59 protein-coding genes, 1 tRNA gene and 1 pseudogene (2 of these 61 only partly in view) are annotated in these 55,806 nt (G+C 69.5%); 50 read left to right on the forward strand and 11 right to left on the reverse strand.

Annotated elements, in window-relative coordinates; all coding sequences use genetic code 11:
- The 4 genes from leuS to holA form a co-directional block, all read left to right on the forward strand.
- Nucleotides 1–1,149, forward strand: the final stretch of a protein-coding gene (gene leuS / locus ABD716_RS12815; protein ID WP_344778398.1) for a leucine--tRNA ligase. It extends 1,407 nt beyond the left edge of the window; the window shows 1,149 of its 2,556 coding nt (coding positions 1,408–2,556); its start codon lies off the left edge, out of view; the stop codon is at nucleotides 1,147–1,149.
- A gap of 104 nt (nucleotides 1,150–1,253) precedes the next feature.
- Nucleotides 1,254–1,925, forward strand: a complete 672-nt coding sequence (locus ABD716_RS12820; protein ID WP_344777484.1) for a ComEA family DNA-binding protein — start codon at nucleotides 1,254–1,256, stop codon at nucleotides 1,923–1,925.
- Entirely contained in the window at nucleotides 1,922–4,288 is a 2,367-nt protein-coding gene (locus ABD716_RS12825; protein WP_344777486.1) for a ComEC/Rec2 family competence protein, read from the forward strand. The genes ABD716_RS12820 and ABD716_RS12825 overlap by 4 nt, the downstream gene beginning before the upstream one ends.
- Before the next feature lie 22 nt (nucleotides 4,289–4,310).
- Nucleotides 4,311–5,309 (forward strand): DNA polymerase III subunit delta, encoded by a 999-nt coding sequence (holA, locus tag ABD716_RS12830; protein ID WP_344777488.1) that lies wholly within the window; start codon nucleotides 4,311–4,313, stop codon nucleotides 5,307–5,309.
- Between the two features lie 55 nt (nucleotides 5,310–5,364).
- Here holA and rpsT read toward each other — a convergent pair whose 3' ends face one another.
- Nucleotides 5,365–5,625, reverse strand: coding sequence for a 30S ribosomal protein S20 (gene rpsT / locus ABD716_RS12835; protein WP_344777490.1), 261 nt, complete (start codon nucleotides 5,623–5,625; stop codon nucleotides 5,365–5,367).
- Between the two features lie 139 nt (nucleotides 5,626–5,764).
- Here rpsT and ABD716_RS12840 point away from each other — a divergent pair, with 139 nt between their 5' ends.
- The 4 genes from ABD716_RS12840 to hemW are packed head-to-tail and all read left to right on the forward strand — an operon-like array spanning nucleotide 5,765 to nucleotide 10,684.
- Nucleotides 5,765–6,910 (forward strand): pyridoxal phosphate-dependent aminotransferase, encoded by a 1,146-nt coding sequence (locus tag ABD716_RS12840; protein ID WP_344777492.1) that lies wholly within the window; start codon nucleotides 5,765–5,767, stop codon nucleotides 6,908–6,910.
- Between the two features lie 35 nt (nucleotides 6,911–6,945).
- Complete coding sequence (lepA, locus tag ABD716_RS12845) at nucleotides 6,946–8,799, forward strand: translation elongation factor 4 (protein WP_344777494.1); 1,854 nt, start codon at nucleotides 6,946–6,948, stop codon at nucleotides 8,797–8,799.
- The gene (locus ABD716_RS12850) at nucleotides 8,796–9,461 is read left to right on the forward strand and encodes a DUF1990 domain-containing protein (RefSeq protein WP_344777496.1); all 666 of its coding nucleotides are present in this window, start codon (nucleotides 8,796–8,798) and stop codon (nucleotides 9,459–9,461) included. The genes lepA and ABD716_RS12850 overlap by 4 nt, the downstream gene beginning before the upstream one ends.
- A 2-nt stretch (nucleotides 9,462–9,463) precedes the next feature.
- On the forward strand, nucleotides 9,464–10,684 hold the full coding sequence (gene hemW / locus ABD716_RS12855) for a radical SAM family heme chaperone HemW (RefSeq protein WP_344777498.1): 1,221 nt from the start codon (nucleotides 9,464–9,466) through the stop codon (nucleotides 10,682–10,684).
- On the opposite strand, the gene ABD716_RS12860 is transcribed toward hemW, so the two are convergent.
- Nucleotides 10,677–11,048, reverse strand: coding sequence for a DUF4870 domain-containing protein (locus tag ABD716_RS12860; RefSeq protein WP_344777500.1), 372 nt, complete (start codon nucleotides 11,046–11,048; stop codon nucleotides 10,677–10,679). The genes hemW and ABD716_RS12860 overlap by 8 nt on opposite strands.
- A gap of 100 nt (nucleotides 11,049–11,148) precedes the next feature.
- Here ABD716_RS12860 and hrcA point away from each other — a divergent pair, with 100 nt between their 5' ends.
- The 16 genes from hrcA to ABD716_RS12940 all read left to right on the forward strand — a co-directional run bounded on the left by hrcA (nucleotide 11,149) and on the right by ABD716_RS12940 (nucleotide 26,085).
- A complete protein-coding gene (gene hrcA / locus ABD716_RS12865) occupies nucleotides 11,149–12,192 on the forward strand; it encodes a heat-inducible transcriptional repressor HrcA (protein ID WP_344777502.1) in 1,044 nt (347 codons plus the stop codon).
- Between the two features lie 31 nt (nucleotides 12,193–12,223).
- Nucleotides 12,224–13,336, forward strand: coding sequence for a molecular chaperone DnaJ (gene dnaJ / locus ABD716_RS12870; protein WP_344777504.1), 1,113 nt, complete (start codon nucleotides 12,224–12,226; stop codon nucleotides 13,334–13,336).
- Nucleotides 13,337–13,344: 8 nt separating this feature from the next.
- A complete protein-coding gene (locus tag ABD716_RS12875) occupies nucleotides 13,345–14,073 on the forward strand; it encodes a 16S rRNA (uracil(1498)-N(3))-methyltransferase (RefSeq protein ID WP_344777506.1) in 729 nt (242 codons plus the stop codon).
- 24 nt (nucleotides 14,074–14,097) lie between these two features.
- Nucleotides 14,098–14,454, forward strand: a complete 357-nt coding sequence (locus tag ABD716_RS12880) for a histidine triad nucleotide-binding protein (RefSeq protein WP_344777508.1) — start codon at nucleotides 14,098–14,100, stop codon at nucleotides 14,452–14,454.
- Between the two features lie 61 nt (nucleotides 14,455–14,515).
- On the forward strand, nucleotides 14,516–15,523 hold the full coding sequence (locus ABD716_RS12885) for a PhoH family protein (protein WP_344778400.1): 1,008 nt from the start codon (nucleotides 14,516–14,518) through the stop codon (nucleotides 15,521–15,523).
- A 3-nt stretch (nucleotides 15,524–15,526) separates the two neighbouring features.
- On the forward strand, nucleotides 15,527–15,988 hold the full coding sequence (gene ybeY / locus ABD716_RS12890; protein WP_344777510.1) for an rRNA maturation RNase YbeY: 462 nt from the start codon (nucleotides 15,527–15,529) through the stop codon (nucleotides 15,986–15,988).
- 6 nt (nucleotides 15,989–15,994) lie between these two features.
- Nucleotides 15,995–17,200 carry a hemolysin family protein gene (locus tag ABD716_RS12895; RefSeq protein WP_344777512.1) on the forward strand — a complete coding sequence of 402 codons (1,206 nt, stop codon included), beginning with the start codon at nucleotides 15,995–15,997 and terminating at the stop codon, nucleotides 17,198–17,200.
- Nucleotides 17,187–18,101, forward strand: a complete 915-nt coding sequence (gene era, locus ABD716_RS12900; RefSeq protein ID WP_425553453.1) for a GTPase Era — start codon at nucleotides 17,187–17,189, stop codon at nucleotides 18,099–18,101. The genes ABD716_RS12895 and era overlap by 14 nt, the downstream gene beginning before the upstream one ends.
- Before the next feature lie 71 nt (nucleotides 18,102–18,172).
- Nucleotides 18,173–19,360 (forward strand): sensor histidine kinase, encoded by a 1,188-nt coding sequence (locus ABD716_RS12905; RefSeq protein WP_344777516.1) that lies wholly within the window; start codon nucleotides 18,173–18,175, stop codon nucleotides 19,358–19,360.
- Complete coding sequence (locus ABD716_RS12910) at nucleotides 19,357–20,028, forward strand: response regulator (protein ID WP_344777518.1); 672 nt, start codon at nucleotides 19,357–19,359, stop codon at nucleotides 20,026–20,028. The genes ABD716_RS12905 and ABD716_RS12910 overlap by 4 nt, the downstream gene beginning before the upstream one ends.
- Nucleotides 20,029–20,108: 80 nt before the next feature.
- Nucleotides 20,109–20,753 (forward strand): M15 family metallopeptidase, encoded by a 645-nt coding sequence (locus tag ABD716_RS12915; protein WP_344777520.1) that lies wholly within the window; start codon nucleotides 20,109–20,111, stop codon nucleotides 20,751–20,753.
- Entirely contained in the window at nucleotides 20,750–21,892 is a 1,143-nt protein-coding gene (alr, locus tag ABD716_RS12920) for an alanine racemase (protein WP_344777522.1), read from the forward strand. Before ABD716_RS12915 ends, alr begins: the two co-directional genes overlap by 4 nt.
- Nucleotides 21,889–22,839: a D-alanine--D-alanine ligase family protein gene (locus tag ABD716_RS12925; RefSeq protein ID WP_344777524.1), complete on the forward strand. Its 951-nt coding sequence runs from the start codon at nucleotides 21,889–21,891 to the stop codon at nucleotides 22,837–22,839. Before alr ends, ABD716_RS12925 begins: the two co-directional genes overlap by 4 nt.
- A 186-nt stretch (nucleotides 22,840–23,025) precedes the next feature.
- Nucleotides 23,026–24,798 (forward strand): 2-isopropylmalate synthase, encoded by a 1,773-nt coding sequence (gene leuA / locus ABD716_RS12930; RefSeq protein WP_344777526.1) that lies wholly within the window; start codon nucleotides 23,026–23,028, stop codon nucleotides 24,796–24,798.
- 73 nt (nucleotides 24,799–24,871) lie between these two features.
- Complete coding sequence (locus ABD716_RS12935) at nucleotides 24,872–25,501, forward strand: ClpP family protease (RefSeq protein WP_344777528.1); 630 nt, start codon at nucleotides 24,872–24,874, stop codon at nucleotides 25,499–25,501.
- Nucleotides 25,498–26,085 carry a ClpP family protease gene (locus tag ABD716_RS12940; RefSeq protein WP_344777530.1) on the forward strand — a complete coding sequence of 196 codons (588 nt, stop codon included), beginning with the start codon at nucleotides 25,498–25,500 and terminating at the stop codon, nucleotides 26,083–26,085. Before ABD716_RS12935 ends, ABD716_RS12940 begins: the two co-directional genes overlap by 4 nt.
- Nucleotides 26,086–26,097: 12 nt before the next feature.
- Here the strand turns inward: ABD716_RS12940 and ABD716_RS12945 are convergent, their stop codons facing one another.
- From ABD716_RS12945 to ABD716_RS12955, 3 genes and pseudogenes are all read right to left on the reverse strand, one after another.
- Nucleotides 26,098–26,433 carry a helix-turn-helix domain-containing protein gene (locus ABD716_RS12945; RefSeq protein WP_344777532.1) on the reverse strand — a complete coding sequence of 112 codons (336 nt, stop codon included), beginning with the start codon at nucleotides 26,431–26,433 and terminating at the stop codon, nucleotides 26,098–26,100.
- 8 nt (nucleotides 26,434–26,441) lie between these two features.
- A complete protein-coding gene (locus ABD716_RS12950; protein ID WP_344778402.1) occupies nucleotides 26,442–26,816 on the reverse strand; it encodes an HNH endonuclease signature motif containing protein in 375 nt (124 codons plus the stop codon).
- A pseudogene (locus tag ABD716_RS12955) lies at nucleotides 26,802–27,467 on the reverse strand (DUF222 domain-containing protein); the annotation flags it as partial. The pseudogene ABD716_RS12955 and the gene ABD716_RS12950, both read right to left, overlap by 15 nt.
- Nucleotides 27,468–28,006: 539 nt before the next feature.
- Between ABD716_RS12955 and ABD716_RS12960 the strand changes: the two are divergent.
- From ABD716_RS12960 to ABD716_RS13010, 11 genes are all read left to right on the forward strand, one after another.
- Nucleotides 28,007–29,176, forward strand: a complete 1,170-nt coding sequence (locus ABD716_RS12960; protein WP_344777534.1) for a PVV-CTERM domain-containing choice-of-anchor G protein — start codon at nucleotides 28,007–28,009, stop codon at nucleotides 29,174–29,176.
- Nucleotides 29,177–29,188: 12 nt separating this feature from the next.
- A complete protein-coding gene (locus tag ABD716_RS12965; protein WP_022883189.1) occupies nucleotides 29,189–29,374 on the forward strand; it encodes a hypothetical protein in 186 nt (61 codons plus the stop codon).
- Nucleotides 29,375–29,509: 135 nt separating this feature from the next.
- Entirely contained in the window at nucleotides 29,510–30,868 is a 1,359-nt protein-coding gene (locus ABD716_RS12970) for an XrtP-associated glycosyltransferase (RefSeq protein ID WP_344777537.1), read from the forward strand.
- A 4-nt stretch (nucleotides 30,869–30,872) separates the two neighbouring features.
- Complete coding sequence (xrtS, locus tag ABD716_RS12975; RefSeq protein WP_344777539.1) at nucleotides 30,873–31,436, forward strand: exosortase S; 564 nt, start codon at nucleotides 30,873–30,875, stop codon at nucleotides 31,434–31,436.
- 17 nt (nucleotides 31,437–31,453) lie between these two features.
- Nucleotides 31,454–32,284, forward strand: coding sequence for a septum formation family protein (locus ABD716_RS12980; protein WP_344777541.1), 831 nt, complete (start codon nucleotides 31,454–31,456; stop codon nucleotides 32,282–32,284).
- Between the two features lie 121 nt (nucleotides 32,285–32,405).
- Nucleotides 32,406–33,920 (forward strand): glycan biosynthesis hexose transferase WsfD, encoded by a 1,515-nt coding sequence (gene wsfD / locus ABD716_RS12985; RefSeq protein WP_344777543.1) that lies wholly within the window; start codon nucleotides 32,406–32,408, stop codon nucleotides 33,918–33,920.
- Between the two features lie 10 nt (nucleotides 33,921–33,930).
- Nucleotides 33,931–35,106 carry a non-hydrolyzing UDP-N-acetylglucosamine 2-epimerase gene (wecB, locus tag ABD716_RS12990; RefSeq protein WP_344777545.1) on the forward strand — a complete coding sequence of 392 codons (1,176 nt, stop codon included), beginning with the start codon at nucleotides 33,931–33,933 and terminating at the stop codon, nucleotides 35,104–35,106.
- A gap of 25 nt (nucleotides 35,107–35,131) precedes the next feature.
- Complete coding sequence (locus ABD716_RS12995) at nucleotides 35,132–35,347, forward strand: hypothetical protein (protein WP_344777547.1); 216 nt, start codon at nucleotides 35,132–35,134, stop codon at nucleotides 35,345–35,347.
- Nucleotides 35,348–35,376: 29 nt separating this feature from the next.
- Nucleotides 35,377–36,162, forward strand: a complete 786-nt coding sequence (locus ABD716_RS13000; protein ID WP_344777549.1) for a polyprenol monophosphomannose synthase — start codon at nucleotides 35,377–35,379, stop codon at nucleotides 36,160–36,162.
- Entirely contained in the window at nucleotides 36,159–36,821 is a 663-nt protein-coding gene (locus ABD716_RS13005; protein WP_344777551.1) for a class F sortase, read from the forward strand. The genes ABD716_RS13000 and ABD716_RS13005 overlap by 4 nt, the downstream gene beginning before the upstream one ends.
- Nucleotides 36,818–36,955: a hypothetical protein gene (locus ABD716_RS13010; RefSeq protein ID WP_344777553.1), complete on the forward strand. Its 138-nt coding sequence runs from the start codon at nucleotides 36,818–36,820 to the stop codon at nucleotides 36,953–36,955. Before ABD716_RS13005 ends, ABD716_RS13010 begins: the two co-directional genes overlap by 4 nt.
- Nucleotides 36,956–37,069: 114 nt before the next feature.
- On the opposite strand, the gene ABD716_RS13015 is transcribed toward ABD716_RS13010, so the two are convergent.
- From ABD716_RS13015 to ABD716_RS13025, 3 genes are all read right to left on the reverse strand, one after another.
- Nucleotides 37,070–37,480 carry a hypothetical protein gene (locus ABD716_RS13015; RefSeq protein ID WP_344777555.1) on the reverse strand — a complete coding sequence of 137 codons (411 nt, stop codon included), beginning with the start codon at nucleotides 37,478–37,480 and terminating at the stop codon, nucleotides 37,070–37,072.
- A 64-nt stretch (nucleotides 37,481–37,544) separates the two neighbouring features.
- The gene (locus ABD716_RS13020; RefSeq protein ID WP_344777557.1) at nucleotides 37,545–38,405 is read right to left on the reverse strand and encodes a class I SAM-dependent methyltransferase; all 861 of its coding nucleotides are present in this window, start codon (nucleotides 38,403–38,405) and stop codon (nucleotides 37,545–37,547) included.
- Complete coding sequence (locus ABD716_RS13025) at nucleotides 38,402–39,169, reverse strand: trimeric intracellular cation channel family protein (protein ID WP_344777559.1); 768 nt, start codon at nucleotides 39,167–39,169, stop codon at nucleotides 38,402–38,404. The genes ABD716_RS13020 and ABD716_RS13025 overlap by 4 nt, the downstream gene beginning before the upstream one ends.
- A gap of 61 nt (nucleotides 39,170–39,230) precedes the next feature.
- Here ABD716_RS13025 and recO point away from each other — a divergent pair, with 61 nt between their 5' ends.
- The 5 genes from recO to ABD716_RS13050 are packed head-to-tail and all read left to right on the forward strand — an operon-like array spanning nucleotide 39,231 to nucleotide 42,505.
- A complete protein-coding gene (recO, locus tag ABD716_RS13030) occupies nucleotides 39,231–39,971 on the forward strand; it encodes a DNA repair protein RecO (protein ID WP_344777561.1) in 741 nt (246 codons plus the stop codon).
- Nucleotides 39,968–40,792 (forward strand): isoprenyl transferase, encoded by an 825-nt coding sequence (locus ABD716_RS13035; protein WP_344777563.1) that lies wholly within the window; start codon nucleotides 39,968–39,970, stop codon nucleotides 40,790–40,792. The genes recO and ABD716_RS13035 overlap by 4 nt, the downstream gene beginning before the upstream one ends.
- Nucleotides 40,789–41,253, forward strand: a complete 465-nt coding sequence (locus tag ABD716_RS13040; RefSeq protein WP_344777565.1) for a DUF402 domain-containing protein — start codon at nucleotides 40,789–40,791, stop codon at nucleotides 41,251–41,253. Before ABD716_RS13035 ends, ABD716_RS13040 begins: the two co-directional genes overlap by 4 nt.
- Before the next feature lie 9 nt (nucleotides 41,254–41,262).
- On the forward strand, nucleotides 41,263–41,775 hold the full coding sequence (locus ABD716_RS13045) for a GNAT family N-acetyltransferase (protein ID WP_344777567.1): 513 nt from the start codon (nucleotides 41,263–41,265) through the stop codon (nucleotides 41,773–41,775).
- Nucleotides 41,776–41,794: 19 nt separating this feature from the next.
- Nucleotides 41,795–42,505, forward strand: coding sequence for a DsbA family oxidoreductase (locus ABD716_RS13050; protein WP_344777569.1), 711 nt, complete (start codon nucleotides 41,795–41,797; stop codon nucleotides 42,503–42,505).
- A gap of 288 nt (nucleotides 42,506–42,793) precedes the next feature.
- Here ABD716_RS13050 and ABD716_RS13055 read toward each other — a convergent pair whose 3' ends face one another.
- Nucleotides 42,794–43,282: an aminoacyl-tRNA deacylase gene (locus tag ABD716_RS13055; RefSeq protein WP_344777571.1), complete on the reverse strand. Its 489-nt coding sequence runs from the start codon at nucleotides 43,280–43,282 to the stop codon at nucleotides 42,794–42,796.
- A gap of 43 nt (nucleotides 43,283–43,325) precedes the next feature.
- Between ABD716_RS13055 and dusB the strand changes: the two genes are divergently transcribed.
- From dusB to ABD716_RS13095, 8 genes are all read left to right on the forward strand, one after another.
- The gene (gene dusB, locus ABD716_RS13060) at nucleotides 43,326–44,486 is read left to right on the forward strand and encodes a tRNA dihydrouridine synthase DusB (protein WP_344777573.1); all 1,161 of its coding nucleotides are present in this window, start codon (nucleotides 43,326–43,328) and stop codon (nucleotides 44,484–44,486) included.
- Nucleotides 44,476–45,744, forward strand: coding sequence for a deoxyguanosinetriphosphate triphosphohydrolase (locus ABD716_RS13065; protein ID WP_344777575.1), 1,269 nt, complete (start codon nucleotides 44,476–44,478; stop codon nucleotides 45,742–45,744). The genes dusB and ABD716_RS13065 overlap by 11 nt, the downstream gene beginning before the upstream one ends.
- Before the next feature lie 30 nt (nucleotides 45,745–45,774).
- Entirely contained in the window at nucleotides 45,775–47,649 is a 1,875-nt protein-coding gene (gene dnaG / locus ABD716_RS13070) for a DNA primase (protein WP_344777577.1), read from the forward strand.
- A 96-nt stretch (nucleotides 47,650–47,745) separates the two neighbouring features.
- Nucleotides 47,746–49,374, forward strand: a complete 1,629-nt coding sequence (locus ABD716_RS13075) for an ABC transporter substrate-binding protein (RefSeq protein ID WP_344777579.1) — start codon at nucleotides 47,746–47,748, stop codon at nucleotides 49,372–49,374.
- A gap of 80 nt (nucleotides 49,375–49,454) precedes the next feature.
- Complete coding sequence (locus tag ABD716_RS13080) at nucleotides 49,455–50,555, forward strand: ABC transporter permease (RefSeq protein ID WP_344777581.1); 1,101 nt, start codon at nucleotides 49,455–49,457, stop codon at nucleotides 50,553–50,555.
- A gap of 1 nt (nucleotide 50,556) precedes the next feature.
- Nucleotides 50,557–51,513, forward strand: coding sequence for an ABC transporter permease (locus ABD716_RS13085; RefSeq protein WP_344777583.1), 957 nt, complete (start codon nucleotides 50,557–50,559; stop codon nucleotides 51,511–51,513).
- Entirely contained in the window at nucleotides 51,510–53,222 is a 1,713-nt protein-coding gene (locus ABD716_RS13090) for a dipeptide ABC transporter ATP-binding protein (protein ID WP_344777585.1), read from the forward strand. Before ABD716_RS13085 ends, ABD716_RS13090 begins: the two co-directional genes overlap by 4 nt.
- Before the next feature lie 143 nt (nucleotides 53,223–53,365).
- Nucleotides 53,366–54,088, forward strand: coding sequence for an ATP-binding cassette domain-containing protein (locus ABD716_RS13095; RefSeq protein WP_344778404.1), 723 nt, complete (start codon nucleotides 53,366–53,368; stop codon nucleotides 54,086–54,088).
- On the opposite strand, the gene ABD716_RS13100 is transcribed toward ABD716_RS13095, so the two are convergent.
- Nucleotides 54,050–54,122 (reverse strand) — tRNA-Asn (locus ABD716_RS13100). The genes ABD716_RS13095 and ABD716_RS13100 overlap by 39 nt on opposite strands.
- Before the next feature lie 87 nt (nucleotides 54,123–54,209).
- Nucleotides 54,210–54,776, reverse strand: coding sequence for a peptide deformylase (def, locus tag ABD716_RS13105; RefSeq protein WP_344777587.1), 567 nt, complete (start codon nucleotides 54,774–54,776; stop codon nucleotides 54,210–54,212).
- Nucleotides 54,777–54,816: 40 nt separating this feature from the next.
- Here def and ABD716_RS13110 point away from each other — a divergent pair, with 40 nt between their 5' ends.
- Both ABD716_RS13110 and ABD716_RS13115 read left to right on the forward strand, forming a co-directional pair.
- Nucleotides 54,817–55,734, forward strand: a complete 918-nt coding sequence (locus ABD716_RS13110) for a DMT family transporter (protein ID WP_344777589.1) — start codon at nucleotides 54,817–54,819, stop codon at nucleotides 55,732–55,734.
- Between the two features lie 61 nt (nucleotides 55,735–55,795).
- Nucleotides 55,796–55,806, forward strand: partial view of a glycosyltransferase gene (locus ABD716_RS13115; RefSeq protein ID WP_344777592.1) — the 5' portion only. Its footprint extends 1,237 nt past the window's final position; 11 of the gene's 1,248 nt are visible here — the first part of the coding sequence; its start codon is at nucleotides 55,796–55,798; the stop codon falls past the right edge of the window.

Genomic DNA, 55,806 nt, shown 5'->3' on the forward strand with positions numbered 1-55,806 from the left:
ATCCACTGCCCGAGCTGTGGTGAGGTGCCGGTTCCCGAGGACCAGCTGCCGGTGCGTCTTCCGGATGCCGCAGGGCTCGACCTGCGCCCGAAGGGGTCGAGCCCCCTCGGCGCCGCAGATGACTGGGTGAACGTCGACTGCCCGACGTGCGGCGGCCCCGCCAAGCGCGACAGCGACACCATGGACACCTTCGTCGACTCGTCGTGGTACTTCCTGCGCTTCCTGTCGGCGAACGACGACACCCGCGCGTTCGACCCGGCCGAGGCCGGCAAGTGGGCGCCGGTCGACCAGTACGTCGGCGGCGTCGAGCACGCGATCCTGCACCTGCTGTACTCGCGGTTCATCACGAAGGTGCTCTTCGACGAGGGCCTGGTCGACTTCACCGAGCCGTTCATGTCGCTGCTGAACCAGGGCCAGGTGCTCATGGACGGCTCGGCGATGAGCAAGAGCAAGGGCAACCTGGTCGAGTTCGCGTCGCAGCTCGCCGAGTACGGCGCCGACGCCCTGCGGGTCACCATGGCGTTCGCCGGGCCCCCCGAGGACGACATCGACTGGGCGGATGTCTCTGCCACCGGCTCCTCGAAGTTCCTCGCGCGTGCCTGGCGCGTCGCTCGCGACGTCACCTCGTCGCCCGATGCGATCTGGAAGGACGGCGACCTGGCGCTGCGGAAGCAGACGCACCGCTTCCTCGCCGACGCCCCGGGCCTGGTCGAGTCCTTCAAGTTCAACGTGGTCGTCGCGCGCCTGATCGAGCTCGTGAACGCGACCCGCAAGGCGATCGACTCGGGCCCGGGCTCCGCAGACCCCGCGGTGCGCGAGGCAGCCGAGGTCATCGCCATGTCGCTGAACCTGTTCGCGCCGTACACCGCAGAGGACATGTGGCAGCTGCTCGGCTATGAGCCGACGGTCGCGAACGTGCAGTGGCGCAAGGCCGACCGCACTCTGCTGGTCGAGGACACCATCACCGCCATCGTCCAGGTCAACGGCAAGGTGCGCGACAGGTTCGAGGTTCCGGCGAAGATCGGCGCGGACGAGCTCGAGCAGCTCGCCCGGTCGTCGGCGGCGGTCGCGCGCGCGATCGGCGAGCAGCAGATCGTGAACGTGATCGTGCGCGCTCCCAAGCTCGTCAACATCGCGACGAAGCCCTAGCGCGCGACGGGTCTTCCCCAGCACAGCAGCGTTGTCGGGCGCGGCATCCCCAGTCCGGATGCCGCGCCCGACGTCGCGTAGGCCGCGGCTTCTAGCCTCGCCGGGTGAGCGATTCGCAAGCGGAGCCCGAGGGGGCGCTGGCCCCGTCCGCGCAGGGCGGCGCGCGCTGGCGCGTCGGCCTCGGCGCGGCCGTCGTGCTGCTCGTGCTCGGCGTCGCCGTGGCGGTCGTGGCGGGCCTCATGTCCGACGGCGGCGCGGCAGAGCCGGTCGCCGAGCTCACGCCGACCTCTGGGGCGGCGGTGACCCCGGGGTCGCCGGCGCCCACCGCTGCAGCATCCGTCGTGATCCACGTGCTGGGCCAGGTCAAGCGGCCAGGCGTGTACGAGCTGAGCGTCGGGGCCCGGGCCATCGACGCGATCGGCGCGGCGGGCGGGTTCACGGCCGGTGCCGACCAGTCCGCGCTCAATCTGGCCCAGGTTCTCGTCGACGGTCAGCAGGTGCTGGTGCCTCGTCCCGGCGAGGCGCCGCCCGCTTCAGCAGCCGGGGCGGGAGCGCCCGCGTCGGGCACACCTGCGCCCGGCGCCGAGGTCGACCTCAACACGGCGACCCTCGAGCAGCTCGAGACCCTGCCGCGGGTCGGGCCGGCGATGGCGCAGCGCATCATCGACTGGCGCACGCAGAACGGCGGGTTCTCCTCCGTCGACGATCTGAACAACGTGTCGGGCATCGGCGACAAGACCTTCGCCGAGCTGAAGGACCTGGTGGTCGTGCGATGAGGCTGGGCGGCCACGATCTGCGGCTCGTGCTGCCGGCGGTGGCCGCGTGGGCCACGGCGGGGGTACTGGTGGCCGCGCCCGGCGCGGGCTGGCGGGTGGCCGTCGGCTGCGGCATCGCAGCGGGTGCGATCGCGGCAGGCGGATTCCTCGCCAGGTCACGCTTCGCCGGAATGCTCGGCGCGGCCGCGCTCGTGGCCGGCGCTGCCGGGCTGGCGGCCGCTGCGGTGGCGGTCGCGGCTCCGGTGCGGCATCCGGCCGCCCTCGACTCCGCTGCCGACGGGCACGCCGTCGTCATGCTCGCCACGGTCGACTCCGGCACCCGCTCGGCGCCAGGCAGTCCCTTCGGGAAAGGGGAGCGGGTCTCCTTCCGCGTCACTGCGACCACCCTGGAGGCCGGCCGCGCGCGCATCGCCGGGCGCGTGCCGGCCCTCGTCTACGCGGACCGCGCAGGCGCCTCGCCGGTCATCGGCGCGAGGCTCCGGATCGTCGGCACGGCGAAGGCCGAGGCGCCCGAAGACGATGTGGCCGTGGTGCTGTACGCCGACGAGTGGCGCGCCGTTGCCGCGCCGCCGGGGTGGCTCGCGTGGGCCGACGGGCTGCGCTCCGCCTTCAGCGCCGCGACGGCCCGGCTGCCGGGCGACGGCGGTGAACTGCTGCCCGGCCTCGTCATCGGCGACGACACGCGGGTCGGCGCCGATCTCGACGCCGACATGAAGGCGTCGTCGCTCAGCCATCTGACCGCGGTCTCCGGGTCCAACTGCGCCGTGATCATCGCCGGTCTGCTGGGCATCGGCGGCGCCATCGGCCTCTCGCGTGCTGCGCGGGTGACGATCGCCCTCATCGGGCTCGCCGGGTTCGTCGTGCTCGTGACGCCGGGGGCAAGCGTGCTGCGGGCTGCGGTCATGGCGGCGATCGTCGTGCTCGGCGCAGCACTCGGGCGGCCGGGTCGTGCTCTTCCGGCGCTCGCTCTCGCCGTGCTCGTGCTGCTCGTCGCGAACCCGTGGCTCGCCCGCGACTACGGGTTCGCGCTCTCGGTCGTCGCCACGGCCGCGCTTCTCGTGCTCGCACCGCCCATCGCCGCGCGCCTCGAGCGGTGGCTGCCGCGTTGGCTCGCGATCGGCCTGTCGGTGCCGCTTGCCGCGCAGCTCGCCTGTCAGCCCGTGCTGGTGCTGCTGAACCCGGCGGTGCCGCTGTACGGCGTGGTCGCGAACATGCTGGCCGAGCCCGCCGCGCCCGTCGCAACTGTCGTCGGTCTGCTGGGCTGCCTTCTCGTTCCGCTGTCGCCGGCGCTCGCGGCACCGCTGCTCTCGGCCGCGTGGGGTCCCGCGGCGTGGATCGCGGGCGTGGCCCGCACCTCGACGCAGCTGCCGGCGAGCGCCCTGCCGTGGCCGCCCGGCGCGGTCGGCTTCGGACTCGCGGCCGTCCTCACGCTCGGCACGCTCGCCGTCGTCGCCCGGGCGCGCAGCGCGTGGGGCCGGCGTGTTCGCCGGGGTGTGGGCGGGGCATCCGCGCTGCTCATCGTCGTGGCGCTCGCGCTGCAGGCCGGCCCGGCGGTCGCCGCGCGCGCCGCCATGCCGCGTGACTGGGTCGTCGGGCTCTGCGATATCGGGCAAGGCGACGCCGTCGTCCTGAAGTCGGGCGCAAGCTTCGCCCTCATCGACACCGGCCCTGAACCCGAGCCGCTGGCCAGGTGCCTCGACCTGCTGGGCATCCGCCACCTCGCGCTGCTCGTGCTGACGCACTATGACGCCGACCATGTCGGCGGCCTCGACGCCGTCGCCGACATGACCGGCACGGCCGTGATCGGCACCCCTCCGCCCGACGACCCGGCGGCTGCCCGGCGAGTCCGCGAGCTGCGCGAGCACGGCGTCGCGATCCGTTTCGGCGTGCGCGGCGATCAGGGGTCACTCGGTGCGCTGCGATGGCAGGTGCTCTGGCCCGACGGAGCGCACCCCGGCATGTCCACGAGCAATGAGGGCGGGGTGACGCTCTCGGTCGACGGCCAAGGGGCGCGGATGCTGTTCCTGGCCGATCTCGACGAGAAGGCACAGAACGCCCTGCTCGGCGACGGCGGCCTGGGCCCGGTCGACGTGGTGAAGGTCGCGCATCACGGCAGCGCGGACCAGAGCGCCCGGCTCTACGGGGTCCTGCATGCGCGGCTCGGGCTGATCTCCTGCGGCAGCGGGAACTCGTACGGACACCCGACGGCGACGGCGCTCGACCTGCTGCGAGCGGCCGGCACCCAGGTCGCCCGCACCGACCTCGAGGGAACCCTGCTCGTGACCGCGCGCGCCGGCCGACTGGCGCTGTGGTCGCAGAAGCACCCGTCGGGCGGCGCGCTGTGGGTGCCCGCGCGCCGGTAGGCTGGACGAACAAGGAGGACGAGTGGCCGCGAAGACCGCGATCCCGCAACTGAGCTGGGGCGAGGTGCGACCCGCCCCCGTCGTGCTGGTGTCAGGCACCGAGACGGTGCTCGCCGATCGCGCCATACGTGCGTTGCGCGACCAGCTCAAGGCCGCCGACCCGAGTCTCGAGGTCAGCGACCTCGATGCGGGCGACTACGCGCCGGGCGAGCTCGTGACGCTGGCGAGTCCGTCGCTCTTCGGCGAACCCCGGCTCATCCGCGCGAGCAACGTCGAGAAGTCCTCCGACGCGTTCATCGTCGAGACGCTCGAGTATCTCGCCGCTCCTGACGACAGCACGGTGCTCGTGCTGCGGCACGGCGGGGGCGTGCGCGGCAAGAAGCTGCTCGACGAGATCAGGGCGGGCCGCGGTGGCGGAATCGAGGTGGTCTGCGCCGAGCTCAAGCGCGACTCCGACAAGTTCGACTTCGCCCGCGATGAGTTCCGCCGAGCGGGCAAGCGCATCACGCCGCCGGCTCTGCGCGCGGTCGTCTCGGCCTTCGCCGACGATCTCGCCGAGCTCGCCTCGGCGTGCCAGCAGCTCATCAGCGACAGCTCCGCAGAGATCGACGAGAAGGTCGTCGACAGCTACTACGGCGGCCGTGTCGAGGTGAACTCCTTCGCCGTCGCGGACGCGGCCATCGCGGGGCGCTACGGCGAGGCGCTCGTCACCCTGCGGCACGCGCTCGCGAGCGGGGCGGACCCCGTGCCCATGGTCGCCGCATTCGCCAGCAAGGTGCGCACGATGGCCAAGCTCAAGGGCTCCCGTGGCGCCGACGGGCAGCTCGCCAGCAAATTCGGTCTGTCGCCCTGGCAGGTCAAGCGCGCCCGCGAAGAGCTGCAGGGGTGGGACGAGCAGGGACTGGTCGCGGCGATCCAGGCGCTCGCGGCGGCCGACGCCGAGGTCAAGGGCGGCGGCCGCGACCCGGTGTTCGCGCTCGAGCGGCTGGTGCGCATCGTGAGCGCGAAGGGGCGCGACTGAGCCCGGGCATACGAAGGGGCCCCGCCGAAGCGGGGCCCCTTCGTGAAGCAGTCGCCTAGAGCGAGTTGACCAGCTTGGCCAGGCCCGACTTGCGGTTCGCGGCCTGGTTCTTGTGGATGACGCCCTTGCTGACGGCCTTGTCGAGCTTCTTCGACGCGGCCTTGAGAGCAGCGGCGGCCTTCTCGGCGTCGCCCGCGGCGACGGCGGTGCGGGTGTTGCGCACGAGGGTCTTGAGCTCGCTCTTGACGGCCTTGTTGCGCTCCTCGGCCTTGCGGTTGGTCTTGATGCGCTTGAGCTGCGACTTGATGTTTGCCACTTGCGTGTTCTTTCGTTCGAACGGACTGATGAAAGGCCACCAGGTGGTAGAGGGGCACCGGCGGCGATTCGCACGCGTGTGGGACACGTGCGGAAGTCGACCACTCATGCTACCAGAGGCCCCCGATAGCCTCGGAGGCATGCCAGAGCTCGCCCACCACATCGCCGACGTTCCCGCGTCGGGCATCCGCCGTGTCTTCGACGCGGCTCACGGCCTCCCCGACGTGATCATGCTCGCCATCGGCGAGCCCGATGCCGAGCCGGCCCCGCACATCGCGGCCGCAGCGGAGCGCGCGTGGGCCGACGGCTTCACGGACTACACGCCGAACGGCGGCATTCCGGAGTTCCGCGCGGCCGTCGTCGAGAAGCTCAGGGCCGTCAACGGCATCGAGGTCGATGTCGAGCAGGTGTGGAGCACGGTCGGCGCGACGCAGGCGCTGTATCAGGCCCAGGGTCTGGTGCTCGACCCCGGCGACGAGATCCTGGTGCCGGACCCCGGCTACACGACGTTCCCGATGGCGGCGCGCATGCACAGCGCAATGCCCGTGCGCTACCCGCTCCGGCCGGAGCACGGGTTCCTGCCTCAGACATCCGACCTCGAGAAGCTCGTCACGCGCCGCACGCGCGCCCTGCTCATCAACTCGCCCTCCAACCCCCTCGGCGTGGTCTTCCCCGAGGGGACGCTGCGCGAGTTGCTCGCCTTCGCCAAGCGCCACGACCTGTGGGTGATCAGCGATGAGGTCTACGAGTACTTCGCCCACGGCAGGCCGCACATCAGCATCGCGAGCCTCGACGACGACGATCGCGTGCTGTCGGTGTTCTCGCTCTCGAAGACGTACGCCATGACGGGCATCCGCGCCGGCTACCTGGTCACGCCGCCCGGTCTCGGCGACGAGCTGCGCCGCGTGCAGGAGGGCTCGATCAGCTGCATCAACGCGCCCGCCCAATACGCGAGCATCGCGGCCCTCACCGGCCCGCAGGACGCGGTCGCCGCCGCGGCGCGGCACTACCGCGACAACGTCGCGCAGGCGACGGCGCTGCTGCGCGAGCGCGGCATCCGCCACTACGAGCCAGAGGGCGCGTTCTATCTCTGGGTGGATGTCTCGCACGACGTCGGCGAGGGCGACGTCCAGAGCTGGGCAGAGCGCTTGGTCCTCGAGAAGCGCGTGGCCGTCGCGCCGGGCAGCGCCTTCGGGCCCTCCGGAGAGGGCTGGATCCGCGTGTGCGCGGCGAGCCCCACCGAGGCGCTTCTCGAGGGCCTCAGCCGCCTGCCCGTGCAGATCTGAGATTCGAAGGCGAGTCTGCGAGAATCGTCGGTGACATGTCACCACGAGCCCAGGCGGCCCTAGAGCCCGCAGCAACGGACCCGGCCCGCATCCGCAATTTCTGCATCATCGCGCACATCGACCACGGCAAGTCGACGCTCGCCGATCGGATGCTGCAGCTGACCGGCATCGTGGAGGAGCGCGCCATGCGCGCCCAGTACCTCGACCGCATGGACATCGAGCGCGAGCGCGGCATCACGATCAAGAGCCAGGCCGTGCGCATGCCGTGGGAGCGCGACGGCGAGACCTACGCGCTCAACATGATCGACACGCCGGGGCACGTCGACTTCACCTATGAGGTGAGCCGCAGCCTCGCCGCATGCGAGGGCGCGATCCTGCTGGTCGACGCTGCACAGGGCATCGAGGCGCAGACGCTCGCGAACCTCTATCTCGCGCTCGAGAACGACCTCGAGATCATCCCGGTGCTCAACAAGATCGACCTGCCGGCTGCCGATCCCGACAAGTACGCGGCCGAGCTCGCGAACCTCATCGGCGGCAGCCCCGACGACGTGCTGCGCGTCTCGGGCAAGACGGGCGCGGGCGTTGATGAGCTGCTGGACAGGGTGGTCGAGCGCATCCCGGCCCCGAAGGGCGATGCATCCGCCCCCGCGCGCGCCATGATCTTCGACTCGGTGTACGACGCCTATCGCGGCGTCGTCACCTACGTCCGCATGGTCGACGGGAAGCTGACGCCGCGCCAGCGGATCCAGATGATGTCCACGCGCGCGACGCACGAGCTGCTCGAGATCGGTGTGAGCTCGCCGGAGCCGGCGCCCACCAAGGGTCTCGGGGTCGGCGAGGTCGGCTACCTGATCACGGGCGTGAAGGACGTGCGCCAGTCCAAGGTCGGCGACACGGTGACCGACTCGGTCAAGCCGGCGACCGAGCCTCTCGCGGGCTACACCGACCCGAAGCCGATGGTGTTCTCGGGCCTGTACCCGATCGATGCGAGCGACTACCCCGAGCTGCGCGAGGCGCTCGACAAGCTGAAGCTGTCGGATGCCGCGCTGAACTACGAGCCCGAGACCTCGGTCGCCCTGGGCTTCGGCTTCCGCTGCGGCTTCCTCGGGCTGCTGCACCTCGAGATCGTCACCGAGCGCCTCGAGCGCGAGTTCGGGCTCGACATCATCACGACCGCGCCGAGCGTGGTCTACGAGGTCACGACGGAGGACAAGAAGACCGTCACCGTCACGAACCCCTCGGAGTTCCCCACGGGGAAGATCGACTCGGTGCGCGAGCCGATGGTGCGCGCCGCGATCCTCGCCCCCAAAGACTATGTCGGCACGATCATGGAGCTGTGCCAGTCTCGACGAGGAACGCTCATCGGCATGGACTACCTGAGCGAGGACCGCGTCGAGATCAAATACACGATCCCGCTCGGCGAGATCGTCTTCGACTTCTTCGACCAGCTGAAGAGCCGCACGCAGGGCTACGCGAGCCTCGACTACGAGCCCGCAGGCGAGCAGGAGTCCGACCTGGTCAAGGTCGACATCCTGCTGCAGGGTGAGCAGGTCGACGCCTTCAGCGCGATCGTGCACCGCGACAAGGCCTACGCCTACGGCGTGCTGATGACGGGCCGGCTCAAGGAGCTCATTCCGCGCCAGCAGTTCGAGGTGCCCGTGCAGGCGGCGATCGGCGCCCGGATCATCGCGCGCGAGTCGATCCGCGCCATGCGCAAGGATGTGCTCGCCAAGTGCTACGGCGGCGACATCACCCGCAAGCGCAAGCTGCTCGAGAAGCAGAAGGAGGGCAAGAAGCGCATGAAGATGGTCGGTCGGGTCGAGGTCCCGCAGGAGGCGTTCATCGCCGCGCTCTCCGGTGACACCGAGCGCAAGGACAAGGACAAGTGAGCGCTCAGCGCCGCGGTCGCGACGGCGCAGCCGAGACGCCGGTCACCTACGGCGCGATCGGCGGCACCCAGGCGCTCGACCTGCTGCAGTACCCGCCCCACGGCTACAAGCCGATGGAGCGCAGCGTGCGCATCGGCAGCGGCGCGGAGCGCTGGGAGACCTCGAAGGCGGCCCTGATGTCGTGGGGCGTTCAGCGCGGCGCCGGCCTGAAGGTCACGAACGTCGACCTCGGCACGGGGGAGCAGTACGCGGGCATCCGCTACAGCGACGACGGCACGCCCGTCGGCATGCGCGACGTCGGCGGCACAGAGTCGGTCTACAACGACGAGGGCGAGCCGCTGATCGCGAATGGCATGTCGGCGGTTCTCCGCACGAAGGTCGGCCCGATCACCGTCGACGCGCCCGTGCGCGTCGTCTACGTCATCGACGACCCGAACCGCGTCGGCTTCGCCTACGGCACGCTGCACGGGCATCCGGCGAGCGGCGAGGAGGCCTTCATCCTCGAGCACCGCGACGACGACTCGGTGTGGCTCACGGTGCGCAGCTTCTCGCGCCCCGCCTCGTTCGGCTGGCGACTGCTCGCGCCTGTGTACGCTCAGGTGCGCAAGGGCATCACGGCGAAGTACCTGCGCGCGCTGCACCCCATCAACGCGGCCGACTGACCGTGCCGTCCGCTCTTCCCCTCGGCGACCCCGCGCCTGAGGACGGCCGTCTGCCCGCGCAGGCAGCCGCCGGTGCCGAGGCGCGCGATTTCGGCGTCTACCTGCATGTGCCGTTCTGTCGCGTGCGCTGCGGCTACTGCGATTTCAACACCTACACCGCTACCGAGCTGCGTGGGGTGAAGCAGGCGGATTACCCGGACCAGGCGATCGCCGAGGTGCGGTTCGCCGCCCGCGCGCTGGAGGCATCGGGCGTGCCGGGCCGCGCCGTCTCGACCGTCTTCTTCGGCGGCGGCACGCCGACGCTGCTGCCGCCCGGTGACCTCGCGCGCATGCTCGCGGCCGTGCGCGACACCTGGGGGCTCACCCCGGGGGCCGAGGTGACGACCGAGGCGAACCCCGACTCCGTCGACGCCGCTGCGCTGCGGCAGCTCGCCGACGCCGGCTTCACGAGGGTGAGCTTCGGCATGCAGTCGGCGGTGCCGAGCGTTCTCGCGACGCTCGAGCGCACCCATGACCCCGAGCGGGTGCCGCTCGTCGTCGAGTGGGCGCGCGAGGCCGGGCTCGACGTCAGCCTCGACCTCATCTACGGCACTCCGGGTGAGAGCCTCGACGACTGGCAACGCTCACTGGACGCCGCGCTCGCCTGCGCGCCCGATCACCTCAGCGCCTACGCGCTCATCGTGGAAGAGGGCACCAAGCTCGCCAGGCAGATCCGGCGCGGCGGGGTGGCCGAGCCTGACGACGACCTCACCGCAGACATGTATGAGCTCGCGGATGCCGCGCTGGCTCGAGCCGGCTACGAGTGGTACGAGGTGTCGAACTGGTCGAAGGGGCCGGGGCACCGCTCGCGGCACAACCTCGGCTACTGGCGCGGGGCCGACTGGTGGGGCGTCGGCCCGGGCGCACACAGCCACGTCGGCGGCGTGCGCTGGTGGAACGTCAAGCACCCCGCCGCCTACGCCGCGCGCGTGCTGCAGGGCGCGTCGCCGGCGGCCGGCCGCGAGACGCTCGACGACGAGACCCGACGCGTCGAGGACATCCTGCTGAAGGTCCGCATCGCGGAAGGACTGCCGGTCGCCGAGCTCGACCGCGCCGCCCGCCCGGAGGTCGCCGGGCTGATCGCCGAAGGGCTGATCGACGGGGCGGCGGCGATCGGCGGCAGCATCCGCCTCACCCTGCGCGGCCGGCTGCTCGCCGACGCGGTCGTGCGCCGGCTTACTTGAAGAAGCGGATCGCCAGCGGGTAGGTGTACGGCTCGCCGCGGCTCGCCGCCAGGGCGCCCATGATGCTGAAGACGATGTTCACGATCCACGCGGCCGCGAGGATGAAGAATCCGACCAGCACGAACGCGAGGATCCAGCCGATGATCTCGACGATGATCAGCGTGATCTGGAAGTTGAGCGTGGTCGTCGCGTGCTGGCGGATGAGCGGGCCGCGGTCCTTGAAGACGACGTAGACCACGATCGCGCCGATGAGACCGGCGAAGAGGCCGCCGGTGACGAGGTTGAGGCCGCCTGCGATGACGTGCGTGAGGATCGCCCAGGTGCGCTCTTCGCTCTGGCGCAGCGGCGGCGGTGTGTACGACAAGGTGTGCGACCTCCATGACGCTAGTTTCGAGTCAGCGTAGCCGGGTTAGTATTGGCACTCATAGGTATTGAGTGCTAGTCGGGCGAAGGGAGCGTCGTCGATGGTTTCGGAACGTGGACTCGCAGTGCTCCGGGCGATCGTGCAGGACTACGTGGCCACCCGCGAGCCGGTGGGCTCGAAGACGATCGTTGACAAGCACCGCTTCGGCGTCTCGGCCGCCACGATCCGCAACGACATGGCTCTTCTCGAGGACGAGGAGCTGATCGCCGCCCCGCACACCTCGTCCGGTCGGGTGCCGACCGACAAGGGCTACCGCGTCTTCGTCGATCAGCTGGCAGACATCCGCCCGCTGTCGCCCGCGCAGCGGCACGCCATCGAGATCTTCCTCGGCGAATCCGTCGACATCGACGACGTTCTGACGCGCACCGTGCGCGCGCTCGCCCAGCTGACGCACCAGGTCGCGCTCATCCAGTACCCCTCGGTCTCGCGCGCCCGCATCCAGCACCTCGAGTTCGTCGCCCTGGCTCCCCGCCGCGTGCTGACGGTGCTGATCGCCGACACGGGCGTGGTCGAGCAGCGCGTCGTCGAGCTGAGCGTCGACTACGACGACGCGGCGCTGCGTGCGCTGCGCGACGCGACCAACGCCGCGCTCGTCGGCATGCCGATGGCGGATGCCTCGGCGGTGCTGCCGGCCATCGTCGACGGCTTCCCCGAGACGCTGCGCCCCCTCGCGGGCGAGCTCGTGGAGTCGGTGGGCGCGATCATTGGGTCGACGCGGCAGGAGCGGCTGATCATGGCCGGCACCGCCAACCTGGTGCGCACCGAGCACGACTTCACCGGCAGCATCTTCCCGATCATGGAGGCGATCGAAGAGCAGGTCGAGCTGCTCAAGCTCTTCGGCGAGATGGCCGCCGAACAGCACGGCGTCGGCGGCAACCGCGACGTGAGCGTGTCGATCGGCCGCGAGAACGAGCCGTTCGGCCTCGCCGAGACCTCGGTGCTGACGACGGGCTACGGCGCGGCGAGCGGGCCGGTCGCTCGGCTCGGCGTGCTCGGGCCGACGCGCATGGACTACTCCACCAACATGGCCGCCGTGCGGGCTGTCGCCCGCTATCTGAGCCGCGCGCTCGGCGATCAGGCCTGAGAATCCACGAACACTAAGGAGCCGCCAGTTCATGGCAGCAGACCACTATGAAGTCCTGGGCGTCGAGCGCGACGCGAGCGCCGACGAGATCAAGAAGGCGTACCGCCGCCTCGCGCGCGAGCTGCACCCCGACGTGAACCCCAGCCCGGAAGCCGCGGAGCGGTTCAAGCTCGTGACGCACGCCTACGACGTGCTGTCGGACCCGCGGCAGCGCGAGCAGTACGACCTCGGCCCGCAGGCGGGCCCCTTCGGCGGCGGCGCGCAGGGCTTCGGCGGCTTCGAGGACATCTTCTCGACCTTCTTCGGCGGCGGTGGCAGCAGCCGTGGACCCAAGTCGCGGCGCGAGCGCGGCCAGGACGCGCTGCTGCGGGTCGAGATCGACCTCGCCGATGTGATCTTCGGCGCTCACCGCGACCTCGAGGTCGACACCGCCGTGCTGTGCGAGCGGTGCCAGGGCTCGTGCTGCGAGCCCGGCACGCACCCCGTCACGTGCGACATCTGCCACGGCACGGGCTCGATCCAGCGCTCGGTGCGCTCGCTCCTCGGCAACGTCATGACCTCGAGCCCGTGTGGCACGTGCCGCGGCTACGGCACCGTGATCGCCACCCCGTGCGTCACCTGCCAGGGGCAGGGCCGCGTGCGCGCCCGCAAGACCATCCCCGTCGACATCCCCGCGGGCGTCGACACCGGCCTGCGCCTGCAGCTGCCCGGCCACGGCGAGGTCGGCCCCGCCGGCGGGCCGAACGGCGACCTGTACCTCGAGATCAAGGTCAAGCACGACGACGTCTTCAGCCGTGACGGCGACGACCTGCTGGCGACCCTTGAGGTGTCGATGGCCGACGCGATCCTCGGCACATCCACGACGTTCCAGGCCCTCGACGGGCCCGTCGACGTCGAGCTGCACGCCGGAACGCAGAGCGCCGAGATCCTCACGGTCAAGAACCGCGGCATCACGCGGCTGCGCGGCAACGGCCGAGGCGACCTGCGCATCGGCATCCAGGTCGTGACGCCGACCAAGCTGGGGCGCGGCGAGCGTGAGCTGATCGAGCGCTTCGCGAAGCAGTACAAGGGCGACAAGCCGAGGCTGTCGCAGTTCCAGCAGGGGCTGTTCGCGAAGATCCGCGACCGCTTTCTGAACCTCTAGGCGCGGCGGTGGCCAACTTCTATCTCGTCGAGGCGCTCGCCGGCGCGACCGTCGGCGGCCTCGTCACGGTCACGGGCGCCGAGGCGAAGCACATCGCGACGGTCGCCCGCACCCGCGTCGGCGAGCGGATGCTGGTCGGCAACGGGCGCGGCCTGGTCATGGGCGGCGTGGCCGAGTCGGTGTCGCCGGGCGCGGTCGACGTGCGCGTCGACGACGTGCGCGTGACGGATGCCGCGAGCCCCCGCATCCTGCTCGCGCAGGCGCTCGCCAAGGGCGACCGTGACGAGCTCGCGATCCAGGCCGCCACCGAGCTCGGCGCCGACGGCGTGATCCCGTGGCAGGCCGATCGCTCGGTGTCCCGCTGGAGCGGCCCCAAGCTCGAGAAGGGCCGCGAGCGCTGGGCCGCGATCGTGCGCGAGGCGAGCAAGCAGTCGATGCGGCCCTGGCTGCCCGAGGTCTCGGCGCTCGCCTCGACGAACGACCTCGTCGAGCTCGCCGCGAGCCGCCGCGTTCTCGTGCTCGAGCCGACCGCGCCGCATCCGATCACCGCCGTCGCACCCGACGGGCGCGACCTGCTGCTCGTCGTCGGCCCTGAGGGCGGCATCGCCCCCGCCGAGCTGGGCGCGCTCGAGGCTGCGGGCGCCGAGCTCGTGCGGCTCGGCGACGCCGTGCTGCGCACGTCGACGGCGGGGCCTGCGGCGATCGCGGTTCTGAACGCCGCGCTCGGGCGCTGGTGACGCCTGCTTTCGTAGACTGAGTACATGAGCGATCGCGCCCCGTCCGTCTTCTCCCGCATCATCGCGGGCGAGATCCCCGCCGACGTCGTCTACGACTCCGACCGGCTGATCGCCTTCAGAGACATCAACCCGCAGGCGCCCGTGCACGTGCTCGTCGTGCCGAAGACCGAGCAGTACGCGAACGTCGGCGAGCTCGCCGCGGGCGACCCCGAACTGCTCGCCGAGCTCGTCGCGACCGCGCAGCGGCTCGCCGCGGACCTCGCCGACGGCGACTACCGACTCATCTTCAACACCGGCGAGGGCGCGGGTCAGACCGTGTTCCACGTGCACGCGCACGTTCTCGCCGGCGGCTTGACGGAAGGCTCTCTTGCCCAACTCTGACATCCCTGTTCCCGGCGCAGGCGCCAACGCCGAAGCGCACCTCGAGATCGACGGCGTCGCGATGGTGCGGCTGCTCGGCCCGCAGGATCGGCTGCTGTCGACGCTCGAGAAGCAGTACCCGGCCGTGCAGGTGCACGTGCGCGGGAACGAGCTCACCCTCGTCGGCGACCCCGCGCAGGTCGCGAGCGCTCGAACGCTCGTCGAAGAGCTCATCGCCCTCGTGAAGAACGGCCACGACCTGCACCCCGCCGAGGTCGGCCGGGGCCGCCAGATGGTCGACGCGGGCCTCAGCCCGAGCGCGGTGCTCGGCGAGTCGATCCTCCAGGTGCGCGGGAAGACGATCCGGCCGATGACCCCCGGCCAGGCCGACTACGTGCACGCGATCGACGAGAACACCATCGTGTTCGGCATCGGCCCCGCGGGCACAGGCAAGACCTACCTGGCGATGGCGAAGGCCGTGCAGGCGCTGCAGCGCAAGGAGGTCGACCGCATCATCCTGTCGCGGCCGGCCATCGAGGCGGGGGAGCGGCTCGGCTATCTGCCGGGCACGCTCACCGACAAGATCGACCCCTATCTGCGCCCGCTCTACGACGCGCTCAACGAGATGATGGACCCCGAGCTCGTGCCCAAGCTGCTCGCCGCGGGCACGATCGAGGTCGCCCCGCTCGCCTACATGCGCGGCCGCACGCTGAACTCGTCGTTCGTGGTGCTCGACGAGGCGCAGAACACGACGCCCGAGCAGATGAAGATGTTCCTGACGCGGCTCGGCTTCGGCTCGCACATGGTGATCACGGGGGATGTCACGCAGATCGACCTTCCTGCGGGGGCATCCGGTCTTCGCCTCGTCACCCGTGTCCTCAAGGACATTGACGACATCGAGTTCTCGTACCTGACGAGTGAGGACGTCGTGCGGCACAGCCTCGTCGGCCGCATCGTCGACGCCTACACCGAGTACGACCAGAAGCAGCAGGCGAAGCACTTCGAGCGCGAGCAGGCGCGCGACTTCGCGAACCGCGCCGAGCGGCGCGCCGCCGACCCCTCCCTCCGACCCAGAAGGCCGAAGAGCTGACGAATGACCATTGAAGTGAACAACGAGTCGGCGATCGAGGTCGACGAGGCGGCGCTGCAGCGCCTCGCGAGCTACGCGCTCGACGCCATGCACGTGAGCCCGGAGGCCGAGCTCGCGATCGTGCTCGTCGATGAGGCCGCAATGGAGCAGCTGCACGTGCAGTGGATGGACGAACCGGGCCCCACCGACGTCCTGAGCTTCCCGATGGACGAGCTGCGCCCCGGCACCGAGGACCAGCCCACGCCGGCCGGGCTGCTCGGCGACGTCGTCCTTTGCCCGCAGGTGGCGCAGACGCAGGCTGAGAACGCGGGCCACGCCATGCAGGAGGAGCTGCAGCTGCTCACCGCGCACGGCATCCTGCATCTTCTGGGGTTCGACCACGCGGACCCCGCCGAGGAGCGCGAGATGTTCGGCATCCAGCGCGACATCCTCGTGGGCTTCACGCTGCAGGAACGTCGCCGGTAGGCGCGGGTGTTCGCTGCCCTGCTCTTCGTCGGCGCGTTCCTCCTCGTCGCGCTCGGCGGCTTCCTCGCCGCTCTGGAGTCCGCGCTCGCGGTCACCAGCGGCGACATCCGCGACCAGAACGCGGTCGGCTTCGTGCGTGTCGTCGCCGAGACGACCGCCGCGGTGCTCGTCACGCTGGGCTTCGTCATCGTGCTCGACCACTGGTGGCTCGCCCTCATCGTGAGTGCGCTCATCATGACCGGGGTGAGCTTCGTGCTCGTCGGCACGAGCCCCCGCAGCGTCGGCCGCGCGCACCCCGATCGGCTGCTCGCGTTCGCGCGCCCGCTCGTCGTCGCTCTGCGCGCCGTGCTCGGCCCCGTGGCGGGCCTGCTCATCGCGCTCGGTGACCGGGTGACGCCGATGCGGGCCCGCTCGACGGTCGGCAGCGAGGAGCAGCTGCTCAACCTGATCGACGACGCGGCCTCGCATGACGTGCTCGAGGAGCAGGACGCCGAGCTGATCCACTCGGTGTTCGAGTTCGGCGACCGGCTCGTGCGCGAGGTCATGGTGCCGCGCACCGACATGGTGACGGTGGATGCCGACGCCACGGTCGCCGCCGCGATGAGCGTGTTCCTCGGCCGGGGCGTCTCGCGCGTGCCCGTGATCGGCGACGGGCCCGACGACGTCACGGGCGTGCTCTACCTGCGCGACGTCGCGCGGCTTGTGTACGAGCGGCCCAGCGGGGCGGATGCCGCCGCCGTGGCATCCCTGCAGCGCCCTGCCGTCTTCGTGCCAGAGTCCAAGCCTGCCGATGCTCTGCTGCGCCAGATGCAGCTTGAGAAGAACCATCTCGCGCTCGTCGTCGACGAGTACGGCGGGATCGCGGGCCTCGTCACCATGGAGGACCTCATCGAAGAGCTCGTCGGCGAGATCACCGACGAGTACGACAAGGGCGCGCCGCTCGTGGAGCCGCTCGACGAAGGGGGCACGGCGTTCCGCGTCAGCGCCCGCCTGTCGACCGATGAGCTGGGGGAGCTGTTCGACCTCGAGCTCGACGACGAAGACGTCGACTCGGTCGGCGGGCTGCTCACGAAGGCGCTCGACAAGCTGCCCGATCCGGGCGACCACGCCGTCGTCACCGGGCTCGAGCTCACGGCCGAGCGCACGCAGGGGCGCCGGGGAAGGCTCGCGACCGTGCTCGTTCGGCGTGCCACCATTGATGACGATGAGTGACACCACCGCCAGCACGCCCTTCAAGGCCGGCTTCGTCAGCTTCGTGGGCCGCCCGAACGTCGGCAAGTCGACGCTGACCAACGCGCTCGTCGGCGAGAAGGTGGCGATCACCTCGTCGAAGCCGCAGACGACGCGCCGCGCGATCCGCGGCATCGTGAACCGCCCCGATGCGCAGCTCGTGATCGTCGACACCCCCGGCGTGCATCGCCCCCGCACCCTGCTCGGCGAGCGGCTCAACGCGCTCGTCGAAGAGACGCTCGCCTCCGTCGACGTGATCGGCATGTGCTTCCCCGCCGACGAGAAGGTCGGCCCGGGCGACCGCTTCATCGTCGAGCGGATCGAGGGCGCGCCGCGCGCGAAGAAGGTCGCGATCGTGACGAAGACGGATGTCGCGGGCAAGGCCGCCGTCGCCGAGCAACTGCTCGCCGTCTCGAAGCTGCGCGACTGGGACGCCATCATCCCGATCTCGGCGGTCAAAGGCCGCCAGCTCGACGAGCTCGTCGACGAGCTCGTGAAGCTGCTGCCCGCCTCGCCCCAGCTGTACCCCACGGGGCAGCTCACCGACGAGGCCACGATCGACCGCATCGGCGAGTTCGTTCGAGAGGCCGTGCTCGAAGAGGCGCGCGAAGAGCTGCCGCACTCGCTCGCCGTCACGATCGACGACATGGTCGAGCGCGACGACAAGGACCTCGTCGAGATCTACGCGAACCTCTTCGTCGAGCGCGACAGCCAGAAGGCGATCGTCATCGGCCGCGGCGGTGCGCGCCTCAAGCAGGTCGGCGCCGACGCGCGCGCGCAGATCGAGGCGCTGCTCGGCCGGAAGGTGTTCCTCTCGATCCACGTGAAGGTCGCGAAGGACTGGCAGAGCGACCCGAAGCAGCTCGGCCGCCTGGGGTTCTGAGTCGTACGACCAGCGGATGATTCCGGGCGCACCTGCCCGCCGACCGTGCCCGGCGCCTCTAGCGTTGACCCGTGCGTGAACTCACCAGACGGCAGCTGACGGTCGACGTCGGCATCGCCGGGGCGTTCGCGCTCGTCTGCGTCGTGTTCACGATCAACGACGGCAAGATCCTGCTCGTGCCGCTCGTGGTCGCCTCCGCGGGCGTCGCGTTCCGCCGGCTGTTACCCGCCCTCGCGCTCGGCATCGCGTGGGCGGCCGCGCTCATCCAGATCTCGGCCGGGCTCGGTCCGTCGGCCTACGACCTCGGCATCTGCGTCGTGCTGTACGCCACCGCGGCGTACGGGGGCGAGGTCGTCCGCTGGCTCGGCCTGGCGTCGGCCATCGTCGGCGCGATCATCGCGACGGTGTTCCTGCAGCTCAGGTTCTCGTGGTTCAGCGCGTTCCTCTCGTCGCCGGGCGAGCTGCTCGACCAGCTGCGCAACGCGGTGGCGGTCGGCACCGGCATCCTCGCGCTCCTCGTCCTCTCCTGGGTCTCCGGTCAGCTCGCCCGCACGATGCGCATCGGTCGCGAGACGAGTCGCCGCGAGGAGGCGGCACGCCACGATGCCGACATCGCCGAGTACCGCGTCGTCGTCGAGCAGGAGCGCAATCGCATCGCGCGCGACATGCACGACGTCGTCGCGCACTCGCTCGCGGTCGTGATCGCGCAGGCCGACGGCGCGCGGTTCGCGGCTCAGACGCGCCCCGAGCTCGCCGTCACGGCGCTCGGCACGATCTCGGGAGTCGCACGCGACGCGCTGGGTGAGGTGCGGATGCTGCTCGCCGAGCTGCGTCATGACGAAGGCTCGACCCCGCAGCCGACCGTGGTCGACTTCGACGCGCTGTTCGAACAGCTGCGCGGCGCGGGCCTCGAGCTGCGCGTGCACGAGTCGGGCGCGCGCATGCCGCTCGGGGCGAGCCACGAGATCGCCGCCTACCGGATCATGCAGGAGGGGCTCACCAACGCGCTGCGGCACGGAGCGCCGGTACGCCCGGTCGATCTGACGCTGTTCTGGGCGGACGATGCCGTGCACATCGAGCTGGTCAACGAGGTCGTCGACGCCGTCGGCGCGCCTCCCACGCCCGGCCAGACGCCGGGCCACGGGCTGCCCGGCATGCACGAGCGCGCACAGCTCGCCGGCGGCTTCCTCACCGCGACGCCCGACGGCGCCGGCCGGTTCGTGTTGCGCGCCCGGATCCCGCAAGGGGGCGCCGCATGACCGGCATCCGGGTCGCGCTCGTGGACGATCAGGCGCTGTTCCGCGCGGGCATCCGCATGCTGGTCGAGTCGCAGCCCGACCTCGTGTTCGCGGGCGAGGCCGGCGACGGCGTGGCCGCCCGGGAATTGGCGGGACGATCGCGGCCCGACGTCGTGCTGATGGATGTGAGGATGCCGCGCAGCGACGGCATCCAGGCGACACGCGACATCCTCGCCGATGCCGACGCGGGCGGCTACGAACCGCCGCGCATCGTCGTGCTGACGACCTTCGATCTCGACGAGAACGCCGCGAGCGCGATCCGCGCCGGTGCGAGCGGCTTCGTCTTGAAGGACGCCGACCCGGAGTTCCTGCTCGCCGCGATCCGCACCGTGCACCAGGGGAACGCGGTGATCGCCGCGACGGCCACGCGGAAGCTGTTCGCCCACGTCGGTCACGGCGGCGGCCGACGCGAGGTTACCGCCGGCTGGAGCGACCTCACGCAGCGCGAGCGCGAGATCTTCCGGCTCGCCGCCCGGGGCCTGTCGAACGCCGAGATCGCGAGCTCGGAGTATCTGTCTGAGGCCACGGTCAAGACGCACATCAGCCGGGTCCTGGCCAAACTCGGCCTGCGGGACCGGGTCCAGCTCGTCGTGTTCTCGTACGAGCACGCAATCCCACCCGAGGGCTGAGCGCCGTCATCCTCGAGGATGACGCGAAAGCCCACCCGCGGCCGACGCGCCGGCCAAGCCGCCGTCCGTAGCGTCGAAGCATGGTCCTTCTGCTCTCAGATCCCCGCGTCGCGCAGGTCCCCGTCGCCGACTGCGGCGACCCCGTCATCAGCTTCCCCGCGGTCATCGGCGGGTCGATCTCAGGCGCGGTCGACGGGGTCGTCCGGGTGCGCCGCGGCCTTGCGGCCCGGCTCGTCGAGGCGGCGATGTCGCTCGGCGACGGGCTGTCGCCGAAGATCATCGAGGGTCATCGCAGCGCACATGCACAGCTGCGCATCATCGACACGTATGCCACGGAGCTGCGCCGGCTGCACCCCGAGCTCGATCGTGCCGAGGTCACGCGCCTGTCGAGCCGGTTCGTCGCACCGCTGGGGGTTGCGCCGCACGTGGCGGGTGCCGCGGTCGACCTGACGCTGGTCGGGCCCGATCTGGAAGAGCTCGACCTGGGCACCCCGATCAACGCGACGCCCGAGCAGAGCGCGGGCGCGTGCTACTTCGCGGCGACGAACATCAGTGCGCAGGCGCGCGCGAACCGCGACCGGCTGGCGGCTGCGCTCAGCGGCGCCGGTCTCGTGAACTATCCGACCGAGTGGTGGCACTGGAGCTACGGCGACCGCTACTGGGCCGCAATGGGCGGTCACTCCCACGCCATCTACGGCGCGATCACGGAAGCGCACGCGGCATGACCGGCGCACGACTCGTCGTCGACCGCTCGGCGATCGCCGCGAACACCCGCCACTTCGCGGCTCTGATGCCCGGCCGGCTGATGGCCGTCGTCAAGGCCGACGGATACGGTGCGGGCGCCGAGCTCGTGGCGCGCACGGCGTTGGCGAACGGCGCGACCCGTCTCGGGGTGACCAGCATCGCCGAGGCGCTGGCTCTGCGCGCCGCCGGCCTCTCGGCGCCCATCCTCAGCTGGCTGAACACTGTCGACGCCGACTTCGCCGGCGCCATCGCCGCCGAGGTGGAGATCGCGGTTCCGGGCGTCGCCCAACTCGACGCGGTGCGCCGCGCGGCGCGCAGGAGCGGTCGGCGCGCGCTGATCCACCTGCAGATCGACTGCGGCATGGCACGTGAGGGGTGCGCGCCCGCACTGTGGCCGCAGCTGCTCGGCTTCGCGGCAGCTGCCCAGGCCGAGCGCGACGTCGAGGTCGTGGGCGTGATGGGTCACTTGAGCTGCGCGAGCACGCCGAGTGCCGCTGCGAACAGGCGCGAGCGCGCGCGATTCCTGAAGGCGGTGCGCGCGACCGCAAGCGCGCGGCTGCATGCGCCGCTGCGTCACCTCGCCGCGACAGCCGCCACGTTGACCCAGCCCGCTGCGCGTCACACCCTCTGCCGGGTGGGTGCCGGGCTCGTCGGTATCGACCCGAGCGGCACCGTGCCCCTGCGCGGAGCACTGATGCTGCAGAGCCAGATCGTCGATGTGCGGCGGGTGCCGGCCGGAACTCCCGTGGGCTACGACCACAGCGCCGTGACCTCGCAGGACACCACACTCGCGCTCGTCGCCGCCGGTTACGCCGACGGGGTTCCACGCGCCGTCGCCCCCGACGCCGAGATCCTCGTGCGCGGGCGCAGACGGCGCATCGTCGGGCGGGTGTCGATGGACCAGCTCGTCATCGACCTGGGGGCTGACGGAGACGCGATGCCCGGGGAGTTCGTCACGATCTTCGGGCCGGGCGACCAGGGCGAGCCGACCGTCGCCGACTGGGCCGCGTGGTGCGGAACGATTCCCAACGAGATCCTGACCGGCATCGGCCGGCGGGTCGAGAGGGTCGAACGGGCAGAGGGCCTCGCGCACGCCGAGACGGTCAAGGCCGCATCGTGAGCGAGAAGACCAGGGTCGCCGTCATCGGCGGCGGCGCGAACGGCGAGCACGAGGTCTCGCTCGCCTCCGCCCGGGCCGCCGCGTCGGCGCTCGACCCCACCCGCTATGAGCCGGTGCGGCTCACGATCGCCCAGGACGGGTCCTGGCGCATCGGGGACAAGCCCGCCCGGCTTTCCGAGGCCGTCGCCGCGTTGGGGGACTGCCATGTTGCGCTGCCGCTCGTGCACGGAGCCCCGGGTGAGGACGGCACCATCGCGGCGCTGTGCGAGCTCGCCGGAATCCCGTATGTCGGCAGCGGCGTGAGCGCCGGGGCCCTGGCGATGGACAAGCACGCGACCAAGCTGCTCGCGGCATCCATCGGCCTGCGCACCGCCGCAGGCGCCCTGCTCACCCGGGCCACGCGCGATGCCTATGCGTGGGCCGGCCCCGTCGTCGTGAAGCCGGCCGACGGCGGTTCGAGCCGCGGCGTGACCCCGGTGCGCGAGCCGGCCGCGCTCGTACCCGCGCTCGACGAGGCGTTCCGCTGGGGCGATCGCGTGCTCGCCGAAGAGCTGATCACCGGTCGTGAGATCGATATCGCCGTGCTCGAGACCCGCGAGGGCGTCGTGATCGGCCCGCCGCTCGAGATCCGGGCGCGCGGGTTCTTCGACTACGAGGCCAAGTACGGCGCGGCGCACGAGAGCGAGGTCGCCTTCGAGACTCCGGCAGCGATCACCGCGCAGCAGCACCGCCGGCTCGAGCAGGGCGCGGTCGCGCTCTATCGCGGCCTGGGCTGCCGGGGCGTCGCGCGGCTCGACTTCTTCCTCGACGAGCGCGGCTGGGTGCTCAACGAGGTCAACACGACGCCCGGCTTCTCGCCGGCGTCGCAGGTTCCCCAGATGTTCGCCGCCATCGGCATTCCCTACCCGCGGTTGCTCGACCTGCTCATTCGCGAGGCGCTCCGCTGACCAGCGACGCCGTGCTCGCCGTCGGGTGAGGGGCCGTGTTAGCCTTTCCGCAATGTTCGGCCAGCTCCTCCTTAGCTGCCGCGCCGAGTCCTCGATCTAGAGGCCAGACTCGTCGCGGAGTTTCCTGTCGGCTTCTTTCCGGCTCAGGAAGTCATCCTGAGAACGACAGCGAGAGAGTTGTAAGCGATGAAGAACACCCAGCAGCCGAGCGCGATGCCGATCCACCGCTATCGCCCGTTCCACGAGCAGATCAAGGTCGACCTGCCCGACCGCACCTGGCCCACCAAGCACATCACCGAGGCGCCGCGCTGGTGCGCCGTCGACCTTCGCGATGGCAACCAGGCGCTCATCGACCCGATGAGCCCCGAGCGCAAGCGCATCATGTTCGACCTGCTCGTGAAGCTCGGCTACAAAGAGATCGAGGTCGGGTTCCCGAGCGCCTCGCAGACCGACTTCGATTTCGTCCGCAGCCTGATCGATGAGGGCGCGATTCCCGACGACGTCACGATCCAGGTCCTGACGCAGAGCCGCGAGCACCTGATCAAGCGCACCTACGAGGCGATCGCGGGGGCCAAGCAGGCGATCGTCCACCTGTACAACTCGACCAGCATCCTGCAGCGCGACGTCGTGTTCCGCACCGACGTGCAGGGCGTGATCGACATCGCGCTGACCGGCGCCCGGCTGTGCCGCGAGTACGAGAAGACGATCCCAGAGACGCAGGTGTTCTACGAGTACTCGCCCGAGTCGTACACGGGCACCGAGCTCGAGGTCGCCGCGCGGATCTGCAACGAGGTGCTCGAGGTCTTCGAGCCGACCCCCGAGCGCAAGGTCATCATCAACCTGCCCGCCACGGTCGAGATGGCGACGCCCAACGTCTACGCCGACTCGATCGAGTGGATGTCGCGCCACTTGAACCACCGCGAGAGCGTCATCCTCTCGCTGCACCCCCACAACGACCGGGGCACCGCGGTTGCCGCCGCCGAGCTCGGCTACCTGGCCGGCGCCGACCGCATCGAGGGCTGCCTCTTCGGCAACGGCGAGCGCACCGGCAACGTCGACCTTGTCACGCTGGGCGTCAACCTGTTCACGCAGGGCATCGACCCGCAGATCGATTTCAGCGACATCGACGACATCAAGCGCACGGTCGAGTTCTGCAACCAGCTGCCGGTCGGCGAGCGCGTGCCCTGGGGCGGCGACCTGGTCTTCACTGCGTTCTCGGGGTCGCACCAGGACGCGATCAAGAAGGGCTTCGAGCGCATGGCGTCGGATGCCGCAGCCCGCGGCGTCTCGGTGGACGAGATCGAGTGGGCCGTGCCCTATCTGCCGGTCGACCCGCGTGACCTCGGCCGCAGCTACGAGGCGGTCATCCGCGTGAACTCGCAGTCGGGCAAGGGCGGCGTCGCATATCTGCTCAAGACCGACCACGCTCTCGACCTGCCGCGCATGCTGCAGATCGAGTTCTCGGGCGTGGTGCAGGTGAAGACGGATGCCGAAGGCGGCGAGGTCTCGAGCGACGAGCTCTGGGCCGTCTTCCAGGACGAGTACCTGCCCGCGGCCGATGCCGACGCGAAGTGGGGTCGCTTCGAGCTGCTCGGCACGAAGATCGACAGCGAGGCGACGGGGGAGTGCTTCTTCACCGCCCGCCTGCGCGACGGCGACGAGACCGAGATCGCGAGCGGCGAGGGCAACGGCCCGATCGATGCCTTCATCAACGTGCTCGCGCAGCGGGGCATCCACGTCTCGCTCTACGACTACGTCGAGCACACGATGAGCGCGAGCGGCGACGCGCAGGCGGCCTCCTACGTCGACCTCGACGTGAACGGAACGCGGCTGTGGGGTGTCGGCATCGACGCCAACACGTCGATCGCGAGCCTCAAGGCGATCGTGTCGGCTGTGAACCGCGCCATCCGAGCGCAGCAGGCCGCGCCGTCGGCCGAGACCGAGCTCGTCGGCGCGTAGCGCTCTGCCACGAGCAGATCGGCCCTGGGCAGAAATCGCCCAGGGCCGATCTGCTTCTCGCGAGGGTGGAGTCATGACAGATGACGCACCCAAGATCCCGCTCTTCACCGAGCGCGTGCGCCGCGAGCTCTACGAGCAGCGGGTGCTCGTGCTCGACGGCGCGCTCGACGACGACAACGGCACGCTGCTCGCCACCTCGATGCTGAGCCTCGCCGCGGAGGACCCGGCGTCCGACATTGCACTCTGGATCCACTCGCCAGGCGGCTCGGTGCCGTCGATGCTCGCGATCAGGGACGTGATGCGGCTCGTGCCGTGCGAGGTGTCCACACTCGCCATCGGCATGGCGGCCAGCGCGGGTCAGTTCCTGCTGTCGGCGGGCACCCCGGGCAAGCGGCGAGCTCTGCCGCACGCGCGCATCCTGATGCATCAGGGCTCGGCCGGCATCGCCGGCTCTGCCGTCGAGCTCGAGATGCAGGCCGACGACCTTCGGCAGATGCGCGACACCGTGCTCGGTCTCATCGCCGACGACACCGGGCAGCCCTTCGAGCGGCTCTTCGAGGACTCGCTGCACGATCGCTGGTACACCGCACAGCAGGCGCTCGACTACGGCTTCATCGACGCCATCGTCGACAGCTTCGGCGACATCGTGCCCGCGGGCCGCTCGCGGCTCGGCTTCGCGGCCGAGGAAGGGGCGCTGCGATGACCAGCTACACGATCCCGAACGTGATCGCACGCGACGCACGTGGTGAGCGCATCATGGACGTCTACTCGCACCTGCTCACCGAGCGCATCGTCTACCTCGGCACACCGATCGACGCGGGTGTCGCGAACGCCCTGATCGCCCAGCTGCTGCACCTCGAGTCGGACAGTCCCGACAGCGACGTCCAGCTCTACATCAACTGCGAGGGCGGCGACCCGAGCGCGATGCTCGCCGTCTACGACACCATGCAGTACATCCGCCCGCAGATCGCCACGACGTGTGTCGGCGAGGCGGTGTCGGTCGGTGCGGTGCTGCTCGCCGCCGGCGCACCGGGGAAGCGCGCCGCTCTGCCGCACACCCGCGTCATCCTGCACCAGCCGGCGGCGCAGGGGCGCGGGGCGATTCCCGACCTGATCCTGCAGGCCGACGAGGTCGTCCGCATCCGGGCCGACCTCGAGCAGGTGCTGTCTCGCCACACCGGTCAGTCGGTCGCCACTCTGCGGGCCGACACCGACCGGGACCGCATCTTCACGGCGCCCGCTGCGCAGGCATACGGCCTCATCGACCACGTGATCGAGCGACGGTGAAGATGCCGCAGGCTACGCGGCCAGCGCGAAGAGCGCCGGGCCGCGGGGCGCGCGAGCGGGAGCGGTCTGCGCGTCGCGCAGCCCCTCTGCCACCGCGATCGTCAGATCGAGCAGCGTCACGTCGAGCGCCTCTGCGACCGCGGCGATGACCTCGCTCGAGGGCTCCTTGGCGCCGCGCTCGATCTCGGAGAGGTATTGGGTCGAGACACCCGCTCGGCGAGCCGTCTCGCTGAGCGTCTCGTCACGGCCGTGCCGTAGCGTGCGCAGCTGCGCGCCGAGCATGTGCCGCCACAGCGGCTGACGGTCGAGGCGGGGCTTCGGGCTCGTCTGGGGCGTCGGTTCAGGCATGCCTCATGCTAGGCCGGCGATTCGGCGGTGCCGCCGTCGTTCTGCTCTGGGCAGAACGCACTGCCCGTGCCCGGGTGCACATCGAAGGGGGCGGGACTCCAGGTGGTCGGGACCGGCGGGTCCGGCGGGTCGGCAGTGTGGTCCCAGTACCGGCGGCCGCCGGGGGAGGTCCAGATGTCTTCGCCTCGCGGGCCCGGGGTGACCTTCCATCTGGTCTCGTGCTTCATGACGTGATCACCGGGACACTTCGGGTTGAGGTTCGCGACATCGGTCTCACCGCCGAGTGCCCAGTCGATGCGATGGTCGAGATCGCAGTCGTCGCCCGGGCGCGTGCACCCGGGGCGCGCACAGGTCTCATCACGCGCGAGAACGAACCGCTTCATGTCAGCGGTCGGCGCGTATTGCCTGCGGCCGACGCCGAGGATCGCGGCGTCGACCGGGTCAGTGAAGAGGCGGGTCAACGAGGTGCATGTCCCGACCAGTTGCCGCGCACGCGCGGGCGAGATCGGAACCTGCCCGTCGATCGTCGCCGGCCGCAGCTCGTCGGGGCAGCCGGCGAGGTTGAGCAGCGGAACATAGACGTTGATGGACGGACGCACCTCGGACTCGAGGCCCCTGCCGATCAGGACATCGGCGAATACGTCGAGTCGCTTCTGGTCGAGGGTGCGCTGCTGCTCTGCGGGCAGCGGCGAGTCGTCGAGGGTCTCGGCCATCAGGTCGATGCGCGTCTTCGCCATGATCGCCTGGTCGCCCGGCAGATAGGCAGTCAGATATGCCATGCCGGTGCCCTGCTCATGCTCGACCCACAGCCGGCGCCGCCGGCTCGCCAGCTCGTGCTCGCACTCGAGCGGACGATCGGCGAGCCGCTCGGCGAGCGTGTCGGCGAGTGCCCTGAGCTTGGCGTTGGTTAGCTGCGCACCTCTGTCGGCCAGGAACCGGTCGAAGTACAGCTGAAGCTCTTCGTCGACCGGAACGCGGTGGAACGCCGAGAGAATGGTGCGCACCTTCGCGCCGCCGAGCTCGCCACGCTGAAACGCGGCCCAGGTGTAGGTTCCGCGTCGAGATGGCGAACTTCACCGGGGCATCCACGATACTTGTCGCCGATTCCAGTCGCGGATTCCGCGGAAGACGACGAATTCCTACACGTTGGCGCCGCCCGTGTTTCATAAGGGGATCGGTCAGCGAGCGGCATAGAACCGGGGGCGGTTCAGTCTCCCACGGACGGCTATGCGGCGATTGGCAAATTTGACGCCTGTTTGGGGGGCGAATCGGACTTTTTCTTCATTTTGCGTGTTGGATTGCTGCTGGATCGCTGGTTTTGCTGACAGTTCGTCGATAACCTTGGGATCGATAGCTGGTCGCCGCGCCCGCTGGTGGGTGTGTTGCGTCCGTTCAATGCTAAGTGGAAGAGGTTCTGATGTTGCGCAGTGATTCTCGCGAGGGGAAGTCGTTCATTCGGCGACCCTTCTTGCGGGGGGGGGGGGGGGGGGCTAGATCTGTAGCTGTCGCCTCCATCGCCTTGGGGGCGGCCCTTGCTCTCGTTGTTCCGTCGGCCGCGAATGCGGCTCCTGTCGTGTCGCAGGCGAATGGTCGCCTCGTCACGACTTCGTTGTTAAGCAGTGATGTTCTGGATTCGCTGGTTGCGTTGAAGGGCGCGACGGCGGTGGATTCGGACGGCTCCGGGGATGTGACCTCGGATACGCCGCTGGATGCTTCGGCGATCGCCGGCTTGGTGGGCTTGCAGGCTGGTACGACGAATCTGTTTGGTGACAACGGCATCATCCAGTTGGGTGCTGTCGGCCAGTACGCGCAGGCGAATGATGATGGTTCGTCGTCGGCTTTCTCTGGTGCGGTCTCACAGGCACCGAGTCTGATCGGTGTGAGCACGGTTACGCCGTCGAACGTCGGTGCGCCCACCGCGGATAGCACGGCGGAGATCGCTCTGGGGAGTACTACTGATCCGGTGAGCCTGGATGTCACGCTGGGTGCTCTGGCTGCGTCGGCGCAGGAGACTGCTGCTGGGGATCAGAGCGGCCAGTACACTCTCGCCGATGCCGGGATCACGGTCGGTGGCAGTGTTCTCTCGCCGGTTCTCGCCTCGCTGAACACCCCGTTGCAGACGCTTCTGGGTGTAGCCAGCGGCCTCGGTGTGAACGTGGCGGACCCGATCAGCTCCGATGGCACGGTCACCCTGACCCTGCAGGATCTGCTGGATGCGGCGGGTGTGACGAGCATCAACGACCTCCCGCCGGGCACGAACCTGTTGACCTATGTCCCGGCCGCGGTGGTGACCGTGGTCACGAACGCCGTCAACGGGGTGTTGACCACGCTTCAGAATGCTGTGTCGACCATTCCTGTCCTTGGACCGACGGTGCTCGCCCCTGCGATCGCGACGGCGCAGGCGGTGATCAACCCGATCCTGTCGGGGCTGACGGGCACTCTGGAGGGCCCGTTGGGTGCGGCGATCACCGCTCTGGCGCAGCTGGCGGTGAACGTGCAGACGCATAACAGCGACGGCTCGTTCACGGAGACGGCGCTGCGGGTCGGTGTCGGCCCGAATGGCTCGCTGGCATCGGTTGACCTGGCAAATGCCACGGTGGGTCCGAACGCCGGCCCTGTCGCGGTGCCGCTGATCAACCCGTCCAGCGCGGGCATCGCGGGCGGTGTCGCGCTTCTCGGCGGCGGAGCCTGGTTCCTGGCTGGGCTGCTGCGGAGGCGTCGTCTTCTGGCGACGGCCGCGTAGAGGAGCCGAGACATGTACGGAGGCAAGATCGGGGGTGGCGCCGGGCCGTCTGTCCTTACGGGCGGTGCGCTGGTTGCCAGCTCTCAGTTCTCGATCGCGCCGTATCTGCTGATCGGCATCGGCGTTCTGGTCGCGGGATTCGTGTTCGCGCGGATCGTGTACCGGAACCGCCGGCAGCGCGCGTCTTCGGACGCCTGAGGGGTGCTGCCGGCTCACGGGGCGGCCCTGATCGGGTAGGGGCCGTCCCTTTCCGAGGGGCAGGCGCACACTTCTCTCTCCCCCCACACAGTGCGCCTGCCCCTTTCTCTGATTCGACGACGGTGAAAGAGCAAGTTGAGCGCGAGCGAATCCACACAGGCTCTGGCGTTCGTCCTCCTCGTGGTCTTCCTGGCCTACGTGCTGGTGATCATGATCCCGTTCCTGCGACGTAGGCCGGATGAGGAAGGCGACCCAGACCGGTTCTCCTGGCACGTCTTCGTGCCCTGCCGGGACGAGGAGGCCGTGATCGGGCGGACCATCGATCGGCTCTGCGACCAGTTTCCTTCCGTGCAGGTGTGGGTCATCGACGACGACAGCGACGACGGCACGGCACAGGTGGTGCGAGCACGGATGGACGTCAGTGAGCGCGTCCACCTGGTCTCCCGTCGCCGCCCGGAAGCCCGAACCGGCAAGGGTGACGCTCTGAATGCCGCATACCGGGCCTTGACTGCGTGGCTTCCGGAGGGAACCGACCGCAGCGATGTCGTCGTGGTGGTCGTGGACGCCGACGGAAAGCTGGCATTGAATGCGCTCCGTCAGGCTGCCGGGCCGACCGCGTTCGGGGACCCGGAGACCGGTGCAGCGCAGGCGGCCGTGTGGATGTCCAACAGGGACTCGGAACGGCCGGCGCCTGGGGGCGCTGGCCGGTTCCGGCAGTGGTGGGGGCGGTATCTGGTGCGGATGCAGGACATCGAGTTCCGGACCACGATCGCGGCGATGCAGTGCTTGCGCGGCCGTACGCTGTCCGTCGGGCTCGGCGGCAATGGCCAGTTCACCCGGCTGAGTGCTCTGGACCGGATCGCTGCGAGTTCTGGCAGCCCGTGGCATGGTTCCCTGCTCGAGGACTACGAGCTCGGCGTGCACGTGATGCTCGCCGGCTATCACAACGTGTACATGCACGACACGCATGTCGAGCAGGAGGGGCTCCCGTCGACCCGGCGGCTGCTGACGCAGCGGACCCGGTGGTGCCAGGGCGGCATGCAGTGTGCTCGGTATCTGCCGGAGATTTTCGCGTCCCCGTCGATCACGAACGCGGGAGCGCTAGAGGCCAGCTACTTCCTCCTCATGCCGTTCCTGCAGCTGATCGGCGTGTTCCTGTGGCCGACCGTGTTCATCACCATGATCGCCCAGGGAACCATCACCTCCGGAAGCTTCCTGGCCTGGCTGGACGCGTCGTGGTGGATCCTGCCGCTGATCGTGCTGACCGGCATCGTCCCGTTCGCGATCTGGCCGTTCTTCTACCGCAGCCGTGCCGCCACCCGCACTTCATGGCTGACGGCGGTGGCATGGGGGGCCGGCTACTGGCTGTACATGTACCAGAGCTACGCGTGCGTGCTGCGCGCCTTCGGCCGGCTCATCACCGGTAAGAACGGGTGGGCGAAGACCCGCCGCAACGCCGAAGCCGACCGTCAGCTCCTGGCAAAGGAGGCCTGACCCCATGACCGCAGACCACACCATCGGCTCCGCACCTGCCCGCGACACCAGCTCGCGGCCGTGGCATGCCGCCGCAGGGATGCTACTGCTGGCTTCCGCCGTGTTCCTGATTGTGGAGCAGGCCGGGTTCCGCACGATCGAGGCGGCGGTGACGGCCCGCGTGGTTCAGCTCGTCACGGCCGGGCACACGAACAGCGCCGGCAGCATCGTCTACTTCGGTCTCGGCACCGGCGACGTCGAGGGCATCGTGATCACGACGCTGTGCTCGACGGTCGTGCTCGTGACACCGCTGCTCGCCCTGTCCGGGATCCTGCTGCTGATGCCCTCTTTCCGGGCTGTGCGCGTGACGTTAGGTCTGCTGCTGGCACTCGCGCTGGCGGCAGCATGCAACCTCGCCCGGTACGTCGCGGCAGCGGCGGCGATGCAGCGCTGGGGGCGGGCAGGTTTCGATCTCGTCCACGAATATCTGGGTTCGCTGCTGGTGATCTTCGGCTTCGCTGCCGCGTTCATTCTGCTGCTGTGGATCGCGACCCGCAGGCCCCGATCTTCCCGGCGTCACACCGCATGAAACCGAAGCTAAGACGGATGGTGCAGTGGGTGATGCTGGCGCTCGGGGTATGTCTGACTGCCGCGTCCCTGGCGGGCTGCGACGAGACCCAGCCCGGGGCCTCCACCGCCAACGCTCGGCTCGGGGCGTGTCATGACCTGCAGTACTCCCAGGAGGTGACTGCGGTTAGCGATGCGAACCCTGCGGTGTCGTGCGTGAGCCCGCACACCGTGCAAACTTTCGCCGTTGGACAGGTCGTCGGGAAGTTCGCTTCGTGGGAGACCCGCCCTGACCAGGAGTCGTTGCAAAGTCTGACGTCGACGATGTGCACGGTCGACGCGCTGCGGGCCTTTCTCGGCGCCGGTGCACGCGATTCGGTGACCGGGGTGTCTATCCACGCCTATTTCCCGAATGATGCCGCCTGGCAGGGCGGCGCCCGGCAGGCCAGCTGCGATGTGTCCGTCAACGGCTCCGACGGCGCACCGCGGTCGATCGGCTTCAGCCTCGACGGTGTGATGTCCAAGCCGGGCTCGGCGATGATCCGCACCTGCTACCGGCAGAAGCCGCTATCGGGCGGCACCTGGACGCTGACCGGGACGTCGACCACCTGCGACAAGCCGCACAGCAGCCAGGACATCAACGCCTGGGTGATGCTGAAGACCCCGACTGCGAGCCAGGCCCAGGTCGCAACGCTGTGCACTCCCTATGCAGAGGAATTTGCTGGAGCAGACGCCCTCCGGAGCCTCGGCCTGCGGGTCACTGGGATCGTGGCGAAGCAGACGAACGACACCTATTCGCTGCACTGTGCGATCGGCGGTGATAGCAGACATGGCGACATCACCGGCATCCTTCTTGCGCACAACGACTGAGAGCCCTCGGAGCGAGGGGCCGCGGCTGCCGACACGAAGGGCATACCCCCGGCTGCGCCGCTTCCGGCTTTGGGCCGGCCGCCTGCTGCTGCCGGGGCCAGCCGCGGCAACGTCGCAGCCGATGTGGCTGGTGGCGGTTCTGTGCGGCCTCGGCGCCTGCGGGGCGCTGCTGCTGCACCTGTTCGTCCCCACCGTGGTCGGCATGGGCGACCAGGGAGACGGGCAACGACTCGTATGCGAGCTCGGCGTGGCCAACCAGGCTCCGTTCGACTATACGAAGTTCACCCAGTACATCTACACCTCCTGGGTCCCGCACCAGTGGTTCGGGGAGTCCTGCGGGGCAGGCGGATCTGGCGAGCCGTATTACTCTTCTCAGTCCCTGCTGCTGTGGCCGGCGAAGTGGATCACGCCGCTGCTCGGCTGGGGGCCGGGCCTGGACACCCGCGCGGTCGGGGTCCTGTGCATTCTCGTGTTCAGCGCCCTGCTGACCCTGTTCGTCACCCAGCTTCCGGGACGGGTGGGATTCCGCATCCTGATCGCCGCCGCCGTGACCGCGGTGATGGACGACGGGGCCTTCGCCGACTTCTTCGTCTCTCCCTACAGTGAGCCGGCGTGCTTCCTCGGGGTATTCGCCACCCTGATCGCGTTGATGTTCCTGTGGCGCAGGGAGCACGTCACCTGGCTGGGGATCCTGCTGGTCACCCTCGCCTGCACGATCACGATCACCGCGAAGACCCAGATGATCTCGATGCTGCCGGTCATCGCCGTCGCGCTGCTGTGGCGCCCCTACCGCACCCGTCGGCGGCCGCATGCCGCCGCATTGGGGTCCCGTGGCCGTGCGCTGCGCCGGGGTGTCTTGCTGCGGGTGCCCGCCATGATCGCGGTCGCCGCTCTACTCGGCGTTACCGGCGCATACACGCTCGGCCAGCCCAAACGGTTCAGCGAGCTGAACTTGTACAACGCGGTGTTCGTCGAGATGCTGCCGCACAGCCCCGACCCGAAGGCCGACCTCGCGTGGCTGGGTCTGCCGGCGGACTTCGCCTCGAGCTCCGGCACAACCGTGGCCTCCCCGAACGCGGCGATCTACGACGCCGACTACCCACAGTTCCTGCAGAAGGTCAGCCAGGAGAAGATCATCCTGTTCTACCTCGCACATCCCGACCGGCTGGTGTCAATGGCTGACCGCGGCCTGGATGCGATCGCGCACCCGGTGCTGGGGTACATCGGCTCCTACACCGCAGGCAGCGGGCACAAGCCGTGGACGAAAGAGCACCGCTTCGCGCCTATCGAAGGCATCTCCGTCGTCTTCGCCGCCGTGCCGCTGCTGATCCTGATACTTCAACTGGTCACTTTGGTTCTCGGCTTGGCGGTCGCCTCCCGCCGAAAACTCGGTCCTGCCCGCACCACGTTCGGTACGGCCACCGTGTTCTTTGTCGCGGCGCTCTGGCTGCAGTTCTGGACGGTGATGCTCTCGGAAGGGGAGTCCGAGATCTACAAGCACATGATCGTGGCCACGTTCATGTCCTCCCTCTGCATGGTGTGGATCCCGGCTCTGATCCTGCTCCTACGCAACCCGGGGCCGCCTTCACCGGCAGCGACGGCTACGCGGATCGTGGAGGTCACCAGTGCGGGCTGAGCCTCTCATCATGGTCGTGTACGGTACCCGTCCCGAGGCGATCAAAGTCGCCCCCGTGATCCGGGCGCTGCAGGCCGACCCGGACCTGGCTGTACACGTGACTGTCACCGGACAACACCGCGAGCTCCTCGACAGCGTCAACGCGTTCTTCGGCATCACGCCCGACGTCGACCTCGACATCGGACGGCCAGGGCAGAGCCTCGCCGACATCGGCGCGGCGGTCCTCTCCGGGCTCGCCTCGGTCCTCGACCAAACCCGCCCGGACGCGGTCCTCGTGCACGGCGACACCACCACCTCCACGGCGGCAGCATGGGCGGCGTACTACGCCAGAATCCCCGTGGTGCATCTGGAGGCCGGCCTGCGCTCGGGAGACATGCTCGCGCCCTGGCCGGAGGAAGGCAACCGGCGCCTGACCGGCCAGCTCGCCTCCCTGCACCTGGCCCCGACACCGTCGGCTCGGGAGAACCTGCTGGCCGAGAACGTGCCCTCGTCCGCGATCACCGTGACCGGGAACACCGTCATCGACGCCCTGCTGCACACGGTCGCACAGCCGGCGACCTTCACCGACCGGCGGATCGAGGACGCTGTGCGCGCGGGGCAGCGCCTGGTCGTCTTGACCGGGCACCGGCGCGAATCCTGGGACGGAGGACTGGCCCGCACTGCGCGCGCTCTCGCACAGGTTGCCGCGCAGCGCCCGGATGTCATCATCGTGGCGCCCCTGCACCCCAACCCGATCGTGCGCCAGGCAATAGAGCCCGCTTTCCGCAGGTTCGATCGGGCCATCCTCATCGAGCCGCTGGACTACCCGCAGTTCTGCCACCTGCTGGATGCCGCGCATTGCGTCATCACCGACTCCGGCGGCATCCAGGAAGAGGCACCCAGCCTCGGCAAGCCCGTGCTCGTCACCCGGGACACCACCGAGCGCCCCGAGGCGATCGCCGCCGGGACCGCACGACTGGTGGGAACACGTGAGGAGGACATCGCCCGCGAGCTCGCTCTGCTGCTCGACGACAGGACCCACTATGCGCGCATGAGCCGCGCCGTGAACCCCTACGGAGACGGGCACGCCACCACCCGTGTGATCGGGGCGCTCAAACATCACTTCCAACTCGCACCACGAGCCCGCGATTTCGACAAGCGGACCCCGCCGCATCCACGGAGCCCACGGGAAGAACGTGCGAGCTAGACGGCACCCAGGATCGGAGGACACCATGACTCAGCACATCAAGAAGCACCGGCCGCGCACCGTGCCCCTGCCCCCAGGAACCCACCGCGAGATCTTCACCCTCAGCAAGAGCCCCGGCGAGAAGATCTCCGTCCTGTGCGAATGCCCCATCGGACACGACCACCCCTTCGAAAACGACGACCGCATCGGCCCGATCGAGGCCACGCCAGACGCGGTCGAGAAGGCAAAAACCAGATGGTAGGGAAAGCCGGGGCGGTTGCCATCGTTGTCATGCCGACCTACAACGAAGCAGAGAACCTCCGCCAGACCGCAACGCGGCTGCGGCAGGCGGCACCGAGCGTCCACCTGCTGGTCGTCGATGACGCATCCCCGGACGGCACCGGCCGAATCGCCGACAGCCTCGCTGCAGCAGACCCGCACATCCACGTGCTGCACCGCACCGTCAAGGACGGGCTCGGCGCCGCCTACCGCGCAGGGATGGACTGGGCGCTTCACCAGGGCTACGACCTCATCATCGAGATGGACGCCGACGGCTCCCACCAGCCCGAGCAACTCCCTGCACTCCTCGCCAGGATCCTCGACACCGGCGCCGACATCGTTGTCGGATCCCGCTGGATCCCCGGCGGCCGGACCGTCAACTGGCCCCTGAGCAGGCGGCTCATCTCCCGCACCGGCAGCGCATACGCCCGCACCGCTCTCAGATTGAAGGCGCGGGACGTGACTAGCGGATACCGTGTCTACACCCGCCGTGCCCTGGAAACGATCGGGGTCCAGCGCCTGAGCAGCCAGGGATACTGCTTCCAGATCGACATGCTCCGCCACGCCGCCGCCGCAGGCCTGCACATCGCGGAAGAGCCGATCACCTTCGTCGAACGCCAACACGGCGCATCCAAGATGACCCCCGGCATCGTCGCCGAAGCCATGATCCGCGTCACCGCCTGGGCGCTGCGCCGGCCACCGGCCGCTATCCGAGACCGTGCCCGGCGGGAGCAAGGAAGCCAGGGTATCCGCGACGACATCAGCGTGCTGCGGACGTCCCCTGACGAAGGGCGATGAGCGCCACCCGGCGGCGTGGCCGGTCCGAAATGCTCTTCACGACCGCCGCGTTCATCGTCTCGCTTGCGCTCATCAGCGCCGGCGTCATCGGCGTAATCCATAGCCAGCACCGCCACACACTCAAAGACCTCGCCGGGAACACGGTCACCTTCGATCCCGGCACCATCCCAGCCCCAGAGCAACAGCACAAGATGAGCCCCGCCCCAGCTCAGCCCGGAGACCGCCTCATCGTATCCGCGGTGGGTCTTGACGTTCCCCTGGGTGCCTTGAGCGCGGTCGACAACGAGATCGAACCCCCAACCTTCACCTCCGCCTACTGGATCCGCAACCTCGGCACAACACCATCCACCCCCGCCGCAGGAACCGTGTTCATCGCCATGCACTCCCTCCGCAACGGCGGAATCGGACCCGGCAACTACCTCTACGACACCGCCACCGGACACGCCCGCGTGAAACCCGGACAAACCGCCACCGTGAACGGCATCAACTACACCATCACCGGCACCACCACCATCGCCAAACCCCTCATCAGCGCCGACACCGGCGTCTGGGCCGACACCCCCAACCGGCTCGTCATGATCACCTGTCTCGAACTCCCCAACGGCGCACCCTCCCAAGACAACTTCATCGTCACCGCCACACGAACCACCGGCCGATGAGGTTGTGGCGCGGTTTGGCGCGAGTGGGGCTGCTCTTCGCGTGGCTGAGCATGGCGGTCGCGGCCCCTGCCGCATTGCTCGCCCTCGTCGTCGGTCTCGTGCTGGTGCTGGTGCTGGTTCACACCGTGGCGTAGCACCCGTTGACGAGGTAAAGCAGCCGCGTCTAGCTCCGCCCCGCGACGCGGCTCTGCTCAAGACCACACGCTCTCGTCAGATGCGCCCGCATGCCGGTCCTCTACCGCACGGACTCAGGGGTGGCGGGGCGCCCACAAATCCGCCCGAGTTGTCGGATTTGACACGGGGTCGACATTTCCGCCGGAAAACGACACGAAACCTCGGACCCTACACCAGGTCTGAGGCAAGAGTCGGGAGAGGATGCGCGCCTCGGTGAGTCTGCTTCGGATCTGGTCCTGGCTCAGAGCGAGCTCGAGCGAGAGCCCCAGGATCGCGGACCGCTCGGCATGGTTCAGCGCCTTCTCGCCGGTGATGCCGAGAGGCACCTCGATCTCGGGGTGCGCGAGCGCGTTCTCGACCACCTGCAGGATGGACGCGAGCACCTGGGCTTCGGCCCGCGCCTGCGCCCGCAGCGCCTCGTGCGCTCGGTCCAGCCCGGCCTCGCGGGCGGCCTCAGCGGCCCGGCTGTCGGTGGTCTCATCCATGCTCGAAGTCAAACACCGACCACCGACATTGAAGGTCAGAGTGCCGGACGTTTATCCACAGCTATCAGCCGCGGGCGGCGAGCGAGAACGTCAGCGGCACGCGGTCGCGGCCCGTCGGCAGCATCCAGTTGCCGTCGAACGGGCTGCCCGTCTCTGTCTCCACCATCCAGGGCAGGGCCCTCCAGGGAAGGGTGTCCTGCTCGCCGAACGCCTCGATCGTGAGGCCGACGCCGAGCAGCACCCCGACGATCTCGGAGATCGGGTGGGGCCACTCGTAGTTCGTCGTGTTGCTGAGCGACGCGGTGCCGGCGTAGCTGAACTCGCTGTCGAAACGCAGCGGCTCGGCACCGCCGAAATAGGGGTAGCGGACGACGAGATCCTCGTCGGACCGCTCGTCGTCGATCGTCGAGAACATCGGGTGCGTGTCGCGCACATAGAAGAGTCCGCCCGGTTTGAGCAGGGCGCGGATGCTTCGCGCCCAGGCCGCGAGGTCAGGAAGCCAGGTCAGGGCGCCGATGCTCGTGTAGACCACGTCGAAGGTCTCGGCTGCGCCGAGCTGCTCCGCCACCGCGGCGGCCGCGTCATCCACCGTCGACTGCACGAAGCGACCCTCGAGCCCGGCGCGCCGGGCAAGCATCCGTGCAGCCGAGATCGCCTCGCCCGAGAAGTCGACGCCGACCACATGCGCGCCGAGGCGCGCGAAGCTCAGAGTGTCGGTGCCGATGTGACACTGCAGGTGCGCGAGCGAGAGCCCGTCGACCGAGCCGTTCGGCAGGCGCGGGGCCATCAGCCGCAGGTCGTCGCGCACGACGGTCGAGATGCGCGCGGCATCCGCCACGAAGCCGTCGGTGTCGTACGCGACGAGATGGCCCTCGACGCGCTCGTCCCAGTTCGCCCGGTTCGCCTCGACGTGCGGGTCGCTCATGCGCCCTCTCCCTTTCCCTCGCCGCGTGGCACGGCCTTGTAGACGGGAATGACCCCGGTCGTCGTCGGGTACTCCCGCGGCGTCACCTGGCGCCGCCGCAGCAGGCCGAAGCCGACTCGGGCGCGCGACAGCTCGATCGTGCGCTGCTCGGGAAGGCTCCAGCCGAACATCACCGCGAGCAGCCGCACGGCGGTCGTGACCGCCGCGCTGATCACGGCGCACCAGAAGACCGAGCCGCCCAGGTCGCGCAGCAGCACGAGGGTCACCGTGCCGGCGCCGGCCGCCACCGCGTATAGCGAGCCGACGTGCATCACTGCGATCGGCATGCCGAGCAGGATGTCGCGCAGCATGCCGCCGCCGACGGCCGAGATCAGGCCGACGAAGGCCGCGGGCACCTCGGGAAGCCCGAACGCGAGCGCCTTCGTGGTGCCGATCGCGCCGAACAGGCCGAGCGTCAGCGCGTCGAGCACGGTGATCACGGGGTCGATGCTCGAGAACACGCGGGCGAGCAGCATGCCGATGAGCGCCGCCGCGATCGCCACGAGGATGTTCCAGTTGGTCGAGAGCGCAACGAGCGGGCTCGCGAGTGACACATCGCGCAGGATGCCGCCGCCGAGGCCCGTCGCGACACCGATGAACGCGACGCCGAACAGGTCGATGCGGCGGTCACGGAACCCGCTTGCGAAAGCGGCGCCCTGAACGCTGCCGATCGCGGTCGCCGCGAACTCGGCCCACACCGGAATCGAGAACGTCGCGCCACCCACGGGGACGATCCTCGCACGTCGGGTTACCCCGCCTGCGGCGCCACGGCTGAGATACTTGATCGTGCCTGTTTACCGTGATGAGGCCGTCGTGCTGCGCACCCACAAGCTGGGTGAGGCCGACCGCATCGTCACGCTGCTGTCACGACGGCACGGCAAGATCCGCGCCGTCGCGAAGGGCGTGCGACGCACGGGGTCCAAGTTCGGCTCGCGCCTCGAGCCGTTCATGGTGGCCGACCTTCAGCTCTACGAGGGGCGCAGCCTCGACGTCATCCAGCAGGCTGAGACGCTGGGGGCATACGGCGCCGAGATCGTGGGGGATTACGCGAGCTACACCGCCGCGAACGCGATGGTCGAGACGGCCGACCGACTCACCGAGGCCGAAGGCTCGCTGCAGCAGTATCTGCTGCTCGTCGGCGCCCTGCGCTCGCTCAGCCGCCGCGAGCACGCCCCGGGGCTCACGCTCGACTCGTACCTGTTGCGCAGTCTCTCGATCGCCGGGTGGGCGCCCTCGTTCGGCACGTGCTCGCGCTGTGGGAAGCCGGGGCCGCACGACCGCTTCGTTCCGCAGCTCGGCGGCGTCGTCTGCGAGGACTGCGCCCCTCCGGGCACCGCTCACATCGACTCCGCGACGCTTGCGCTTCTGGGGGCGCTGCTCACCGGCGAATGGGCGCTGGCCGAGGCATCCGATGACAGCACACGCTCACGGGCGAGCGGTATCGTCGCCGCCTACCTGCAGTGGCATCTCGAGCGCGGGCTGCGCTCGCTGAGCCACGTCTCTCGAGAGGTACCCCCTACGTCGTGACTCCCAAGCCCTTCACTCACAGGGACGCCGTCGCCCACCGCCCCGTCGACTGGACCGGCGTGTACCCGCCGGAACTTCCGGCCGGAGCCGTGCCCGACCACGTCGCGATCGTCATGGACGGCAACGGCCGCTGGGCGAATCGCCAGGGACTGCCGCGCATCGAAGGGCACCGCGCAGGCGAGGCGGCACTTCTCGACGTCGTCGCCGGCGCGCTGCAGATCGGCGTCAAGCACCTCAGCGTCTACGCGTTCTCGACCGAGAACTGGGTGCGCTCGCCCGACGAGGTTCGGTTCCTGATGGGCTTCAACCGCGAGGTGCTGCACCGGCGCCGCGACCAGCTCAACGAGTGGGGCGTGCGGGTGCGCTGGGCGGGCCGGAAGCCGCGCCTGTGGGCCTCCGTGATCAAAGAGTTGCAGTACGCGGAAGAGCTCACCAAGGACAACGACAAGCTGACGCTCACGATGTGCGTGAACTATGGCGGCCGCACCGAGATCGCGGACGCGCTGCGCGGGATCGCCGAGGACGTCGCGTCCAGGCGGCTGCGCCCGAGTGCGGTGACCGAGAAGCTGATCCAGAAGCGGCTCTATCTGCCCGACCTTCCCGACGTCGACCTGTTCGTGCGCTCGAGCGGCGAGCAGCGCACGTCGAACTTCCTGCTGTGGCAGTCGGCGTACGCCGAGATGGTGTTCCTCGACACGCTGTGGCCCGACTTCTCGCGCACCGATCTCTGGGAGGCCATCGAGATCTTCGCCGGCCGCAGCCGCCGCTTCGGCGGTGCGGTCGATGCGCCCGAGGCGACACCAGCAGGAGGCGGCTCGTGATCGTCCGCTTCGAGGAATACGACGCGACGCCCCTTGAGACGCTGACGTGCGAGGCGCGCAGCGCCGACACGCGGGGTGCGTGGTTCTCCATCGACCCTGATTCCGCGCTGTTCGTGCCATGGAACGCCGACTGGTGCGTGCGGTTCTACGCGGGCGACGCAGGCGGCCTCGAGGTGTTCGCACAGGCGGTCAAGCCCGTGCGCATCTCGGGGCAGCTCATCGAGCTGATCGCCCTCGACCTCGGCGTCGAGGTCGAAGACGGCAGAGTGCGTCTCACCGGCGAGGACGAGTTCGAATGGAACCAGGTCGCCCAGGACTACCCCGACGAGCTGATCGCCCGCGCACAGCGCGCCGTCAACGAGGCGTTCGAGCGGGTGATGCTCGCCGAGTACCCGTTCGACCGCTCGGCCGCCGAGATCGTCGCCGAACTGCGTAATGTGCAGGACACATCGACTGAATAGGCTGATCACGTGGAGATCAGGTTGCGAACGGATGCCGACATGCCGGCCCTCCTCGCAGCTCTGAAGGCCACGCACGAGGTCGACAAGTACCCCGTGCTGCCGAACCACGTTTCCGAGGAGTGGCTGCTCGAAGGCGATGACGGAATGGCCTGGGTGGCCGAGCACGAGAGCGTCGTCGTGGGCCACGTCGCGGTCGCCACGACAGAGGAGGACCCCGACTCGCTCAGCGTGCACCGGCTGTTCGTTCGGCCGAGCGCCCGCGGCCGCGGTGTCGCAAGCGCCCTGCTGACCACGGTCGAGACCTACGCGAGGCTGCTCGCCCAGGACCTGTTCCTCGAGGTCGTGAGCCACAACACCGACGCGATGCGGCTGTATGAGAGTCGAGGCTGGCGGCGCACCGGCGGCTACACCGCCAGCTGGGCGGCGCCCGACGGAACGCACGCTCAGATCAACCTCTACGCGTCGCCGCACAACAACCCCTCGCACGTGATCGAGGTGGGCGCAGGGCGCCCGACGGAGTAGCCGGAATAGCGCGGCGCGCATGCCGGTTGCGGCATTCATGAGCTCTGCGAACCAGCCCATCAAGGTCGACATCTGGTCAGACATCGCGTGCCCGTGGTGCTACATCGGGAAGCGCAAGTTCGAAGCAGGCAGCGGCCTGTTCGCCGGCGCCGGCGAGGGCCGCGGGGTCGAGATCGAGTACCACTCCTTCGAGCTGAGCCCCGACACGCCGGTCGATTTCGAGGGCAATGAGGCGGCCTTCCTCGCCAGCCACAAGGGCATTCCCGAGGCCCAGGCGCAGCAGATGATCGACCGGGTGACCGAGATCGCGGCATCCGTGGGCCTGGCCTATGACTACGACAACCTGAAGCACACCAACACGGTGCTCGCGCACGAGGCGATCCACTTCGCGAAGGCGCACGGCAAGCAGCTCGAGATGACCGAGCGGCTGCTGTCGGCCTACTTCCTCGAGGCGCGCCACGTGGGCAAGGTCGACGAGCTCGCCGCGCTCGGCGCCGAGATCGGCCTCGACCCCGTCGCTCTGACCGCGGCCCTCGAGTCGCACGAGTTCCTCGACGCCGTGCGCAGGGACCAGCAGACGGCTGTCGAGTACGGCATTCAGGGTGTGCCGTTCTTCGTCATCGACGGCAAGTACGGCGTCTCGGGCGCGCAGGAGGCGCAGAGCTTCGCCCGCGTGCTCGAGCAGGTCTGGTCGGTGCGCGACACGGCCGACGAGGAGGTCAGCGCGTGAAGCTCGTGCAGCTGGGCGACGCGGATGCCGCGGCCTGCGTCGATGGCGTGTGTGAGGTTCCGAGCGCACAGCTCGACGACGCGGTCGATTCGGAGCAACCCGTCACGGAGGGTTAGCTCCCGCCCGCCAGCCCTCGAACAGCGGCGACAGTAGATGTTGGCTCGCCGGCCGGACGCCGCCGCTCGGCGACAGTTGAAGGCGCTCTGACGGCGGATTCCCGCACCTGGTGTCGCCGGGCGCGGCGCCAGCCGATCGCGAGCGAGCACGTGCGGCCGACGTCGGCCGCGACTACTCCGGCTCGGTGATGTCGGCGACCGTCGCACCGAACGAGGCGATGAGCTCGTCGGCGGCGACGAAGGCCGAGTAGCCGTGGGCGCCGGCGCCGAGCGCGACCCTATGCCCCACGATCGTCCGGTCGGCGTAGACGGGCCACTCGCGCGCCGAGCCGAGGGGAGTGATCGTGCCGCGCTCGTACCCCGTCGCCTCGAGCGCCAGCGAGGCGTCCGGCAGCTGCAGCTTGTTCACGCCCACGAGCGCGCGCAGCTTCGGCCACGAGATCTTGCGGCCGCCCGGCACGAGCGCGAACAGGAAGTCGCCGTCGTGGCGCTTCACGACGAGGGTCTTGACGATGCCGCCGGGCTCGATGCCGAGCACCTGCGCCGCCTCGGCCAGCGAGCTCGCGGCCGGCCGCGACACCACCTCGACCGAGAGGCCGCGGGCCGCGGCATCCGCTTCGACACGCGCCGTGCCGATCAGCCCCGAAAAGCGGTCATCCACAGCTCGCACGCCCTTTCAGCATCCATCTGAGAAACTTGAAGAGATGTCTACCGCCACCCTACGTGCCGCGCCGCTCGCGCTGGGCTCGCACCAGATCGACGTTCCCGTCGTGCTGGCGCCCATGGCGGGCATCACCAACACCGCGTTCCGTCGGCTGTGCCGCGAATACGGTGTCGGGCTGTACGTCAGCGAGATGATCACGAGCCGCGCGCTCGTCGAGCACAACGCCGAGACGATGCGGCTCATCGGGCACCACCCGTCAGAGACCTTCCGTTCCGTGCAGCTCTACACGACCGACCCCGTCACGGTCGGCGACGCCGTGCGCGTGATCGTGGCAGAGGGCCTGGCCGACCACATCGATCTGAATTTCGGATGCCCCGTGCCGAAGGTCACCCGCAAGGGCGGCGGCAGCGCACTGCCGTGGAAGCTCGGCCTGTTCCGCGAGATCGTCGAGAGCGCGAAGGCAGCGGCCGAAGACCTGCCGCTCACGGTCAAGATGCGCAAGGGCATCGACGACGAGCACCTCACATACCTCGACGCGGGCCGCATCGCTCAGGACGCGGGCGTCGCCTACGTCGCGCTGCATGGGCGCACCGCTGCCGACATGTATTCGGGTCACGCCGATTGGTCTGCGATCGCGAACCTCAAAGACGCGCTCGACATCCCGGTGCTCGGCAACGGCGACATCTGGTCGGCCGACGACGCGCTGCGCATGATGCGCGAGACGGGCGCCGACGGCGTCGTCGTCGGGCGCGGATGCCTCGGCCGGCCCTGGCTGTTCGGAGATCTCGCGGCGGCCATGCTCGGCGACTGGCACGAGGGTGCCGGCATCCACCCGTCGCTGGGCGAGGTCGCGCGCGCCTTCCGCCGCCATGCCGAGCTGCTCGTCGAGTTCTTCGAGGACGAGGGGCGCGGCTGCCGCGACATCCGCAAGCATGTCGCCTGGTATTTCAAGGGCTACCCGGTGGGCGGTGAGCTGCGCGCCAAGCTCGCCACCTCGTCGAGCCTCGCCGAGATCGACGAGCTGCTCGCGACGCTCGACTGGGACGCGCCGTACCCCGGCGAGGGCGCAGAGGGGGCACGCGGGCGACAGGGAAGCCCGCGCACGCCCGCGCTGCCCGACCGCTGGCTCGAGTCCCGCGAGCTCGACACCGCGACGCGTGCCGACATGTCTCTCAACGAGATCCACAACAGTGGCGGCTGAACCGCGCTCGCTCGGGCCGTCGTCCTACGGCCCGTTCGACACCGAACGCTGGCTTCCCGAGGAGCACTCGAACCGCCGCAGCGACTTCGCCCGCGACCGCGCCCGTCTGTTCCACTCGAGCGCCCTGCGGCGCCTGGCAGCCAAGACGCAGGTGCTCAGCCCGACCGTCGGCCTCGACTTCGCCCGCAACCGGCTCACCCACTCGCTCGAGGTGGCGCAGATCGGCCGCGAGCTGGCGACCAACCTCGGCCTCAACCCCGACGTCGTCGACACCGCCTGCCTTGCGCACGACCTGGGCCACCCGCCCTTCGGGCACAACGGCGAGAGGGCGCTTTCCGACTGGGCGGCAGACATCGGCGGCTTCGAGGGCAACGCGCAGACCCTGCGCGTCGTCACCCGCCTCGAGCCGAAGGTGTTTGGGCCCGACGGGCGCCCCTACGGCCTCAACCTCACTCGCGCGAGCCTCGACGCAAGCACCAAGTACCCCTGGCCGGCGCAGCAGGCGGTGCTCGACCCGTCCGGCCGCGCGAAGTTCGGCTTCTACGCCGACGACACCGCCGTGTTCGAGTGGCTGCGCGAGGGCGCGCCCGAGCGCGTGCGCTGCATCGAGGCGCAGGTGATGGACCTCTCCGACGACATCGCCTACTCGGTGCACGACTTCGAGGACGCGGTGGTGAACGGCTTCATCGACGTGGACGTGCTGGCATCGGCATCCGATCACGACGCCCTGATGCGCAAGGTGAAGGACTGGGTCGGCGACGAGTTCACGCTCGATGAGCTCGAGGCGGCCTACGAACGGCTGCGCGCGATGGAGCAGTGGATCCACGCGTGGGACGGCTCGCGGCTCGCGCAGGCGCAGCTCAAGAACCTGACCAGTCAGCTCATCGGCCGCTTCGCACGCACCGCGACCGTCGCGACCCGCATGGCGTACCCGCGACCGAGTCTCACCCGGTACGGGGCGCAGATGGTCGTGCCCGCCGAGGAGGCCGCCGAGATCGGGGTCATGAAGGGGCTGACCGCAGCGTTCATCATGAGCAACAACGACCGCCAGCCGGTGTACCGCCGGCAGCGCGAGCTGCTCACGGGCCTCGCCGATGCTCTGCTCGCCGGCGGCCCCGAGCTGCTCGACCGCGGCTTCGCCGAGGACTGGCACCACGCGGGCGACGACGCCGCCCGGAAGCGGGTCGTCGTCGACCAGGTCGCGAGTCTCACCGACCAGAGCGCGATCGCCTGGTTCGAGCGTCTCGTGCAGCAGTAGCCGCGCGCACAAGAATCTAGGATCGGAAGCATGCCCGGCCTCATCCGTCACAGCGACATCGACGAGGTCAAGGCGCGCGTGAACATCGCCGACGTGATCGGCGAGTACGTGTCGCTCAAGCCTGCGGGAATCGGCTCGATGAAGGGGCTGTGCCCCTTCCACGACGAGCGCACGCCGAGCTTCCACGTGCGCCCGCAGCTCGGCTACTACCACTGCTTCGGCTGCGGCGAATCGGGCGACGTCTACAAGTTCGTGCAGACGATCGACCACCTGCCGTTCGCCGAGGCCGTCGAGCGGCTCGCGGCACGGGTCGGCTACCAGCTGACGTACGAAGACGGCGGCAACGCCAGCGAGGACAGGGGCACCCGCGCCCGCATCCTCGCCGCCAACAAGGCCGCAGAGGAGTTCTTCGCCGCGCGGCTCACTGCGCCGGACGCCGACCCCGGGCGGCGCTTCTTGGGCGAGCGCGGCTTCGACGCCGCCGCGGCGGCACGCTTCGGCGTCGGCTACGCGCCCAAGAGCTGGGACGAGCTGACGAACCACCTCAAGGGCCGCGGCTTCGCGATCGACGAGCTCGCAGCAGCGGGCCTCGTCTCGCAGAACGACCGCGGGGGAGCGTACGACCGCTTCCGCGGCCGCGTGATCTGGCCCATTCGCGACGTGACGGGCACGACGCTCGGCTTCGGCGCCCGCCGCCTGTTCGACGACGACAACGGCCCGAAGTACCTGAACACCCCTGAGACCGCGGTCTTCCACAAGGCCCAGGTGCTCTACGGCCTCGACATCGCCAAGCGCGACGTCAGCAAGGGCAAGCAGGTCGTCGTCGTCGAGGGGTACACCGATGTGATGGCATGTCACCTCGCGGGAATCACGACAGCGGTCGCGACCTGCGGCACCGCCTTCGGCCCCGAGCATGTGCGACTGCTGCGCCGGGTGCTCGGCGACGAGGGCGGCGACGGCCAAGTCATTTTCACTTTCGACCCCGACGCGGCCGGGCAGAAGGCCGCAGAGCGCTCGTTCACGGTGCTGCAGGAGCAGCGCATCGCGGCCCAGACCTACGTCGCCGTGGGCCCCGAGGGGCTCGACCCGTGCGATCTGCGCCTCGCCAAGGGCGACCAGGCGGTTGTGCAGATGATCGCCGACAAGCGCCCCATGTTCGAGTTCATGCTGCGGCAGGTCGTCCTCCGCTTCGACCTCGACACCGTCGAGGGCCGCGTCGGCGCGCTGCGCGCGGGGGCGCCGATCGTCGCAGGCATCCGCGACCCCGCGCTGCGCCCCGGCTACACGCGCGAGCTCGCGCGCATGGCCGGCGCCGAGCTGAGCGAGGCGCAGAGCGCGGTGCGGGCGTTCGCGAGCAGGGCGAGAGCCGCGGGGGATGCCCCGGCCGGCTCCCCGCGCGACGAGAGCGGCGCGACCGCCCCGGCGCTTCCGACCATCACCCTCAACGACCTCGGCCGCGACCCCATCACGACGACCGAGCGGCAGGCGCTCATGGCCGTGCTGCAGCTGCCCGACGCGGTCGGCCGCGACCTCGTCGACCGGGCCATGCAGGCGCGCTTCTCGAACCCCACGCTCGAGCTCGTGAAGAGCGCCATCGCGGCCAACATGGACGCCTTCGGCGCGGCGGACTGGTTCGCGCGCATCCGCAACGACCTGCCGGAGCAGTTCCGGTCGATCGTCGAGCAGCTCGCCCTCTCACCGGTTCCCGAGCGCAGCGAAGAGGCGGCGAAGGTGTGGGCGAAGGCGATCGTCGGCTCGCTCATCGAGAAGGACATGGTCACGCTCAAAGCCGAGCTGCAGAGCAGGCTGCAGCGCACCGACCCCTCCGACAGCGACACGCGCATCGCGATCAGCCGCGCCATGGCCGAGCTCGAGCTCGAGCGCCGGCGCCTGCGGGGGGAGTGACCGGTCGGCCTGCGGTTAACGACACCGAAACACACGGCCACGTAGGGTGGGGGCACCACATTCCCATTTCCCCACCACGAAAGTGAGTCCTGCGGCATGAATTCCGTCTCGACTCGTCGGGTCCGCATGGTCGCGTCCGTTGCGGCTGTTGCGGCCGGTGCGCTCGTTCTCGCCGGCTGCGCCGGCAACAACGGGGGCAGCGGCGGCAGCGCCTCGGCGAAGTCCATCACCATCGGCACCACCGACAAGATCACCTCGCTCGACCCGGCCGGCTCGTACGACAACGGGTCCTTCGCCGTCATGACGCAGGTGTACCCCTTCCTCGTCGACACGCCCAACGGCAGCCCCGACCCGAAGCCCTCCATCGCCGAGAGCGCGCAGTTCACCGACCCGAGCACCTACGAGGTCAAGCTCAAGCCGGGCCTCACCTTCGAGAACGGCGACAAGCTGACCTCGTCCGACGTGAAGTTCACGTTCGACCGTCAGCTCAAGATCAACGACCCGAACGGCCCCGCATCGCTGCTGGGCAACCTCGCGTCGGTGTCGACGCCCGACGACACGACCGTCGACTTCCACCTCAAGGCGCCGAACGACCAGACCTTCCCGCAGGTGCTGACCAGCCCCGCCGGCCCGATCGTCGACGAGCAGGTCTTCAGCGCCGACAAGGTCACCCCCGACGACACCATCGTCAAGGGCGAAGCGTTCGCCGGCCAGTACTACATCTCGTCGTACAAGGTGAACCAGCTGATCCAGTACAAGGCGTTCGCGGGCTACAAGGGCCTCAACGGCGCGGCGAAGACCCCGACCGTCAACGTCAAGTACTACGCCAGCTCCGACAACCTCAAGCTCGACATCCAGTCGAACGCGATCGACGTGGCCTACCGCTCGCTGTCGGCCACCGACATCTCCAGCCTCAAGTCGAACAACAAGGTCAAGGTCATCGACGGCCCCGGTGGCGAGATCCGCTACATCGTGTTCAACTTCAACACGATGCCGTTCGGCGCCAAGACCTCCGACGCCGACCCGAAGAAGGCTCTCGCCGTGCGCCAGGCCGCGGCCGACCTGATCGACCGCGAGGCCATCTCGAAGCAGGTCTATAAGGGCACCTACACCCCTCTGTACAGCTACGTTCCCGACGGCCTGACGGGTGCCACCCCGGCTCTCAAGTCGCTCTACGGCGACGGCGACGGCGGCCCCAGCCTTGACAAGGCGAAGGCCACGCTCAAGGCCGCCGGCATCACCTCGCCGGTGACCCTGAACCTGCAGTACACGGGCGACCACTACGGTCCCTCGTCGGGCGACGAGTACGGCCTCATCAAGAGCCAGCTCGAGAACGGCGGCCTGTTCAACGTCAAGCTGCAGCAGACCGAGTACGTGCAGTACTCGAAGGACCGCGTTGCCGACGTCTACCCGGAGTACCAGCTCGGCTGGTTCCCCGACTACTCGGACGCCGACGACTACCTGACGCCGTTCTTCGCGAAGAACAACTTCCTGTCGAACCACTACGACAGCCCGGAGGTGCAGGCGCTCCTCGCGAAGGAGGTCGGCGACACCGACAAGGCTGACCGCACCAAGGTGATCGAGCAGATCCAGGAGACCGTCGCGAAGGACCTCTCGACGCTGCCCCTCCTGCAGGGCGCCTCGGTGGCCGTGGTCGGCAAGGACGTGAAGGGCACCACGCTCGACTCGTCCTACAAGTTCCGCTACGCGAACATCAGCAAGTAAGTAGCCTGTGCTCGGGGGCGGCCGTCTGGCCGCCCCCGTTGCACGCGCGTCCACGGATGCCCACGGAAGGATCCGCGTCTATGACGACGTCCCCCGAGACCGTTCCCTCGCCGCTCGCGCCGGCACCCGCCCAGCCGAGCGGCGCCGCCCTGCGCGGCGGCGGGGGACTGCTGCGCTACATCGTCGTGCGCTTCCTGCTGATCTTCCCGACGATCTTCATCCTCGTGACGGTCGTCTTCTTCCTGATGCGCTCGACCGGCGACCCGATCACCGCGGCGCAGGGCGGCCGCCTGCCACCGGCCGAGCTCGCGAAGCGCATCCACGAGGCGGGCTACGATCGCCCGCTGATCCTCCAGTACCTCCAGTACCTCGGCCAGATCGCCCACGGCGACTTCGGCACGACGTTCAGCGACCACCAGAAGGTCACGACGATTCTGCTGACCTACGGCGGGGCGACGCTGGAGCTCGCGTTCTACGCCCTCATCGTGGCGTTCATCGTCGGCATCCCGCTCGGCATGCTCGCCGCCTATCTGCGCGACAGGTGGGGCGACGCCGTGCTGCGCGTGCTCTCGATCCTGTTCTACGCGACCCCCGTGTTCTTCTCGGGCCTGCTGCTGCAGCTCACGTTCTCGATCGGCCTCGGCTGGCTGCCGGTGGCAGGCCGCGCAGACACGAACACCGAGCTCGAGATCCAGACCCTGCCGCACCCCACGGGCATCTACCTGATCGACGCGTTCCGCACAGGCGACCCGGATGCCGTGCCCGACGTGCTGAAGCACGCGGTGCTTCCGGGCATCGCGCTCGGCCTGCTCACGGCGGGCGTCTTCCTGCGCCTCGTGCGCACGAACGTCATCGGCACGTTCAACACGCAGTACGTGGATGCCGCGCGCTCCCGCGGCGTGCGCGAGTACCGCCTCATCACGCGGCACGCGTACAAGCCCGCGCTCATCCCGATCATCACCGTGATCGGCCTGCAGATCGCGATGCTGCTCGGCGGGGCGGTGCTCACCGAGACGACCTTCGAGTGGAAGGGCCTCGGCTTCGAGCTGAACCAGTACCTGGAGGCGCGAGACTTCGTGGCCGTGCAGGGCATCGTCGCCCTGCTCGCCGTGATCGTGGCGGTGGTCAACTTCGTCGTCGACATCATCGCCGCCCTCATCGACCCGAGAGTGAGGTACTGAGATGAAGCGCTCGCTCCTCAGCCGCGTCCCCGTCGTCTCGCAGCTGCGCCAGAGCGTCGGCGTGCAGCGCTTCATGCTGCTCACCGGTGTCGTCATCACGGGCGTCTACGTGCTCGTGGCGATCTTCGCGCCGCTCATCGCGCCGTACTCGTACGGCCAGCTGAAGGACGTGCACGGGAACTTCGGCTCGCAGCAGGCGCCGAGCGGCGCCCACCTGTGGGGCACCACCGTCGGCGGCTACGACGTGCTGAGCCGCACGATCTTCGGTGCGCGCACGGCGATCGTCGCGATCATCATCGCGATCATCCTCTCGCTCATCATCGGCGTGCTGCTCGGCCTGTTCTCCGGCTATTTCGGCGGCCCGATCGACCGGGTGCTGGTCGTCGTCTGCGACGCCATCTACGCGTTCCCGACCCTGCTGCTCGCCATCGTCATCTCGATCGCGATCTCGGGCGGCTCGTCGAACTTCTGGTCGGGGGTGTTCTCGGCCGCGTTCTCGATCACGGTCGTCTATATCCCGCAGTACTTCCGCGTCGTGCGCGCCGAGGTCGTGCGCGTGAAGGTCGAGTCCTATGTGGAATCCGCCCGTGTGATCGGCGCAGGCGACCTGCGCATCATCTTCCGCCACGTTCTGCGCAACTCGATCCGCACGCTGCCGCTCATCATCACGCTGAACGCGACGGACGCCTTCGAGACGCTCGCGGGCCTCGGCTTCCTCGGCTTCGGCATCGAACCGTCGAGCGCCGCAGAGTGGGGCTACGACCTGCAGAAGGCGCTCTCCGACGTGACGAGCGGCATCTGGTGGACCGCGCTGTTCCCCGGCCTTGCGATCGTGGTGCTCGCGCTCGGCATCTCGCTCATGGGCGAGAGCCTCAACGACCTCGCCGACCCGCGGCTGCGCCGCCGCGGAGCCGCCGCCGAAGTCACGGAAGCCGATGTCGAGGAGGTCGTGCTGTGAGCAATGTGGTCGACATCAGGGACCTGACGGTCCGGTTCGCGACGGATGCGGGCTCGGTGGCCGCCGTGCGCGGCGTCAGCCTCTCGGTCGGGCCGCGCGAGATCCTCGCGGTCGTCGGCGAGTCGGGCTCCGGTAAGTCGGTGACCGCGAAGACGATCCTCGGCATGCTGCCCGAGACGGCGACCACGGGCGGTGCCGTCGTGCTGCGCGGGCGCGACTCCGAGCTCGGCGTCGACGTCGCCCGGCTCGACTCCCGCGGCTTGCGGGCGATCCGAGGCCGCGACGCGGCGATGGTCTTCCAGGAGCCGTCGACGGCGCTCAACCCGGTGTATCCGATCTGGTGGCAGATCGCGGAAGGGCTGCGCGCGCACGGCAAGGTCTCGAGGAAGCAGGCGCGCGAGCGCGCCATCGAGATCCTGCGGCGCGTCGGCATCCCCGAGCCGGAAAAGCGCATCGACTACTACCCGCATGAGTTCTCGGGCGGCCAGAAGCAGCGCATTGTCATCGCGATGGCGCTCGTGCTCAATCCGAGCCTGATCATCGCCGACGAGCCCACCACGGCGCTCGATGTCACGGTGCAGGCCGAGATCCTCGACCTGCTGCGGTGGTGCCGCGACGAATACGGCTCGTCGATCGTGCTCATCACGCACAACATGGGCGTCGTCGCCGACCTCGCCAACCGGGTCGCCGTCATGTACCAGGGCGAGATCGTCGAGCGGGCCGACGCGCACGCGCTGTTCGCCGACCCCCAGCATCCCTATACGCAGGCGCTGCTCGCGGCGGTTCCGCGCGTCGGCACCGGTCACTCGCAGCTGGCGGTGAGCGAGCCGGCGGCGGATGCGTCGCCCGAGCCCCCTGCGGGCGACCCGGTCGTGCGCGCCCGGGGTCTCGAGGTCACCTACGCCGGGCGCTTCGGCCGGCCCGGGTTCCGCGCCGTGCGCGGCGTCGACTTCGAGATCGCGCCGGGTGAGGTGCTCGGCCTCGTCGGCGAGTCCGGCAGCGGCAAGACCACCATCGGGCGCGCCATCGCGGGCCTGACCCGCGTCACGGGCGGTTCGCTCACGGTTCTCGGGCACGAGATGCGCGGCATCCGCGAGCGCGAGTTCCGCCCCGTGCGCAAAGACGTGGGGTTCGTCTTCCAAGACCCTGCATCGAGCTTCAACCCGCTGCTCACGATCGGCGACGCGATCGCCGAGCCCATGCTCGTGCACGGCGCCGTGCCGAATGCGGCCGCCGCGCGCGCCCGAGTGCTCGAGCTGCTCGGGGCCGTGCAACTTCCCGATGAGTACGTCGACCGCTTCCCGCACGAGCTCTCCGGCGGCCAAAGGCAGCGCGTCTCGCTCGCGCGCGCCCTCGCGCTGCGGCCGAAGCTGGTCATCTTCGACGAGCCGACCTCGGCCCTCGACGTGTCGGTGCAGGCGCGCGTGCTCGAGCTCATCACGCGCCTCCAGGCCGAGTTCGGCTTCGCCGGGCTCTTCATCAGCCACGACCTGGCTGTCGTAGACCTCATCGCGACCCGCATCGCCGTCATGCACACGGGCGAGATCGTCGAGACCGGCACGAACGCCGAGGTGCTCGGCAGCCCCCGCGACCCGTACACGCAAAAGCTGCTCGCGTCGCTCCCGGTTCCCGACCCCGTGGCGCAGGCCGCTCGACGCGCGGAGCTCAAGGAGCTCGCGGCGCAGAACGCCGAGGGCAGCGCGGGCTGAGTAGGCTCGCAAAGGTGAAGACGCAGCCCGGAAGCGCCCCCGCGCCGATCGTCGTCAACGACCTCTCGGCGCAGTACCGCACCAAGGGGCACCCCGGCGGGTACGCGCTGCGGGGGGTGAGCTTCGAGGTCAAGGCGGGCGAGGTGCTCGGCATCCTGGGGGAGTCGGGCGGGGGCAAGAGCACCCTCGCTCGCATTCTCGCGGGGGAGCTCGCGCGAAAGGGGGCGGGCGGATATGACATCCGCATCTCGGGCGGCGACGCGTATGTCAACGGCGTCGCGTTGCGCACGATCTCGCAGGGCAAGCGGAATCGGCTCACCTTCCACACGGCATATCTCGCGCAGGATGCGAACGATCGGCTCGAGCGCACCGAGACGGTCGCCGAGCTGCTTCAGCAGCCGATCTTCGCGCGGGACAAGCGCTTCGACGCGGAAGCCGCGCAGACCCGCGCGCTGACCGTGCTCGACGCCGTGGGACTGCCGCTCGCGGTGATGGAGAAATACCCCTACGAGCTCTCCGATGGCCAGCGACAGCGTGTCGCGCTCGCCCGCTCGCTGGTGCTCGGGCCGAACGTGCTCATCGCCGACGAGCCGACGGCCGGCATCGACGTCACCGTGCGCGACACCGTGGTGCGCGTGATCGAGAAGCTGCGTGAGGACCCGCAGTTCGCGGCGCTGGTCGTCACGCACGACCTCTCGGTGCTGAGGCAGCTCGGCGCGCAGGTCGCCATCATGCACGACGGTGTGATCGTCGGGTACGGCGACATCGACTCTGTGTTCCGGGAACCGGATCACCCGTATGTTGCGAAGCTGGCGAGAGCCTTGGGGCTCCCCGGCTTGGACTCGAACCAAGAACCTATCGGTTAACAGCCGATTGCTCTGCCAATTGAGCTACCGAGGAATGCGGCCCGGAGAACCGGGCAACGAGGTCTAGCTTAAGGGATCGAAACGGCGCGTTCCAAATCGGCGGCGTGCCCCCGATCGGGCCTCAGCCCTCGAGCTGGTCGACGCCGGGAAGCCAGGCCTGGCCGGGCACGCCCCAGCCTCGCTTGCGGCTGATCTTGACCCACTCGCGGTCGAATGGGCGCGGCAGCCGGTCGAGATAGAGGATGCCGTCGAGGTGGTCGTACTCGTGCTGGAAGATGCGGGCGAGCCAGCCCTCTGCCCGGATCTCGAACGGCTGCTCATCGAGATCGATCGCCTGAAGGATCGCGGCGGGGGAGCGGCGCAGCGGGAACCGCTCGCCGGGGAACGACAGGCAACCCTCGATCTCCTCCTCGTCGTCGGCCTCGCCGACGGGCGTGGGCTGGATCCACAGCACGGGGTTGATCGCCACGCCGCGGTGCTCGATGTCGTCGTCGTCCGTCCATCCGAAGACGAACAGGCGCTTGTTCACGCCGACCTGCGGCCCGGCGAGGCCGACGCCGGGCGCGGCATCCATGGTCTCGTACATGTCGTCGACCAAGCGGCGCAGCTCGTCGTCGAAGACGGTGACGGGCTCGGCGGGCGCGTGCAGCACGGGCTCACCCTGAATTCGGATCGGGAGTACGGCCATTCGCCCAGGATATCGGCGGGCGGTCCGGTACCTTTCTCACGTGCCAGCCGCCGCGATCGGGCTCGACCCTCTGAGCCTCGACCCCCGTCAGTTCATCGGCATCCCGCTGGCCCTCGTCGGCGCGGTGTTCCTCTCGCTGGGTGCGCAGCTGCAGCACGCGGGCGTCGCGAAGGTCGACGAGAGCAGCGAGACCGATGCCGCATCGGGCGGCCTGAACCTCGGGCAGCTGCGTCTGCTGCTCGCCCGGCCCAGCTGGGTCGCGGGCACGCTCATGCTCGGCGCGGCGATCCTGCTGCAGCTCACGAGCCTCGCGTTCGCCCCGCTCATCGTCGTGCAGCCCCTTGGCGCATTCGCGCTGGTGGTCACCGCGATCGTGAACTCGCGCGTGGCCAAGCACCGCCTGAACCGCCTGAGCGTCCTCGCCATCTGCCTCTGCGTGGCAGGCGTCGGCGCGTTCGTGCTGGTCGCCGCGTTCCAGGCTCGCGAAGTGCCGATCACCGAGGTCGAGCTGATCCGCATTCTCGGCATCCTCGCCGCGGTCCTCGTGCTCGCGGCGGCCATGTTCGCCGTGTTCCGGAAGAGGATGCGCGCCCTGATGTACGTCGTCGCGGCGGGCATCCTCTACGGGTTCGTCGCCACGCTCGCCAAAGTCGTGATCGCCCGCCTGCAGCAGCACGAGTTCGATCTGCTGACCGCGGTCTGCGTCGCCGCGCTCATCGCCGCCGTCGCACTCGGCGCCTATTTCGTGCAGAACGCGTATGCCTCGGGCCCGCCCGATCTCGTCATCGCCGGCCTCACGGTCATCGACCCGCTGGTCGCGGTGACGATCGGCATCACGATCCTCAACGAGGCCCTGGCGGTGCAGCCCTGGGCGATCGCCGTCTGGCTGGTCACGGGCGTGGTCGCGGTTGTGGGTGTGCTGTTGCTGGCGCGTCATCACCCGCAGATGCCGGGGTGAGGTGCCTAGACTGGGGCGCCGAACCCCTTGGCATCCCCGTTCCCCTCCGAGGTATCACCACGTGACCGATTC

Source organism: Gryllotalpicola kribbensis (assembly GCF_039538245.1).
GTDB lineage: Bacteria > Actinomycetota > Actinomycetes > Actinomycetales > Microbacteriaceae > Gryllotalpicola > Gryllotalpicola kribbensis.

Coding starts and splice junctions, on each gene's coding strand:
- ABD716_RS12950 (WP_344778402.1), bottom strand. CDS start 26,816: ATGAAGCGGTTCGTTCTCGCGCGTGATGAGACCTGTGCGCGCCCCGGG.
- ABD716_RS13000 (WP_344777549.1), top strand. CDS start 35,377: ATGCCGACCTACAACGAAGCAGAGAACCTCCGCCAGACCGCAACGCGG.
- ybeY (WP_344777510.1), top strand. CDS start 15,527: ATGACCATTGAAGTGAACAACGAGTCGGCGATCGAGGTCGACGAGGCG.
- ABD716_RS13080 (WP_344777581.1), top strand. CDS start 49,455: ATGACGACGTCCCCCGAGACCGTTCCCTCGCCGCTCGCGCCGGCACCC.
- ABD716_RS12885 (WP_344778400.1), top strand. CDS start 14,516: ATGGTGCGGCTGCTCGGCCCGCAGGATCGGCTGCTGTCGACGCTCGAG.
- def (WP_344777587.1), bottom strand. CDS start 54,776: ATGGCCGTACTCCCGATCCGAATTCAGGGTGAGCCCGTGCTGCACGCG.
- wecB (WP_344777545.1), top strand. CDS start 33,931: ATGGTCGTGTACGGTACCCGTCCCGAGGCGATCAAAGTCGCCCCCGTG.
- ABD716_RS12980 (WP_344777541.1), top strand. CDS start 31,454: ATGGTGCAGTGGGTGATGCTGGCGCTCGGGGTATGTCTGACTGCCGCG.
- ABD716_RS12965 (WP_022883189.1), top strand. CDS start 29,189: ATGTACGGAGGCAAGATCGGGGGTGGCGCCGGGCCGTCTGTCCTTACG.
- ABD716_RS12840 (WP_344777492.1), top strand. CDS start 5,765: ATGCCAGAGCTCGCCCACCACATCGCCGACGTTCCCGCGTCGGGCATC.
- ABD716_RS12945 (WP_344777532.1), bottom strand. CDS start 26,433: ATGCCTGAACCGACGCCCCAGACGAGCCCGAAGCCCCGCCTCGACCGT.
- hrcA (WP_344777502.1), top strand. CDS start 11,149: ATGGTTTCGGAACGTGGACTCGCAGTGCTCCGGGCGATCGTGCAGGAC.
- leuA (WP_344777526.1), top strand. CDS start 23,026: ATGAAGAACACCCAGCAGCCGAGCGCGATGCCGATCCACCGCTATCGC.
- wsfD (WP_344777543.1), top strand. CDS start 32,406: ATGTGGCTGGTGGCGGTTCTGTGCGGCCTCGGCGCCTGCGGGGCGCTG.
- ABD716_RS13005 (WP_344777551.1), top strand. CDS start 36,159: ATGAGCGCCACCCGGCGGCGTGGCCGGTCCGAAATGCTCTTCACGACC.
- ABD716_RS13050 (WP_344777569.1), top strand. CDS start 41,795: ATGCCGGTTGCGGCATTCATGAGCTCTGCGAACCAGCCCATCAAGGTC.
- alr (WP_344777522.1), top strand. CDS start 20,750: ATGACCGGCGCACGACTCGTCGTCGACCGCTCGGCGATCGCCGCGAAC.
- ABD716_RS12910 (WP_344777518.1), top strand. CDS start 19,357: ATGACCGGCATCCGGGTCGCGCTCGTGGACGATCAGGCGCTGTTCCGC.
- dnaG (WP_344777577.1), top strand. CDS start 45,775: ATGCCCGGCCTCATCCGTCACAGCGACATCGACGAGGTCAAGGCGCGC.
- lepA (WP_344777494.1), top strand. CDS start 6,946: ATGTCACCACGAGCCCAGGCGGCCCTAGAGCCCGCAGCAACGGACCCG.
- ABD716_RS13075 (WP_344777579.1), top strand. CDS start 47,746: ATGAATTCCGTCTCGACTCGTCGGGTCCGCATGGTCGCGTCCGTTGCG.
- ABD716_RS12940 (WP_344777530.1), top strand. CDS start 25,498: ATGACCAGCTACACGATCCCGAACGTGATCGCACGCGACGCACGTGGT.
- ABD716_RS13085 (WP_344777583.1), top strand. CDS start 50,557: ATGAAGCGCTCGCTCCTCAGCCGCGTCCCCGTCGTCTCGCAGCTGCGC.
- ABD716_RS13015 (WP_344777555.1), bottom strand. CDS start 37,480: ATGGATGAGACCACCGACAGCCGGGCCGCTGAGGCCGCCCGCGAGGCC.
- ABD716_RS12880 (WP_344777508.1), top strand. CDS start 14,098: ATGAGCGATCGCGCCCCGTCCGTCTTCTCCCGCATCATCGCGGGCGAG.
- ABD716_RS12995 (WP_344777547.1), top strand. CDS start 35,132: ATGACTCAGCACATCAAGAAGCACCGGCCGCGCACCGTGCCCCTGCCC.
- dusB (WP_344777573.1), top strand. CDS start 43,326: ATGTCTACCGCCACCCTACGTGCCGCGCCGCTCGCGCTGGGCTCGCAC.
- xrtS (WP_344777539.1), top strand. CDS start 30,873: ATGACCGCAGACCACACCATCGGCTCCGCACCTGCCCGCGACACCAGC.
- ABD716_RS13010 (WP_344777553.1), top strand. CDS start 36,818: ATGAGGTTGTGGCGCGGTTTGGCGCGAGTGGGGCTGCTCTTCGCGTGG.
- ABD716_RS12935 (WP_344777528.1), top strand. CDS start 24,872: ATGACAGATGACGCACCCAAGATCCCGCTCTTCACCGAGCGCGTGCGC.
- era (WP_425553453.1), top strand. CDS start 17,187: ATGACGATGAGTGACACCACCGCCAGCACGCCCTTCAAGGCCGGCTTC.
- ABD716_RS13020 (WP_344777557.1), bottom strand. CDS start 38,405: ATGAGCGACCCGCACGTCGAGGCGAACCGGGCGAACTGGGACGAGCGC.
- dnaJ (WP_344777504.1), top strand. CDS start 12,224: ATGGCAGCAGACCACTATGAAGTCCTGGGCGTCGAGCGCGACGCGAGC.
- ABD716_RS12915 (WP_344777520.1), top strand. CDS start 20,109: ATGGTCCTTCTGCTCTCAGATCCCCGCGTCGCGCAGGTCCCCGTCGCC.
- ABD716_RS12825 (WP_344777486.1), top strand. CDS start 1,922: ATGAGGCTGGGCGGCCACGATCTGCGGCTCGTGCTGCCGGCGGTGGCC.